This is a genomic window from Delftia sp. CH05 (assembly GCF_009827015.1).
Taxonomy (GTDB): domain Bacteria; phylum Pseudomonadota; class Gammaproteobacteria; order Burkholderiales; family Burkholderiaceae_C; genus Comamonas; species Comamonas tsuruhatensis.
Genome location: NZ_WUMG01000032.1, coordinates 1 through 56,215 on the forward strand (window position 1 = coordinate 1; position 56,215 = coordinate 56,215).

General features: G+C 66.0%; 49 protein-coding genes and 4 tRNA genes (1 of these 53 cut by a window edge). 21 read left to right on the forward strand and 32 right to left on the reverse strand.

Going from position 1 to position 56,215, the window contains the following annotated elements; genetic code table 11:
• The 5 genes from GRX31_RS21015 to GRX31_RS21035 all read left to right on the forward strand — a co-directional run.
• The coding region (locus GRX31_RS21015; RefSeq protein ID WP_237426740.1) for a TolC family outer membrane protein at positions 1 to 1,409 on the forward strand (1,409 nt) is incomplete at its 5' end.
• A 370-nt stretch (positions 1,410 to 1,779) separates the two neighbouring features.
• Positions 1,780 to 2,457, forward strand: coding sequence for a response regulator (locus GRX31_RS21020; protein ID WP_016447091.1), 678 nt, complete (start codon positions 1,780 to 1,782; stop codon positions 2,455 to 2,457).
• Between the two features lie 2 nt (positions 2,458 to 2,459).
• Positions 2,460 to 3,890, forward strand: coding sequence for a sensor histidine kinase (locus GRX31_RS21025; protein WP_047474044.1), 1,431 nt, complete (start codon positions 2,460 to 2,462; stop codon positions 3,888 to 3,890).
• A gap of 82 nt (positions 3,891 to 3,972) precedes the next feature.
• Positions 3,973 to 4,233, forward strand: a complete 261-nt coding sequence (locus tag GRX31_RS21030) for a type II toxin-antitoxin system Phd/YefM family antitoxin (RefSeq protein WP_016451713.1) — start codon at positions 3,973 to 3,975, stop codon at positions 4,231 to 4,233.
• Positions 4,234 to 4,244: 11 nt separating this feature from the next.
• Entirely contained in the window at positions 4,245 to 4,658 is a 414-nt protein-coding gene (locus tag GRX31_RS21035) for a type II toxin-antitoxin system VapC family toxin (protein ID WP_043790155.1), read from the forward strand.
• Positions 4,659 to 4,717: 59 nt separating this feature from the next.
• Here the strand turns inward: GRX31_RS21035 and GRX31_RS21040 are convergent, their stop codons facing one another.
• The 4 genes from GRX31_RS21040 to GRX31_RS21055 all read right to left on the reverse strand — a co-directional run bounded on the left by GRX31_RS21040 (position 4,718) and on the right by GRX31_RS21055 (position 10,302).
• Positions 4,718 to 6,037, reverse strand: a complete 1,320-nt coding sequence (locus GRX31_RS21040) for a 3-deoxy-D-manno-octulosonic acid transferase (protein ID WP_074921287.1) — start codon at positions 6,035 to 6,037, stop codon at positions 4,718 to 4,720.
• Between the two features lie 15 nt (positions 6,038 to 6,052).
• Entirely contained in the window at positions 6,053 to 7,441 is a 1,389-nt protein-coding gene (locus GRX31_RS21045; protein ID WP_016447094.1) for a phosphomannomutase/phosphoglucomutase, read from the reverse strand.
• A 167-nt stretch (positions 7,442 to 7,608) separates the two neighbouring features.
• Positions 7,609 to 9,495 (reverse strand): propionate--CoA ligase, encoded by a 1,887-nt coding sequence (locus GRX31_RS21050; protein WP_160854642.1) that lies wholly within the window; start codon positions 9,493 to 9,495, stop codon positions 7,609 to 7,611.
• A gap of 204 nt (positions 9,496 to 9,699) precedes the next feature.
• Positions 9,700 to 10,302 carry an isochorismatase family protein gene (locus tag GRX31_RS21055; protein WP_016447096.1) on the reverse strand — a complete coding sequence of 201 codons (603 nt, stop codon included), beginning with the start codon at positions 10,300 to 10,302 and terminating at the stop codon, positions 9,700 to 9,702.
• A gap of 191 nt (positions 10,303 to 10,493) precedes the next feature.
• Between GRX31_RS21055 and GRX31_RS21060 the strand changes: the two genes are divergently transcribed.
• The 3 genes from GRX31_RS21060 (at position 10,494) to GRX31_RS21070 (ending at position 12,301) form a co-directional block, all read left to right on the forward strand.
• Entirely contained in the window at positions 10,494 to 11,129 is a 636-nt protein-coding gene (locus GRX31_RS21060) for a C40 family peptidase (protein WP_016447097.1), read from the forward strand.
• A 167-nt stretch (positions 11,130 to 11,296) separates the two neighbouring features.
• Positions 11,297 to 11,554, forward strand: a complete 258-nt coding sequence (locus GRX31_RS21065) for a GlsB/YeaQ/YmgE family stress response membrane protein (RefSeq protein WP_012205794.1) — start codon at positions 11,297 to 11,299, stop codon at positions 11,552 to 11,554.
• Positions 11,555 to 11,629: 75 nt separating this feature from the next.
• A complete protein-coding gene (locus GRX31_RS21070) occupies positions 11,630 to 12,301 on the forward strand; it encodes a hypothetical protein (RefSeq protein ID WP_034365900.1) in 672 nt (223 codons plus the stop codon).
• A 7-nt stretch (positions 12,302 to 12,308) separates the two neighbouring features.
• On the opposite strand, the gene yghU is transcribed toward GRX31_RS21070, so the two are convergent.
• On the reverse strand, positions 12,309 to 13,148 hold the full coding sequence (yghU, locus tag GRX31_RS21075) for a glutathione-dependent disulfide-bond oxidoreductase (RefSeq protein WP_016447099.1): 840 nt from the start codon (positions 13,146 to 13,148) through the stop codon (positions 12,309 to 12,311).
• Between the two features lie 129 nt (positions 13,149 to 13,277).
• On the opposite strand from yghU, the gene GRX31_RS21080 reads away from it, so the two are divergent.
• Positions 13,278 to 13,769 (forward strand): EVE domain-containing protein, encoded by a 492-nt coding sequence (locus tag GRX31_RS21080; protein WP_016447100.1) that lies wholly within the window; start codon positions 13,278 to 13,280, stop codon positions 13,767 to 13,769.
• Positions 13,770 to 13,949: 180 nt separating this feature from the next.
• The gene (locus tag GRX31_RS21085; RefSeq protein ID WP_016447101.1) at positions 13,950 to 14,975 is read left to right on the forward strand and encodes an FUSC family protein; all 1,026 of its coding nucleotides are present in this window, start codon (positions 13,950 to 13,952) and stop codon (positions 14,973 to 14,975) included.
• On the opposite strand, the gene GRX31_RS21090 is transcribed toward GRX31_RS21085, so the two are convergent.
• Both GRX31_RS21090 and GRX31_RS21095 read right to left on the reverse strand, forming a co-directional pair.
• Entirely contained in the window at positions 14,976 to 16,214 is a 1,239-nt protein-coding gene (locus tag GRX31_RS21090) for an MFS transporter (RefSeq protein ID WP_160854644.1), read from the reverse strand.
• Between the two features lie 343 nt (positions 16,215 to 16,557).
• Positions 16,558 to 17,175, reverse strand: coding sequence for a LysE family translocator (locus GRX31_RS21095; RefSeq protein WP_016451705.1), 618 nt, complete (start codon positions 17,173 to 17,175; stop codon positions 16,558 to 16,560).
• Between the two features lie 63 nt (positions 17,176 to 17,238).
• Here GRX31_RS21095 and GRX31_RS21100 point away from each other — a divergent pair, with 63 nt between their 5' ends.
• Positions 17,239 to 18,168: a LysR family transcriptional regulator gene (locus tag GRX31_RS21100; RefSeq protein WP_016447104.1), complete on the forward strand. Its 930-nt coding sequence runs from the start codon at positions 17,239 to 17,241 to the stop codon at positions 18,166 to 18,168.
• A 91-nt stretch (positions 18,169 to 18,259) separates the two neighbouring features.
• On the opposite strand, the gene lpdA is transcribed toward GRX31_RS21100, so the two are convergent.
• Genes lpdA through aceE form a run of 3 tightly spaced genes read right to left on the reverse strand, consistent with a single transcriptional unit; the run spans position 18,260 to position 24,557 of the window.
• Positions 18,260 to 20,107 (reverse strand): dihydrolipoyl dehydrogenase, encoded by a 1,848-nt coding sequence (gene lpdA / locus GRX31_RS21105; RefSeq protein ID WP_016451703.1) that lies wholly within the window; start codon positions 20,105 to 20,107, stop codon positions 18,260 to 18,262.
• A gap of 15 nt (positions 20,108 to 20,122) precedes the next feature.
• Positions 20,123 to 21,820 carry a dihydrolipoyllysine-residue acetyltransferase gene (gene aceF / locus GRX31_RS21110; protein WP_016447106.1) on the reverse strand — a complete coding sequence of 566 codons (1,698 nt, stop codon included), beginning with the start codon at positions 21,818 to 21,820 and terminating at the stop codon, positions 20,123 to 20,125.
• Between the two features lie 19 nt (positions 21,821 to 21,839).
• Positions 21,840 to 24,557 carry a pyruvate dehydrogenase (acetyl-transferring), homodimeric type gene (gene aceE, locus GRX31_RS21115; RefSeq protein WP_016447107.1) on the reverse strand — a complete coding sequence of 906 codons (2,718 nt, stop codon included), beginning with the start codon at positions 24,555 to 24,557 and terminating at the stop codon, positions 21,840 to 21,842.
• A 320-nt stretch (positions 24,558 to 24,877) separates the two neighbouring features.
• Between aceE and GRX31_RS21120 the strand changes: the two genes are divergently transcribed.
• From GRX31_RS21120 to GRX31_RS21145, 6 genes are all read left to right on the forward strand, one after another.
• Entirely contained in the window at positions 24,878 to 27,451 is a 2,574-nt protein-coding gene (locus GRX31_RS21120; protein WP_016447108.1) for a PAS domain-containing sensor histidine kinase, read from the forward strand.
• The gene (locus GRX31_RS21125; RefSeq protein WP_012205807.1) at positions 27,448 to 28,098 is read left to right on the forward strand and encodes a response regulator transcription factor; all 651 of its coding nucleotides are present in this window, start codon (positions 27,448 to 27,450) and stop codon (positions 28,096 to 28,098) included. Before GRX31_RS21120 ends, GRX31_RS21125 begins: the two co-directional genes overlap by 4 nt.
• 89 nt (positions 28,099 to 28,187) lie before the next feature.
• Positions 28,188 to 29,042 (forward strand): bifunctional methylenetetrahydrofolate dehydrogenase/methenyltetrahydrofolate cyclohydrolase FolD, encoded by an 855-nt coding sequence (gene folD, locus GRX31_RS21130; RefSeq protein ID WP_046239222.1) that lies wholly within the window; start codon positions 28,188 to 28,190, stop codon positions 29,040 to 29,042.
• A gap of 75 nt (positions 29,043 to 29,117) precedes the next feature.
• Positions 29,118 to 31,166 carry a M3 family metallopeptidase gene (locus GRX31_RS21135; protein WP_017405846.1) on the forward strand — a complete coding sequence of 683 codons (2,049 nt, stop codon included), beginning with the start codon at positions 29,118 to 29,120 and terminating at the stop codon, positions 31,164 to 31,166.
• Between the two features lie 206 nt (positions 31,167 to 31,372).
• Complete coding sequence (locus GRX31_RS21140) at positions 31,373 to 32,062, forward strand: glutaredoxin family protein (protein ID WP_046239221.1); 690 nt, start codon at positions 31,373 to 31,375, stop codon at positions 32,060 to 32,062.
• A 39-nt stretch (positions 32,063 to 32,101) separates the two neighbouring features.
• The gene (locus tag GRX31_RS21145) at positions 32,102 to 32,476 is read left to right on the forward strand and encodes a hypothetical protein (protein ID WP_202396667.1); all 375 of its coding nucleotides are present in this window, start codon (positions 32,102 to 32,104) and stop codon (positions 32,474 to 32,476) included.
• Positions 32,477 to 32,506: 30 nt separating this feature from the next.
• Here the strand turns inward: GRX31_RS21145 and rpiA are convergent, their stop codons facing one another.
• Complete coding sequence (rpiA, locus tag GRX31_RS21150) at positions 32,507 to 33,199, reverse strand: ribose-5-phosphate isomerase RpiA (protein ID WP_046239219.1); 693 nt, start codon at positions 33,197 to 33,199, stop codon at positions 32,507 to 32,509.
• A gap of 34 nt (positions 33,200 to 33,233) precedes the next feature.
• Between rpiA and GRX31_RS21155 the strand changes: the two genes are divergently transcribed.
• Positions 33,234 to 34,280: a quinone-dependent dihydroorotate dehydrogenase gene (locus GRX31_RS21155; protein ID WP_046239218.1), complete on the forward strand. Its 1,047-nt coding sequence runs from the start codon at positions 33,234 to 33,236 to the stop codon at positions 34,278 to 34,280.
• Positions 34,281 to 34,364: 84 nt separating this feature from the next.
• On the opposite strand, the gene GRX31_RS21160 is transcribed toward GRX31_RS21155, so the two are convergent.
• The 17 genes from GRX31_RS21160 to uvrB all read right to left on the reverse strand — a co-directional run bounded on the left by GRX31_RS21160 (position 34,365) and on the right by uvrB (position 46,050).
• Positions 34,365 to 34,736, reverse strand: a complete 372-nt coding sequence (locus tag GRX31_RS21160) for a hypothetical protein (RefSeq protein WP_160854646.1) — start codon at positions 34,734 to 34,736, stop codon at positions 34,365 to 34,367.
• Between the two features lie 2 nt (positions 34,737 to 34,738).
• Positions 34,739 to 35,158, reverse strand: coding sequence for a phage holin family protein (locus tag GRX31_RS21165; RefSeq protein WP_016447116.1), 420 nt, complete (start codon positions 35,156 to 35,158; stop codon positions 34,739 to 34,741).
• 8 nt (positions 35,159 to 35,166) lie between these two features.
• Positions 35,167 to 35,478 (reverse strand): DUF883 domain-containing protein, encoded by a 312-nt coding sequence (locus GRX31_RS21170; protein ID WP_016447117.1) that lies wholly within the window; start codon positions 35,476 to 35,478, stop codon positions 35,167 to 35,169.
• Between the two features lie 201 nt (positions 35,479 to 35,679).
• Entirely contained in the window at positions 35,680 to 36,780 is a 1,101-nt protein-coding gene (locus GRX31_RS21175) for an NAD(P)/FAD-dependent oxidoreductase (protein WP_154834211.1), read from the reverse strand.
• A gap of 159 nt (positions 36,781 to 36,939) precedes the next feature.
• Positions 36,940 to 37,014: transfer RNA gene (locus tag GRX31_RS21180), tRNA-Val, on the reverse strand.
• A 40-nt stretch (positions 37,015 to 37,054) separates the two neighbouring features.
• Positions 37,055 to 37,129: transfer RNA gene (locus GRX31_RS21185), tRNA-Val, on the reverse strand.
• A gap of 40 nt (positions 37,130 to 37,169) precedes the next feature.
• Positions 37,170 to 37,244, reverse strand: a tRNA-Val gene (locus tag GRX31_RS21190).
• Between the two features lie 37 nt (positions 37,245 to 37,281).
• Positions 37,282 to 37,356, reverse strand: a tRNA-Val gene (locus GRX31_RS21195).
• A 42-nt stretch (positions 37,357 to 37,398) separates the two neighbouring features.
• Entirely contained in the window at positions 37,399 to 38,115 is a 717-nt protein-coding gene (dnaQ, locus tag GRX31_RS21200; RefSeq protein WP_016447119.1) for a DNA polymerase III subunit epsilon, read from the reverse strand.
• An 11-nt stretch (positions 38,116 to 38,126) separates the two neighbouring features.
• Positions 38,127 to 38,465 carry an ISC system 2Fe-2S type ferredoxin gene (gene fdx / locus GRX31_RS21205; RefSeq protein WP_013802212.1) on the reverse strand — a complete coding sequence of 113 codons (339 nt, stop codon included), beginning with the start codon at positions 38,463 to 38,465 and terminating at the stop codon, positions 38,127 to 38,129.
• A 25-nt stretch (positions 38,466 to 38,490) separates the two neighbouring features.
• Positions 38,491 to 40,359 (reverse strand): Fe-S protein assembly chaperone HscA, encoded by a 1,869-nt coding sequence (gene hscA / locus GRX31_RS21210; protein ID WP_016451691.1) that lies wholly within the window; start codon positions 40,357 to 40,359, stop codon positions 38,491 to 38,493.
• Between the two features lie 84 nt (positions 40,360 to 40,443).
• Positions 40,444 to 40,962, reverse strand: a complete 519-nt coding sequence (hscB, locus tag GRX31_RS21215; RefSeq protein ID WP_160854648.1) for a Fe-S protein assembly co-chaperone HscB — start codon at positions 40,960 to 40,962, stop codon at positions 40,444 to 40,446.
• A 116-nt stretch (positions 40,963 to 41,078) separates the two neighbouring features.
• Complete coding sequence (iscA, locus tag GRX31_RS21220; protein WP_160854650.1) at positions 41,079 to 41,402, reverse strand: iron-sulfur cluster assembly protein IscA; 324 nt, start codon at positions 41,400 to 41,402, stop codon at positions 41,079 to 41,081.
• A 1-nt stretch (position 41,403) separates the two neighbouring features.
• Positions 41,404 to 41,802 (reverse strand): Fe-S cluster assembly scaffold IscU, encoded by a 399-nt coding sequence (iscU, locus tag GRX31_RS21225; protein WP_016447123.1) that lies wholly within the window; start codon positions 41,800 to 41,802, stop codon positions 41,404 to 41,406.
• Between the two features lie 43 nt (positions 41,803 to 41,845).
• Entirely contained in the window at positions 41,846 to 43,066 is a 1,221-nt protein-coding gene (locus tag GRX31_RS21230; protein WP_017403940.1) for an IscS subfamily cysteine desulfurase, read from the reverse strand.
• 134 nt (positions 43,067 to 43,200) lie between these two features.
• Positions 43,201 to 43,737, reverse strand: a complete 537-nt coding sequence (iscR, locus tag GRX31_RS21235; protein ID WP_012205825.1) for a Fe-S cluster assembly transcriptional regulator IscR — start codon at positions 43,735 to 43,737, stop codon at positions 43,201 to 43,203.
• Between the two features lie 225 nt (positions 43,738 to 43,962).
• Positions 43,963 to 46,050 carry an excinuclease ABC subunit UvrB gene (uvrB, locus tag GRX31_RS21240; protein WP_160854652.1) on the reverse strand — a complete coding sequence of 696 codons (2,088 nt, stop codon included), beginning with the start codon at positions 46,048 to 46,050 and terminating at the stop codon, positions 43,963 to 43,965.
• 128 nt (positions 46,051 to 46,178) lie between these two features.
• Here uvrB and GRX31_RS21245 point away from each other — a divergent pair, with 128 nt between their 5' ends.
• The 3 genes from GRX31_RS21245 (at position 46,179) to GRX31_RS21255 (ending at position 51,313) form a co-directional block, all read left to right on the forward strand.
• Positions 46,179 to 47,375 carry an amino acid aminotransferase gene (locus GRX31_RS21245; protein ID WP_016447126.1) on the forward strand — a complete coding sequence of 399 codons (1,197 nt, stop codon included), beginning with the start codon at positions 46,179 to 46,181 and terminating at the stop codon, positions 47,373 to 47,375.
• Positions 47,376 to 47,567: 192 nt separating this feature from the next.
• The gene (locus GRX31_RS21250; RefSeq protein WP_160854654.1) at positions 47,568 to 48,521 is read left to right on the forward strand and encodes a CoA transferase; all 954 of its coding nucleotides are present in this window, start codon (positions 47,568 to 47,570) and stop codon (positions 48,519 to 48,521) included.
• A gap of 329 nt (positions 48,522 to 48,850) precedes the next feature.
• Positions 48,851 to 51,313, forward strand: coding sequence for an EAL domain-containing protein (locus tag GRX31_RS21255; protein WP_017403936.1), 2,463 nt, complete (start codon positions 48,851 to 48,853; stop codon positions 51,311 to 51,313).
• A gap of 6 nt (positions 51,314 to 51,319) precedes the next feature.
• Here the strand turns inward: GRX31_RS21255 and GRX31_RS21260 are convergent, their stop codons facing one another.
• From GRX31_RS21260 to GRX31_RS21275, 4 genes are all read right to left on the reverse strand, one after another.
• Positions 51,320 to 53,806: a YgiQ family radical SAM protein gene (locus GRX31_RS21260; RefSeq protein WP_160854656.1), complete on the reverse strand. Its 2,487-nt coding sequence runs from the start codon at positions 53,804 to 53,806 to the stop codon at positions 51,320 to 51,322.
• 75 nt (positions 53,807 to 53,881) lie between these two features.
• The gene (locus GRX31_RS21265) at positions 53,882 to 54,874 is read right to left on the reverse strand and encodes an AraC family transcriptional regulator (RefSeq protein WP_046239848.1); all 993 of its coding nucleotides are present in this window, start codon (positions 54,872 to 54,874) and stop codon (positions 53,882 to 53,884) included.
• 108 nt (positions 54,875 to 54,982) lie between these two features.
• Positions 54,983 to 55,186: a hypothetical protein gene (locus GRX31_RS21270; RefSeq protein ID WP_016447131.1), complete on the reverse strand. Its 204-nt coding sequence runs from the start codon at positions 55,184 to 55,186 to the stop codon at positions 54,983 to 54,985.
• Positions 55,183 to 56,215: the 3' portion of an FAD-dependent monooxygenase gene (locus GRX31_RS21275; RefSeq protein ID WP_160854658.1), read on the reverse strand. Its footprint extends 704 nt past the window's final position; only the last 1,033 of its 1,737 coding nucleotides appear in the window; the start codon falls outside the window, past its right edge; its stop codon occupies positions 55,183 to 55,185. Before GRX31_RS21275 ends, GRX31_RS21270 begins: the two co-directional genes overlap by 4 nt.

Consider the following 56,215-nt stretch of genomic DNA (forward strand, 5'->3'; position numbering starts at 1 on the left):
GCCCACACGCCTGGCCCCTTCGCCAGATTGCCTTGCTGCTGTGTGCCTGCGGCATGGGGACCGCTCTGGCCCAGTCCACCGTCCCTGCCGCCCCGGCCTCGGGCTTGCCCGCCGTGACAGCCTCATCGGCCACGGGCCAGAGCCTGTCGGAGTTGGTCGCCAAGGCACGCGGCTACGACGCCCAGTGGCAGGCCCAGCAGGCCGACGCCCAGGCCGCCGCCAGCCGTGCCGAGCAGGCGCGCTCGGGCCTTCTGCCCAGCGTGGGCCTGCAGGCGGGCGCCAACACATCGCATGTGGAAGTCAGCGTGCTGCCGGGAAGCTTTCGCTCGCCCCAGCAGAACCTGCAGCTCAGCGCCCAGCAGCCGCTGTACCGCCCGGCCAACAAGATCGCCTACGACCAGGGCCAGCGCGGCGTGGACGTGGCGCGCGCCCAGTTGGACAGCGGCGAGCAGAACCTGCTGGTGCGCGTGGCCCAGGCCTACTTCGATGTCCTCGGTGCCCAGGACAGCCTGGCCGTGGTCAAGGCACAGAAGGCAGCCATTGCACAGCAGCTGGAATTCGCCAAGCGCAACTTCGAGGTCGGCACGGCCACCATCACCGACTCGCGCGAAGCCCAGGCCCGGTTCGACCTGGCCGGCGCGCAGGAAATCGCCGCCGAGAACGACCTGCGCGTCAAGCGCCTGGTGCTGGATCAGATCGTCGGCGCCGTGGGCACCGTGCCCCGCCCGCTGGCCCAGCCGCTGCAGTTGCCGGCCCTGATGCCCGCCGATGCCCAGGCCTGGGTGGACACCGCCCTGCAAGGCCAGCCCCAGCTGCGCCAGGCCCGCCTGGCGCTGGACATCGCCCAGCTGGAAACGAAGAAAGCCGAGGCCGGCCACAAGCCCACCGTGGACCTGCAGGCCGGCTATGTGGTCAACCGCTATCCCAACGGTTCAGTCACCCCGCAGATCGGCACCAGCTACCGCACCAATGCCGCCAGCGTGGGCGTGGTCATGAACCTGCCCCTGTTCGCCGGATTTGCCGTGCAAAACCGCATCAAGGAAACCCTGGCGCTGGAAGACAAGGCGCGCGCACAGCTGGACGACGCCCAGCGCAACGTGGAGCAGAGCACGCGCACGGCCTTCTTCGGCGTGCAGTCGGGCCAGGCACAGGTCAAGGCGCTGGAGGCCGCGCTGGCGTCCAGCCAGAGTGCGCTGGACGCCAACAAGCTCGGCTACGAGGTCGGCGTGCGCATCAACATCGACGTGCTCAACGCGCAAAGCCAGCTCTACCAGACCCAGCGCGACCTGGCCCTGGCGCGCTACCAGGTGCTGCTGGGCCAGCTCAAGCTGCGCCAAGCCGCCGGCACGCTCAGCGACGACGACCTGCGCGCCATCGATGCGCTGACGCTCCGCGCGCCAGCCCCTTGAATCCCTGAAGCGCCCGCACGGCCGGCAGTGCCCCGGGCTGATGCCCGGCCGCAGTGGGCCGCGCGCCTGGCGCCGCAGCCCTGTGCTCTGGCAAAGCAGAGGCACGCAAACCCGCCACGACCAGCATCCAGGCAGCCAGCGCACACAGCGCCGCCAGGCGGCTCAACGAGGAACAGCGGGAGAGTCTTGGCATGCGCGCCTTGCCTTCTTCGGAGTTGTCGAGCGGGCCACTGTGGCAAACCCGCCTGAAGACCTGCCCCGGCTTTCCTGAAGGGATGCTGAAGCGCATCGTCCCCGCCTTGACCGATACTCGCGGCAGCCCTCCCGCAGGCGCCGGTCCGCGGCATGGGAGCGGCACAGGAAACACACGATGAGACTGCTGCTGGTGGAGGACGATCTGGATCTGGGCAATGGCGTGCGCATCGCATTGGGCGATCACGCCATGGACGTGGTCTGGGTGCGCCGCCTGTCCGATGCGCTGCGCACGCTGGAGCAGCAAAGCTTCGAGATGGTGCTGCTGGACCTGGGCCTGCCCGATGGCGACGGCATCAGCCTGCTGGCGCGCCTGCGCCGCGAATGGCGCCGCCTGCCCGTGCTGATCCTGAGCGCACGCGACAGCCTGCATGACCGGCTGCACGGCCTGGACAGCGGCGCCGATGACTATCTGGTCAAACCCTTTGCCCTGGCCGAACTGGTGTCACGCGTGCGCGCCCTGGCGCGCCGCAGCTATGGGCAGGGCGACGGAACGCTGCATCTGCGCGGCCTGTCGCTGCACGAGCCCACGCGCCGTGTCAGCGTTGCAGGCCAGAACGTCGAGCTGTCCCGCTGCGAATTCGACCTGCTGGCCCTGCTGCTGCGGCGCATGGACCGCGTGGTCACGCGCAGCGGCATCGAGGAGGAAGTCATCCCGGGCGGCAGCGCCAACGGCAGCAATGCGCTGGAGGTCCATGTCTCCAACCTGCGCCGCAAGATCGGGCCGGGCTTCATACGCACGGTGCGCGGCATTGGCTATGTCATCGACTCGCAGCCGATGGCTCCCCTGTCCTGACCATGACATCGCAGACCGTGCAGGGGCAGCAGGCCAGCCCGAGATGGCGCCGCTGGCTGCGGCCCACACTGGGCCGGCGGATGCTGCTGGCCCAGATGGGCGTGCTCACCGCGATCTGGACCGCGTTGCTGGTGGCGGCCATCTACATGGCCCACTTCCACAATGAATTGCTGGTCAGCAAGCCTGTCTACGAACTTGTCATGGCAGTGGCCGAGGACCTGGCCGACCTTCCGGACCGCCAGCAGCACAGCCTGGCCGCGCTGGACACGGCCCTGCGCCATGAATACAGCGATGGAGACGACGACATCCGCTTCACGCCCACGCTGCTGGTCTGGCAGCGCGGCCAGCTCCTGTACCGCTCGCCCACGCCGGCACCCACCCTGCGCAACCGCGTGCTGGACACGGTCGAGGACATAGATTTCGAAGGGCAGACCTGGCGCATGAGCACGCTGCGCTCGGCCTCGGGCCAGACCGAAGTCACGCTGATGCTGCCGTCCTTCAAGGAACTGCTGATCACCCTCAACACCCGCAGCTACTACCTGCTGCCGCTGCTGATCAGCCTGCCCTTCCTGGCCTTTCCGGCCTGGTGGTCGGTACGCGCGGCACTGCGCCCGCTGCGCCGCGTGGGTGACGAGCTGGCCACACGCGGCCCCGACGACCTCAGCGCGCTCACCTATGCGCCGCCACACGCCGAGCTGCGGCCGCTGGTGCAGGACATCAACGCCCTGCTGGCCCGCGTGCGCTCCAGCAGCGAGCGCGAGCGCAACCTCATCGCCGATGCAGCCCACGAACTGCGCACGCCGCTGGCCGCCATGCACGTCAATGTCGAGGCCCTGCTGCGCCTTGGCAGCGAACCGCGCCAGCAGGAACTCATGGACAGCCTGCTGCGCAGCAACCAGCGCGCCAGCCGCATGGTGGCCCAGCTGCTGCAGCTCATGCGCAGCGAGACAGAAGCGCCCGGCATGGCCATGCAGCCGCTGCGCCTGGACCTGCTGCTGGAAGACCGGCTCGCCGCACTCGACGCCCTGGCCTGCCGCCGCCCGGTGGAACTGGCCCTGGAAGCCAGCGAGCCACTGAGCGTGATGGGTGAACGCGAAGGCCTGGTCTCGCTGATCGACAACCTCGTGGACAACGCCATCAAATACAGCCCAGCGCACGCCACCATCAGCGTGCGCCTGCAGCGCCAGGGCGACCAGGCCGTGCTCCAGGTGCGCGACCGTGGCCCGGGTATCGCCGAGGCCTGGCGCCAGCGTGTCTTCGACCGCTTCTTCCGCGTACCCGACCAGAGCCAGAGCGGCAGCGGCCTGGGCCTGGCCATCGCCAGGACCGTGACCGAGCGGCACGGCGGCAGCATCGAGCTGCTCAGTGCGGAGGATGGAGGGCTGCTGGCGAGTGTCAGCCTGCCCGTGCTGCAGGAAGGATCGGGCCCTTGATGCATGCATGGGCCCAGGATTGCAGAGCCAACAGTCCAGGAACTAGACTGGGCCTGTAACCCGTGAGCGAAGGAGTGCAATCATGAAATCCTGGCCTGTACAAGATGCCCAAGACCACTTCAACGAGCTTCTCGAAGCCTGCCTGACCGATGGTCCGCAAGTGTTGACCCGGCGTGGCGCGGACACTGCCGTGCTCGTTCCTATGCAAGAGTGGCGCCGTCTGCATCCCGCTGCCGAACCTGCTTCGCTCAAGGAACTGCTGCTCTCGGAAGCGGGCCGCGCAGACCTGCTGATCCCGCCGCGCGGCCAGGCGCACCGCAGGCCCATCGAGCCCGCCAACTGAGTGCGCCAGAAATGTATTTGCTGGACACCAACATCATTTCAGAGCTGCGGCGCCCCAGGCCCCACGGAGCCGTCCTGGCCTGGCTTCAAGCCCTGCCTGAGCCGGAACTCCATCTGTCCGCGGTCAGCCTGGGCGAAATCCAGGCGGGCATCGAGCTGACCCGGCAACAGGATGCTGAGAAGGCCCGGGAAATCGAACGCTGGGCAGATCTGGTCTCCGCCTCCTACAACGTGCTGCCGATGGATGCCGAGAGCTTTCGGATCTGGGCCCGGCTGATGCACGGACGCTCCGATGCGCTGTATGAGGACGCAATGATTGCAGCCACGGCCATCCGCCACAGGCTGGTCGTGGCCACACGCAACATTCGAGACTTCGCGGATTTTGGTGTGGCGCTTGTCAACCCTTTTGAGTCGCCCTTTCGCTGAACTGGCACAAGCCCCTTTGGTGCGTAGTCTTGCCTGCCCGCTCCCCTTGCACAGGAGGATCAGGAGAGCGGCTGCACCAGCCCGGCCACCGCCTGCGCCGTGGCCCGTGCGGCCCCACGGTGCTGGTCCAGAAAGCCGCGCGCCTGGGCCACGGCATGGGCGTGGGACTGGCGGTCCCCGGCCAGGTCCACGGCCAGGCGCAGCCCGTGCTCCAGGTCGGGGGCGCGCAGGGCGGCGCCGGCCTCGCAGGCCAGGTCCGAGGCTTCGCTGAAGTTGAAGGTATGCGGCCCCAGCACCACGGGGCAGTCGCAGGCCAGGGCCTCGATGAGGTTCTGTCCACCCAGCGGCGCAAAGCTGCCGCCCATGAGCGTGGCATCGGCCAGGCCGTAGTACAGGGCCATCTCGCCCAGCGAATCACCCAGCCAGATGTCGATGTCATCCGCCGCAGCCCCGCAGGGCGGGCCACCCACCCACTGGCTGCGGCGCGAGACATGCAGGCCGCCGCCAGCCAGCAGCGCCGCCACTTCGTCAAAGCGCTGCGGATGGCGCGGCACGACCAGCCATTGCACGGCCCGGCCCACAGGCCCCAGCGTGCGCAGGGCGGACAGCAGCATGGCCTCCTCGCCCTCCCGGCTGCTGGCCAGCAGCACCACAGGGCGGGACAGGCCGGACTTCCATTGCCGGGCGCGCTCCAGCAGCGCAGCGTCCGGACGCGCATCGAATTTCAGGTTGCCGAGCACGCCGCGCACGGGCGCACCCAGCAGGCGCAGGCGCTGCGCATCGTCCTCGGTCTGCGCCCAGGCGGCGGCCAGGGCGGCATAGGTGGGCCGCGCCAGCGGCGCCACGCGCAGTGCCTGGCCCAGCGATTTGTCGCTGAGCCGCGCATTGGCCAGCGCCAGCGGCACGCCCTCTTCGCGGCAGATGGCGACCAGGTTGGGCCAGACCTCGGTTTCCATGAGCACGCCGACTGCGGGCCTGAACTGCTGCACGAAGCGGCGCACGGCCGCCGGCGTATCCCAGGGCTGCCAGACCTGCAGGTCGCCGGACTGCAGCAGCCGGCGGCCTTCTGTGCGGCCTGTGGCCGTGCCATGGGTCAGCAGCAGGCGCATGCCGGGCAGGCGCTCGCGCAGCGCGGTCAGCAAGATGGCGGCAGCGCGCGTCTCACCCAGCGATACGGCATGAATCCAGATCCACAGGCCGCGTCCGTCCTGCCCCAGCGTGGCCGGCTGGTAGCGGCCAAAGCGCTCGGGAATGTGCTCGGCATAGACGGGCTCGGCCTCGGCGCGGCGCAGCAGCTTGCGTCGCAGCAGCGGCTGCGCCGCCCAGGTCACAGCGCTGTACAGCGCGCGCGCCCAGGACGTGGGAGAGCGGGAAGTCATCGCCTGGCGCGCAAATCAGTGCGCGGCACCGCCAACCTGCGCGCCGGGCTTGACGCGCTCCAGCAGCGCCAGCATCTGCGTCTCGATGCGCGACAGCGCCTCCTGGGTCTGGCCCTCGAAGCGCAGCACCAGCACGGGCGTGGTGTTGCTGGCGCGGATCAGGCCGAAGCCGTCGGCCCAGTCCACGCGCAGGCCGTCGATGGTGCTGACCTGGGCCGGTGCGGCAAAGGTCTCGGCGGCCAGGGCCTGCAGTTCGGCGGCCAGGCGATGGGGCTCGCCCTCGGCGCAGGCCACATTCAGTTCCGGGGTGGAAAAGCTGGTGGGCAGCGCGTTGAGCAAGGCGCTGGGGTCGGCCTCGCGGCTGACGATCTCCAGCAGGCGGCAGCCCGCGTAGGTGCCGTCATCGAAGCCATACCAGCGCTCCTTGAAGAAGATGTGGCCGCTCATCTCGCCGCCCAGCGGCGCGTCCAGTTCCTTCATGCGGGCCTTGACCAGGGAGTGCCCGGTCTTGAACATCACGGGCTCGCCCCCGGCCTCGCGGATGGCGGGCGCCAGGCGCTGCGTGCATTTCACGTCGTAGACGATGCTGCCGCCCGGCACGCGCGAGAGCACGTCCTTGGCGAACAGCATCATCTGGCGGTCGGGGAAGATGTTCTGGCCGTCCTTGGTGACGATGCCCAGGCGGTCGCCGTCACCGTCGAAGGCCAGGCCCAGTTCGGCGTCCGAGGTGCGCAGCGCCTCGATCACGTCGCGCAGGTTCTCGGGCTTGCTGGGGTCGGGATGGTGGTTGGGGAATTCACCGTCCACTTCGGAGAACAGCTCGATCACCTCGCAACCCAGGGCGCGGAAGATGCCGGGCGCCGAGGCACCCGCCACGCCGTTGCCGCAGTCCACCACTATCTTGATGGGGCGCGCCAGCTTCACATCACCCACGATGCGCGCCTGGTAGTCGGCCTGCACATCGGCGCGGCGCACGCTGCCGGTGCCCGTGATTGTCCAGTCATCGCTTTCGACGCGGCGGCGCAGCGCCTGGATTTCCTCGCCGTAGATGGCGCGGCCGGCCAGCACCATCTTGAAACCGTTGTAGTCCTTGGGATTGTGGCTTCCCGTGACCTGGATGCCCGAGCGCGCCAGCGTGCTGGCTGCGTAGTACAGCATGGGCGTGGTGGCCAGGCCGATGTCGATCACCTCGATGCCGACCTCGGTCAGCCCGGCGATCAGCGCCGCGGACAGCGAGGGTCCCGACAGGCGGCCATCGCGTCCCACGGCCACCACGGTCTCGCCGGCCGCCAGGGCCGCCATGCCGAAGGCGCGGCCCACGCCGAGCGCCACCTCCTCGTTGAGCGTGGACGGCACGATGCCGCGGATGTCATAGGCTTTGAAGATGGAAGATGCGACCTGCACGTCGAAAACGCTTTCTCGTCGGTTGAAAACAGGGCGCCGCAGCCTAGGGACCTGGCCCGGCTGCGGCCCAAGGCGCGATTGTAGGCGCGGCAGGCTTGTAGGCGCGGCAGGCAGGGGCGCCGCCGCACATCACCCCGGCCGCAAGCGGTTGCGGCGCGTGCCCTGCCTCACAGCTGCTGCTGCACCTGGGCGAGCGCGGCCGGATCTTCCATGGTGCTGAGGTCGCCCGGGTCGCGCCCCTCGGCCACGGCCTGCATGGCACGGCGCAGCAGCTTGCCGCTGCGCGTCTTGGGCAACGCACTGACGAAGACCACGCGAGAGGGCCGGGCCACGGCGCCCAGGCGCGCATCGACCAGCTTCATCACGTCGGCCTCCAGCGCCGCGCGCTCGGCCTCGCCTTCCAGCGCCGTGCGTGGCACGGCAAAGGCCAGCGCCGCCTGGCCCTTGAGCGCATCGGCCACGCCGACCACGGCGACTTCGGCCACCTGGGGGTGGGCGGAGATGCATTCCTCGATCTCGCGCGTGCCAAGGCGGTGGCCGGCCACGTTGATCACGTCGTCCGTGCGGCCCAGGATGAAGAAGTAGCCGTCCTCGTCGCGAATGCCCCAATCGAAGGTGCTGTAGACCATGCGGCCCGGAATGCTCTTCCAGTAGGTGTTGACGAAGCGCTGATCGTCACGCCAGACGGTCTGCATGCAGCCCGGCGGCAGCGGTCCCTCGATGGCCAGCACGCCCTTTTGCCCGGCGCCGAGCAGTTCCTCGCCCGTGGCCTCGTCGATCAGTTTCACGTCATAGCCATAGACGGCCTTGCCGGGACTGCCGAAGCGCGTGGTCTGCTGCTCCACGCCGTTGCACAGCGTGAGGATGGGCCAGCCGGTCTCGGTCTGCCAGTAGTTGTCGATGATGGGCTTGCCCAGGGCCTGGCTGATCCACTGCGCCGTGGGCTCGTCCAGCGGCTCGCCGGCCAGCCACAGCGCCTTGAGGCTGGAGATATCGTGGCGGTGCAGGTACTCGGCATCGTGCTTCTTGAGCACGCGGATGGCCGTAGGCGCCGAGAACATGTGGGTGACCCGGTACTTCTCCACGATGCTCCACCAGATGCCCGCGTCGGGGCGTATGGGCAGGCCCTCGTAGAGCACGGTGGCCATGCCCGCGATCAGGGGCCCATAGATGATGTAGCTGTGCCCCACGACCCAGCCGATGTCGCTGGTGCAGAAAAAGGTCTGGCCCGCCTCGGCCCCGAAGATCAGCGGCATGCTGGCGGCCAGCGCCACCGTGTAGCCGCCCGTGTCGCGCTGCACGCCCTTGGGGCGCCCCGTGGTGCCGCTGGTGTAGAGCGTGTAGCTGGGGTCGGTGGATTCCACCCAGGTGCAGGCGACCTGGGCGTCGGCGTGCAGCGCACGCAGGCTGGTCCAGTCGTGGTCGCGGCCGGCGCGCATGGGCGCAGGCGCCAGGCCACGGTCCACGATGAGCACGGCCGCTGGCTTGTGGCTGGCCAGTTGCAGGGCCTCGTCCAGCAAAGGCTTGTAGGCCACGACGCGCCCGCCGCGCGAGCCCGCGTCGGCACTGATGATGACCTTGGGCTCGGCATCGTCGATGCGCGAGGCCAGCGCCGCCGACGCAAAGCCGCCGAACACCACCGAATGGATGGCACCCAGCCGCGCACAGGCCAGCATGGCAAAGGCCGCCTCGGCAATCATGGGCATGTAGATCTGGACGCGGTCGCCCTTTTGCACGCCCAGCGACTGCAGCACGGCGGCCATGCGCTGTACCTCGGCATGCAGTTCGCGGTAGGTATAGACCTTCTCGGTGCCGGTCTCGGTGGAGATGGCGATCAGCGCATTCTGGTCGGCGCGCTCGGCCAGGTGCCGGTCCACGGCGTTGTGGCAAAGATTGGTCTGGCCGCCCACGAACCACCTGGCGAACGGCGGGTTGTCATAGTCGCAGATGCGCTGGGGCGGCACATGCCAGTCGATGCGGCCGGCCTGCTCGGCCCAGAAGGCATCGCGCTCCTGGATGGAGCGGCGGTGGAAATCGTCGAAACGCGGGGCCATTGTCTGTCTCCTGTCGTTGTCATGGATTGGCGGCTTCTGAATTCATAATTATTCATAATGCGCTTGCCCAAAGCTGACAAATCCTGCACAGCGACCCGGGCCGGCCCCCCTCCGTCCCATTCGCCTTTCATGGCCCCGCCTTGCGACGGGCGTAAAAAAAGGCGCCGTGCAGGCGCCTCGACGGAAAACCATCGCTTCAGTGGCTTACTTGACCAGGGCCAGCAGATCCTTGAAGGCCGGGTGCTCGCAGCTGCGAAGCCACTCGAAGGCCACCATCTCCGTGGTCACCAGTTCGGCACCCGCGCCGGCCAGGCGATCGAAGGCAGCATCGCGGTTGCGCTCGGTGCGCGAGCTGCAGGCATCGGTGACGACCCAGACGTCGAACTCGTCTTCCAGCAGTTCCAGCGCCGTCTGCAGCAGGCAGACATGGGCTTCGCAGCCGGCAATCACCACCATGCTGCGCTCGGGCGCCTGCTGCTGGGGCTTTTGCAGGTGCTTGGGCAGGCTGCGCGCATTGCCGCCCTGGGGACGTGCAGGCGGACGCAGCCACTCGCCCAGTCCTTCGGACACGGCGCTGAAATGCATCTTGGACAGTGTCCTGTCGCACAGCGCGCGCAGTTGGGCATCGTTGGCACCCAGGCGCGAGGGGTTCTGTTCGGTGCCGAACACCGGCACTTCCACCAGATGCGCCAGACGAGCCAGTTTCACGGCATTGGCCAGGACTGCCGGGCCCTCGAAGATGGCCGGCATCAGGCGCTCCTGGTAATCGACGAGTACAAGCTGGGAGTCGGAGGCTTCAAGCAGCATGGCGGATCTTTCTTGGAATACGAGGCGGCGCGGGCCGCCCTTCTTATCGGAAAACAGGACAGCCCGCTATTGTCGCAGCTTGGGGGCCATCACCGCCGGGCGCCGGCGATTCCTGAGGTGGCTCAAAAACCCGGGCCTTCGGGGGTCTTATCGAATTTGTCCTACGTTTTTGCGTGGTAATCTCGCGCCCCATGTCCCGATGGCTTATCGCACTCCTGTTCGTCAGCGCCACTGCACACGCGGCTCCGCCCGAGCTGCGTGACGACGATATGAACCAGCTGCTGGTCAACCGCAGCCTCATCTCGCAGCTGCGCGAAGCCCGCCACCACATGGCGGAGCGCACTTCCGACTTCGTCAAGGAAGCCCGACAAAGCGTCGCCGAAAAGACCTCCGACCTGGTCGTGACCGCCATGGGCTTCATCGGCGTTCCCTACCGTCGCGGCGGCAACAGTGCCGAGACCGGCTTCGACTGCAGCGGCTTTGTCCGTGCCATCTACTCCGAGACCCTGGGCAAGGTCCTGCCGCGTCGCGCTGACCAGCAGGCACAGGCCACGGAAAAAATCGACAAGAACGAACTCAAGCCCGGCGATCTGGTGTTCTTCAACACCATGCGCCGCGCCTTCAGCCACGTCGGCATCTATGTCGGCGACGGCAACTTCATTCATGCCCCCCGCACCGGTGCACAGGTGCGCGTGGAAAGCATGCAAAGCGCCTACTGGGCCCGCCGCTTCGATGGCGCCCGTCGCGTGCAGGACTCCGACGGCCTGGGCCTGGATGCCAGCAAGGCTGCCTTGGCCATGCAGATGCAGGCAAGCCAGCTGCAGTAACCACGGCGGGCTGTCTGCCCTCCCCCAGTCCAGGCGCCTGCAGATGCAGGCGTTTTGTTTTTCAGGGCACTGCACTGCCTTCGTCCCAGGTTGAGACGCTGTCCGACAGGGCCGGCATGCGCCGGGCCCTAGAGTCGCGGCATGGAAGCTTCAGTTCGGAGAAAAGCATGATGTCCTTGATTGGCACCCTCATCGTTGGCCTGGTCGTTGGCCTGCTGGCGCGCGCACTCAAACCCGGCGACGACAGCCTTGGCTGGATCATGACCATCCTGCTTGGTGTGGCAGGATCGTTTCTTGCCAGCTATGTCGGTGTCGCCATGGGCTGGTATGAAGCCGGGCAGCCCGCTGGCTGGATCGCCTCCATCGTTGGCGCCATCGTCATCCTCTTCATCTACAGCCTGGTGCGCAGCAAGAGCGCACGCTGACCGCACCGGCGCCAGCCGCCTCCTCCGGCTGGCGCATTCTCCTGATCGACATCTGCCCCGGACCCACTGGCACGCATGATCTTTCGCACATCGGACAAGACCCCTCCCCCTCCACCACCGCGCCACGATGTGGCGCAGGCCGCAGAGAGCGCGCGCAAGCTGCTGCACCGGCGTGCGCTGGTGGGAGCCGCAGCCAGCAGCCTGCCGATCCCGGGGCTGGACTGGCTGGTTGACGCAGCCCTGCTGGCGCGCCTGCTGCCGCGCATCAACCGTGAGTTCGGCCTCACGCCCGAACAGCTGGACAGGCTGGACCCCGGCAAGCGCGAGCAGGTGCAAAAGGCCGTGGCCATGGTCGGCTCGGTACTGATCGGCAAGCTGATCACGCGCGACATGGTGGTGCGCCTGGCACGCGCTGCCGGCATGCGCATGACGGCAACCCAAGCGGCAAAGTACGTGCCGCTGGCCGGCCAGGCTGCAGCGGCCGCCCTGGGCTACGCCACGCTGCGCTACCTGGGAGAGCGCCACATCCAGGACTGCATTCGCGTGGTCGAGCAGGCGGAGCTCGACATTCCCTCGCATCTGCCCACGCAGCTGGAACGCACGGCCCGCAAGGTCGAGCAGACCGACAAGCAATTGCATGAGCACGGCAAAAGCAAGGGCGAGGGCGAGCCCGGGGCCGAGCCATCCGGCAAGCGCCCGCGCTTTTGGCGCCAGCCGGACCGCGGCCCCTGGGGCCGCTCCCAGTAAATGGCGATCAGCCCAGGTCCGAGGCGCGGTGGCGCTCCGGCACCTGGGTGGCCTCGTCTCCCCAGGTGCGATTGACGCGGCGGCCGCGCACCACCGCCGGCCGTTGGGCAATCTCGCGGGCCCAGCGCATCACATGCGTGTACTCATGGGCTGCCAGGAACTCGGCCGCGCCGTACACCTCGTTGAGCACCAGTGCGCCATACCAGGGCCAGATGGCGATGTCGGCAATGCTGTAGTGCTCTCCCGCAATGAAGGCGTGCTCGGCCAGCTGGCGATTGAGCACGTCCAGCTGGCGCTTGGTTTCCATGGTGAACCGGTTGATCGGGTACTCGAACTTTTCGGGAGCATAGGCATAGAAATGACCGAAGCCGCCGCCCAGGTAAGGCGCCGATCCCATCTGCCAGAACAGCCAGTTCAGCGTCTCGGTGCGTGCAGCGGGCTCGGCAGGCAGCAGCGCGCCAAACTTCTCGGCCAGGTACAGCAGGATGGAGCCCGACTCGAACACGCGCACCGGCGGCTCCACGCTGCGGTCCACCAGCGCGGGAATCTTGGAATTGGGGTTGACCTCGACAAAGCCGCTGGAGAACTGGTCGCCATCGCTGATGCGGATCAGCCAGGCGTCGTACTCGGCGCCGCCATGGCCCAGCGCCAGCAGCTCCTCCAGCATGATGGTGACCTTCACGCCGTTGGGCGTGGCCAGCGAATACAGCTGCAGAGGCTGCTGCCCCACCGGCAGTGTCTTGTCGTGGGTCGGCCCGGCGACCGGGCGGTTGATGTTGGCGAAGGTGCCGCCCGAGGGCGCAGGCTGCCATACGGCGGGCGGGACATAGGTGGAGCGGTCGGACATGCAGGATTCCTGTGGTTCGCGGGCATGGGAAAGGCGCCCGGCTGAAGGCCATTGTCCAGCCCCTGACACACTCCTGCCGCCGCGCGCAGAACGCCGCCACGGCGTCCGGGGATTTGCCACAATCGTTGCATGACTGCAGCCCCCACACCCTCCGCCCGCCAGTTCTGGCTCATGAAGAACGAGCCCGACGAATACTCCATAGACCATGCGCTGGCCGCGCCGCAGGCCACCATTGCCTGGGACGGGGTGCGCAACTACCAGGCGCGCAACTTCATGCGTGATGCCATGCAGGTCGGCGACGGGGTGCTGTACTGGCATTCCAGCTGCGCCGAGCCCGGCATCTACGGCATCGCCCGCATTGCCGGCAATCTGCGCACCGACGCCTCGCAGTTCGACCCGGCCAGCCCGTACTACGACCCCAAGTCTTCTCCCGACAAGCCGCGCTGGCTCACGCTGGACGTGCAGGCGCTGCGCAAGACACGCACGCTGCAGATTGCCGAGCTGCGCGCGCATCCTGAACTGGCGCAGATGCGTGTGCTGCAAAAGGGCAATCGGTTGTCGATCACGCCGGTCACGCCCGAGGAATGGAGCTTCATCGAAGGCCTGCTCAGGCACGGCTGAACACGCCTCGCACGGGCTGCTTTCTTACAAGCAAGAAGCCTCTTTCCTGCACTCCTGCCCTGCATCGGCCGCTATGCTTTTGGGCATTTGCGAACCTGGATTTCGCAAGCTGGAGGGACCATCTTCGTGCGCTGGCGAAAATCAAAAGCAAAAACAACCACTGGACCACTCAAGAGCGGCATGGCCGCGGCGCCAGGCCGCCTGCGGCTGGCGCTGCGCGATGCCATCGCCGCCTCGCTGGGCGCCATGCTGGCCTGGGAACTGTCCCACTACCTGCTGGGCCACCCCAGACCCGTCTTTGCCGCCGTCACCGCCCTGGTCTGCCTGGCGCCCGGCCTGCCCAGCCATCTCAAGCAAACCTGGGGCCTGGTGCTGGGCTGCGCCATCGGCATCATCGTCGGCGAACTGGCCTGGCTGCTGCCCGACACCATTCCCCTGCTGCGACTGAGCCTGGCCTCGCTGGTCGCGCTGTCGCTGGCCGCCATGCTGGGGCAGCCGCCTGTGGTTCCGATACAGGCCGGCGTTTCCGTGGTGCTGGTCCTCAGCATGGGGCCCAGCGCGGCGGGCGAGACCCGGCTGGTCGACGTGCTGGTCGGCGCAGGCGTGGGCCTGATGTTCAGCCAGGTCATCTTCACGGCCAATCCGCTGCGTGCCGTATCACGTTCGGCAAGCGCGTTGCTGGGTCAGCTGGCCGACGGGCTGGACGCCACGCTGCGCGCCACCGCCACCCACGACACACCCGACGCCACCGTGGCACTGGGCCAGCTCACGCGCAGCAGCGATGCGCTGAGCGCGCTGCGCACCGCCATGGCGGAGGCGCAAAGCGCCAGCCGCTGGTCCGTGCGCGGACGCCTGGGTGGCGCGGCACTGCAGACCGTCACGGCGCGCTACGACCGCCATGCCGTGCGCCTGTACGCCAGCGCGCTGCTGCTGGGCGAAAGCCTGGTGCGCGGAATGTCGCATGACAGCGGCCTCATGCCGCGCGCCATCGTCCTGCACTGTGAATGGCTGATCGAAGCCTGCCGGCAACTGGCCGCCAATGGCAACGTGGTGGCCCTGCAGCCCGACGACGCCCTGGCCAGGTTGGCCGCCTCGGCCCCCCAGGCGCCCACCCAACCGCTGCCTGAGGCCTGGCTGCCCGCGCTGGACCACGCACGACAGATGGAAGAGGCCCTGAAGGCGCTCACAGGTTCGCGCGACGCGTGATCAGGCGGCAGCGCGTTCGCGCTGCCTTGCAGGCGCCGCGCTGATGCGGGCAATGGCGCCGGCCAGCCACCAGCCGATGGCGCACATGGCCGCCGTCACCACCCAGGTCCACTGCCATCCGCCCGCCTGCACTGCCACGGCCGCCACCAGAGGCGGCCCTGCAAACTGGCCCACGCTGGACCATTGCTGCATGAAGCCCACCGTGGTCGAAACAGTGGACTCATCGGGGGCAAGCCGCACGGCCATGGAAAACAGCGTGCCCGGAATCAGTCCCCCCGCTGCCGAGAACACAACTACCGCAGCAAAGCGCAGCCACAAAGGTGCCAACGGCTGGCCTTGCCATTGCACATAGGCCAGCAGCGCGCACAACGCCATGCAGCCGAAGCCCAGGCGCAGCGCCCGCGAGGCGCTCCAGCCGCCTTGCAGCAGACGGCCCGATGCCACATTGCCCACCATGTTGGCCAGCGCCACCACGGCCGTCAGCGTGCCCGACAACGCCGCTCCCAGGCCCGCCTCGGCATAGACCGTGGGAAGAAAGCCGATGACGGCCATCCACTGTCCCGAATACACGGCAAAGCCCAGCGCCACGCACCAGGGGCCAGGGCTGCGCAAAGTCAGCGCCAGGCGCGGACGCCACCCCCCGCCAGCCGCCGACGTGCTAACGGGTGCCTTCGGGCCGTCTGCCGGCACGCCGTACCACACGGCGGCGCAAGCCAGGGCAGAGACCAGCCCCAGAAGCAGCCACCACAGCGGCCAGGAAGCCCAGGCCATCACCCAGGGACCCAGCAGCAAGCCGATGGCACTGCCCAGCGGCATGTAGGTGCCCCACCAGCCCATGCGCGCGCTCAGATCGTGCGGCGCCACGCAGCGGCGAATCAGCCCTGGCCCCGGCATGGCGACCAGCAGAAAGCCCAGTCCTTCCACGGCGCGCAGGGCCAGCAACGGTGCAAAACCCGTGGCGATGGCGCCCAGGGCGCTGGCACCCGCCATCAACAGCAGGCCCGCCAGCATGCTGCGCCGCAGTCCCCAGCGATCAGCCCCCAGGCCCACCACCAAGCCCAGCAGCATGCCGGCCACCTGCACGGTGGAAAGCAGAAAGCCGGCCTGCAGCAGGGACACGCCCAGCTGCTGCTGCAGCACCGGCACGGCCGGCGGCAGCTTGCCTACATGCAGGGCCGCGCTGACGCCGGCCATCACGACGATCCATGAGGGATGCACCCCCTGCCTTGTTGTTTCCATTGGATGCGGTTTCCTGGGGGCACATGCCGTGCGCCCTGTGGGTGATGTGTGAAGTATCGAAAGCATAGGCCAAGCGGCGCCCGCAAGCAGCGCCCCTGGCATCTGCCCACCAACCGGCTTGCGGCAGCGGGCATCGGCAGCGCATTCGACATAGCCCGTGGCACTGGAACGCCCAGGTGAGGCGCTCCAGCTGCGCGGCCAGGCATTTCCGCTGCCCCAAAAACAGCTCGGCCTGCGAGGCACCCCATGGCACCTCGCAGGCCTTGCATGCCGGGCAGCGGCCGCATGCGCTGCGGCCTTTTGCCCGTCCTCCCCCACCGATTCCTGTCAGGCCTTCATGGCATCACAGCCTCAGCTTGGCACTGGCCAGCAACACACCGAAGCCCACCAACATGCCGCCAAAGGCCCGGTCTATCCAGTGCCGTACGGCCAGCAGCCGGGCACGAACCCGCTGCGCGGAAAAGCACAGCGCCACGATGCAAAACCAACCCACATGGGCCAGCGAGATGAACCCGCCGTACGCCAGTTGCGTGGCCAGAGATGTGTCCTGCCCCACGATCTGCAGGAACAGGCTCACCACAAACACCGTGGTCTTGGGATTGAGCGCATTCGTCAGAAAGCCCGTGCGCAGCGCCGCCATGTCGGACAGTACGGCAGCCGGCTGGCTGGCCATTTCTCCGTCCGGCCGGCTGCGCAGCATGGTCACGCCCAGATAGATCAGATAGGCTGCGCCCAGCAGCTTGACCACATCGAACAGCCAGGTGGCCTGCTGCATCAGCAACCCCACACCAAGCAAGGTATAGCTGACATGGACCAGCACGCCCAGGCCTATGCCCAGCGCCGTGAGCATGCCCGCGCGGCGCGAGCGCAGCAGGCTGTTGCGCGTGACCATGGCGAAATCCGCCCCGGGGCTGATCACGGCCAGCAAGGTAATGGTGACTACAGCTATCCATTCGGTCATGCATTCTCCGTTCGACTCAGTGCAACGCGGGATAGTATTGGCCTTCCATGAAAATACATAACGATGTTTTCTGACACAGTTAGTGAACTCAATTCACAGACTCCCAGCAAGCGGCTGCCGTCGTTGCAGGCCCTGCGCTGCTTCGAAGCAGCCGCCCGACGGGAGAACTTCAGCAAGGCGGCTGAAGAGTTGCATCTGACCCACGGCGCCATCAGCCGGGCCGTGCGCCTGCTGGAAGACGATCTGGGCGTGACCCTGTTTGACCGCCGCAGCCGCCGCGTCTTCCTGACCGACGCTGGGCGCCATCTCGCACAGGCCGTGCATGAAGGCCTGGAGCGCATGCGCCAGGCGACGCAGGAGTTGCGCGCACGCGCGCGGCATGCGCGCCGCTGGGTGCTGTCCTGCGAACCCACCTTGCTGATGCGCTGGCTGATTCCACGCTGGCCACAGTTCCAGCAAATGCATCCCGAGCTGCAACTGCACCTGGTGGCCGGCGGCGGCCCGTTCTCGTTTGCGGACGGGATCGACCTGGCCATACGGCGCGACGATTTCGCCCTGCCCGCAGGCTGCCATGCCGAAACGCTGTTCGCAGAGCGCATAGGCCCGGTCTGCCGGCCAGATCGCCTGGCGCAATGGTGCGACCGCCCCGCGCAAGAGCACACGCCCAGGCTGCGCGCCGATGCGCCCTTGCTGCAAAGCCGCACGCGCCCTGGCGCCTGGGCCACCTGGGCCGAGTGCAGCGGCCAGCCCCAGCCCTCGGGACCGCAGCTGCAGTTCGAACATTTCTATTTCACGCTCCAGGCTGCCGTGGCCGGAATGGGCGTGGCCATAGGCCCCTGGCAACTGGTGCGCGACGACATTGCCAGCGGCGTGCTGGCGGCGCCCATGGGCTTTGTGGAGGATGGATCGCGCTATTGCCTGCTGTCCCCTGCCCCGCCTGCACCGAATGGCGTGCACGCGCAGTTACTGCAGTGGCTGCGCTCCCAGGCCTGAGCCGGCCTGCGACCCGTACTACCCCCCAAAGCACAAAGGCAGCCGAAGCTGCCTTTGTGTCCTTGCCCGTTCCGAAGGCCGGGCGTTGCGCTTACTTGCGCTGCGGCGGCAGGTCCGTGCAGGAGCCGTGCGCCACCTCGGCCGCCATGCCCAGGCTCTCGCCCAGCGTGGGGTGAGGATGGATGGTCTTGCCGATGTCCACGGCGTCGGCACCCATTTCAATGGCCAGCGCGATCTCGCCGATCATGTCGCCCGCATGCGTGCCGACGATGCCGCCGCCCAGGATGCGGCCATGGCCATGCGCCTCGGGGCTGTCGTCGAACAGCAGCTTGGTGACGCCTTCGTCGCGGCCATTGGCAATGGCGCGGCCCGATGCCGTCCAGGGGAAGACCCCCTTCTTGACCTTGATGCCCTGGGCCTTGGCCTGGTCCTCGGTCAGGCCCACCCACGCCACTTCCGGGTCGGTGTAGGCCACGCTGGGGATCACGCGGGCATTGAAGGCGCTGGCGGCCAGCTCCTTGTTGCCCTGCAGTTCACCGGCGATGACTTCGGCGGCCACATGGGCCTCGTGCACGGCCTTGTGCGCCAGCATGGGCTGGCCCACCACGTCGCCGATGGCGAAGATGTGGGGCACGTTGGTGCGCATCTGGATGTCGACTTCGATGAAACCGCGGTCCGTGACGGCCACGCCGGCCTTCTCGGCGGCGATCTTCTTGCCGTTGGGCGTGCGGCCCACGGCCTGCAGCACCAGGTCGTAGACCTGGGGCTCGGGCACGGTGATGCCGTCCTTGGCGGGCGCGAAGCTGACCTTGATGCCTTCGGGCGTGGCTTCGGCACCCACGGTCTTGGTGTTGACCATGATGTTGTCGAAGCGCGGCGCGTTCATCTTCTGCCAGACCTTGACCAGGTCGCGGTCGGCGCCCTGCATGAGGCCGTCCATCATCTCCACCACGTCCAGGCGTGCGCCCAGCGTGGAGTAGACGGTGCCCATTTCCAGGCCGATGATGCCGCCACCCAGGATCAGCATGCGTTTGGGCACGCTGGCCAGGTCCAGCGCGCCGGTGGAGTCCACCACGCGCGGGTCCTTGGGCATGAAGGGCAGGTGCACGGCCTGGCTGCCGGCGGCAATGATGGCGCGCTTGAACTGCACGATCTTCTTGCTGCCGGTCTTTTCCTGGCCATCGCCCGTGGTCTCTTCCACTTCCAGGTGATTGGCACCGACGAAGTTGCCGTAGCCGCGCACCACGGTGACCTTGCGCATCTTGGCCATCTGGCCCAGGCCACCGGTCAGCTTGCCGATGACCTTGTCCTTGTGGCCGCGCAGCTGGTCGATGTTGACCTCGGGCGCGCCGAACTTGACGCCTGCCACTTCCAGATGCTTGACCTCGTCCACGACGGCCGCCACGTGCAGCAGCGCCTTCGAGGGAATGCAGCCCACGTTCAGGCAGACGCCGCCGAGGGTCTTGTAGCGCTCGACGATGACCACGTTCAGGCCCAGGTCGGCTGCGCGGAAGGCGGCAGAGTAGCCGCCAGGGCCACCGCCGAGCACGACCACGTCGCAGTCATAGTCGGCCACGCCACCAGCGTAGCTGGCTGCCGCAGGAGCAGGGGCCGGGGCCGCTGGAGCCGGCACGGCAGGTGCCGCGGCGCTGGCGGCTGCAGGAGCCGCAGCGGCAGCCTGGGGCGCAGTGGCCGCCTCGCCGGCAGCCTCCAGCGTCAGGACCACGGAGCCCTCGGCGACCTTGTCGCCGATCTTGACCTTGAGTTCCTTGACCACGCCGGCATGGCTGGAGGGGATCTCCATGGAGGCCTTGTCGGACTCCACGGTGATCAGGGACTGGTCCTTGGCCACGGTGTCACCGGGCTGGACCAGCAGTTCGATCACGCCCACTTCGGCGAAGTCGCCGATGTCGGGCACCTTGATGTCGATGATTGCCATGTGTCGGGCCTCCGTTTACAGCAGGATGCGGCGGTAGTCCGCCAGCACCTGACCCAGGTAGGCGTTGAAGCGCGCGGCCGAGGCACCGTCGATGACGCGGTGGTCATAGGACAGCGACAGCGGCAGCGTCAGGCGCGGCACGAACTGCTTGCCGTCCCACACGGGCTTCATCTGGCCCTTGGACAGGCCGAGGATGGCCACTTCCGGGGCGTTGATGATGGGGGTGAAGTTCGTGCCGCCGATGCCGCCCAGCGACGAGATCGAGAAGCAGCCGCCCTGCATGTCGGCAGCGCCGAGCTTGCCGTCGCGGGCCTTCTTGGCCAGCTCGCCCATTTCCTGGCTGATCTGCAGGATGCCCTTCTTGTCGGCATCGCGCAGCACGGGCACCACCAGGCCATTGGGCGTGTCTGCCGCGAAGCCGATGTGGAAGTACTGCTTGTAGACCAGGGTGTCGCCGTCCAGCGAGGCGTTGAACTCCGGGAACTTCTTGAGCGCCGCGACCACCGCCTTGATCACGAAGGCCAGCATGGTCACCTTGACGCCGCTCTTCTCGTTCTCCTTGTTGGTGGAGACGCGGAAGGCTTCCAGGTCGGTGATGTCGGCCTCGTCGTTGTTGGTGACGTGGGGGATCATGACCCAGTTGCGCGACAGGTTGGCGCCGCTGATCTTCTTGATGCGCGACAGGTCCTTGCGCTCGACCGGGCCGAACTTGGCGAAGTCGACCTTGGGCCAGGGCAGCAGGTCCAGGCCGGCGCCGCCGCCGGAGCCGCCCTTGGGAGCCGCCGCAGCCTGGGCCTTGGTCTGCACGGCACCGGCCATGACGGACTTGGTGAAAGCCTGGATGTCGTCGGCCGTGATGCGGCCCTTGTTGCCCGAGCCCTTGACCTCGTCCAGCGGCACACCCAGTTCGCGGGCGAACTTGCGCACGGAGGGCGATGCATGGGGCAGCTTGCCGGTGGGCGCCACGGTGGGGTTGTGTGCAGGTGCAGCGGCAGGAGCCGATGCTGCAGCGGCAGCCACCGGAGCTGCAGCGGCCGGGGCAGCAGTTGCCGGTGCAGGGGCTGCAGCAGCAGGTGCCGGGGCCGCAGCCTGGGCTGCAGGCGCGGCAGCGCCCTGCACGCTCATCTGGCCGACCACGTCGCCCACATTGACCGTGTCGCCGATCTTGAGCGTCAGCGCCGTGATGGTGCCCGCTGCGGGCGAGGGGATCTCCATCGAGGCCTTGTCGGATTCGACAGTGAACAGCGATTGCTCTGCCGTCACGGTGTCACCGACCTTGACCAGCATCTCGATCACGGCCACGTCCTTGAAGTCGCCGATGTCGGGAATCTTGATGTCGATCTGCGTGGCGGCGCCCGAGGCCGCAGGCGCGGCAGCGGGAGCAGCGGCCGGCGCAGGCGCAGATGCAGGCGCAGCAGATGCAGGCGCTGCCACGGGAGCCGGGGCAGCAGCTGCCGGTGCCGGTGCCGCAGCGTCTGCGGTCTCGATCACGGCAATGATGCTGCCTTGCTTGACCTTGTCGCCCAGGTTCACGCGCAGCTCCTTGAGCACGCCGGCGTGGCTGGACGGAATCTCCATCGATGCCTTGTCGGACTCGACGGTGATCAGCGATTGCTCGGCCTTGATCTGGTCGCCGGCCTTGACCAGCACTTCGATCACACCGACTTCATCGAAATCGCCGATGTCCGGAACTTGAATGTCTACCAATGCCATAGGTGTCTCCCGTTCTTACTCAGGCGTGCAGCGGGTTGATCTTGTCGGCCTTGATGCCGTATTTGGCGATCGCCTCGGCCACGGTGGTGGCGTTGATCTTGCCTTCTTCGGCCAGCGCGCGCAGTGCGGCGACCACGATGTAGTGGCGGTCCACCTCGAAGTGCTCGCGCAACTTGCGGCGGAAGTCCGAACGGCCGAAGCCGTCGGTGCCCAGCACCTTGTAGGTGCGGCCCTTGGGCATGTAGGGACGGATCTGCTCGGCGTAGGCCTTCATGTAGTCGGTGGATGCGATCACCGGACCATTGTGCGACTGCAGCTGCTGCGTGACGAAGGGCACTTTCTGCGTTTCCAGCGGATGCAGCAGGTTCCAGCGGTCGGCTTCCTGGCCGTCGCGGGTGAGTTCGTTGAAGCTGGGGCAGCTCCACACGTCGGCGGCAATACCCCAGTCGGCCAGCAGCAGTTCCTGGGCGAAGAAGGATTCGCGCAGGATGGTGCCCGATCCCAGCAGCTGCACGCGCAGGCCGCTTTCCGGCACCTTCTGGCCGGGCTTGCACAGGTACATGCCCTTGATGATCTGCTGCTCAGTGCCGGGCGTGAGGCCGGGCATGGCGTAGTTCTCGTTGAGCAGCGTGATGTAGTAGAAGACGTTTTCCTGCTCCTGCACCATGCGGCGCAGGCCGTCCTGCATGATCACGGCGACTTCGTGGGCGAAGGTCGGGTCGTAGCTCACGCAGTTGGGAATGGTGTTGGCCAGGATGTGGCTGTGGCCGTCTTCGTGCTGCAGGCCTTCGCCGTTCAGCGTGGTGCGGCCCGAGGTGCCGCCCAGCAGGAAGCCGCGCGCCTGCATGTCGCCGGCCGCCCAGGCCAGGTCACCGATGCGCTGGAAGCCGAACATCGAGTAGTACACGTAGAACGGGATCATGATCCGGTTGCTCGTGCTGTAGCTCGTGGCTGCCGCGATCCAGCTGCTCATGCCGCCGGCTTCGTTGATGCCTTCCTGCAGGATCTGGCCGGCCTTGTCCTCGCGGTAGTACATCACCTGGTCCTTGTCGACCGGGGTGTACTGCTGTCCAGCGGGGTTGTAGATGCCGATCTGGCGGAACAGGCCTTCCATGCCGAAGGTACGTGCCTCGTCCACCAGGATGGGCACGACGCGCGGGCCGATTTCCTTGTCGCGCAGCAGCTGCGTCAGGAATCGCACATAGGCCTGCGTGGTCGAGATCTCACGGCCTTCGGGCGTGGCTTCGAGGATGGCCTTGAAGGTGTCCAGCGCAGGCGCCGTGAACTGCTCGCTGGCCTTGACACGGCGGTGCGGCAGGTAGCCGCCCAGGGCCTTGCGGCGCTCGTGCAGGTAGCGCATTTCCGGCGTGTCGTCAGCCGGCTTGTAGAAAGGCAGGTCGGCGATCTGGCTGTCGGGAATCGGGATGTTGAAGCGGTCGCGGAAGGCCTTGATGTCCTCGTCGCCCAGCTTCTTGGTCTGGTGAACGGTGTTCTTGCCTTCACCGATCTTGCCCATGCCGAAGCCCTTGACGGTCTTGACCAGCAGCACGGTGGGCTGGCCCTTGTGCGAATTGGCCGCATGGAAGGCCGCATAGACCTTCTGCGAATCGTGGCCGCCGCGGCGCAGGTTCCAGATCTCGTCGTCGCTCATGTGCTCGACCATCTTCAGCGCGCGCGGATCGCGGCCGAAGAAGTTCTTGCGCACGTAGGCGCCGTCATTGGCCTTGAACGACTGGTAGTCGCCGTCGTTGCACTCGGCCATGATCTTCTTGAGCACGCCGTCCTTGTCCTTGGCCAGCAGCTCGTCCCAGCCCTTGCCCCACAGCAGCTTGATGACGTTCCAGCCGGAGCCGCGGAACTCACCCTCGAGTTCCTGGATGATCTTGCCGTTGCCGCGCACCGGACCGTCCAGGCGCTGCAGGTTGCAGTTGATCACGAAGATCAGGTTGTCCAGCTTTTCGCGGGCGGCCAGGGAGATCGCGCCCAGCGACTCGACCTCGTCCATTTCCCCGTCGCCGCAGAAGACCCAGACCTTGCGGTTTTCGGTGTCGGCAATGCCGCGGGCGTGCAGGTACTTGAGGAAGCGCGCCTGGTAGATGGCCATCAGCGGGCCCAGGCCCATGGACACCGTGGGGAACTGCCAGAACTCGGGCATCAGCTTGGGGTGCGGGTAGCTGGACAGGCCCTTGCCGTCCACTTCCTGGCGGAAGTTCAGCAGCTGCTCTTCGGAGATGCGGCCTTCCAGATAGGCGCGGGCATAGATGCCGGGCGAGACGTGGCCCTGGATGTACAGGCAATCGCCACCGTGGTTTTCGTTTTCGGCGTGCCAGAAGTGGTTGAAGCCGGCCGCAAACATGTTGGCCAGCGAAGCGAAGGAGCCGATGTGGCCACCCAGGTCACCGCCTTCGGGTGGGTGCAGGCGGTTGGCCTTGACCACCATGGCCATGGCGTTCCAGCGCATGTAGGCGCGCAGGCGGCCTTCGATTTCCAGGTTGCCGGGACAGCGCGCTTCCTGCGAGGCCTCGATGGTGTTCACGTAGCCGGTGTTGGCCGAGAAGGGCATGTCCACGCTGTTCTGGCGTGCATGTTCGAGCAGGTCCTCGATCAGCTTGTGCGCATATTCGGCGCCTTCACGATCGATGACGGCCGACAGTGCGTCCATCCATTCGCGCGATTCTTGTTGGTCCAGGCCGGCGGGAACGCCTGCATTGCCTTGCGGGTCAGTCTGAGCTGTCATGGGAATGTCTCCTTGCAGAAGGTAGCGTCTTGGGGTCGAACCAGTGAGCGGCGCAGCGCGCCATCGCAGGCGGGTAGTTCACCACGCCTTGCGCGGCACAGACCCTGTCTGGCGAACTTGAAGATACCGATTCACTGCCTCAATGCTCGGCGAGTGTCGCATACTTTTTTCGAATTTCAAATGGTGCTTTTTGATTTCATAATTTGAAATTTTGCTGCAAACGCACATACAGTGAAGACCCCAAAGAACGTCGCCGAAGCGCCTGCGTGGCGACTCCAATACTCCTTAAAAACAGTCAGACTCTCCCCTACACTGGGCGCATGCAATCCTCCCCTTCCGAGCACGGCACGCACAGCCCTGCCCCCATGGCAGGCGTGGCCGCGCCAGTGCGCTGGTGGCGCAGCTGGTGGCGCAGTCTTTCCCCCACGCGCCAGGACCGCTTTGCGGCACTCGCCCCGCTGGCCGCCGTACTGATGTTCATGGCCGCCATCGTCGCGTCGTTCTGGTATCTGCGCATGGAGGAGATCGACCGCGAGAAGGAAGCGTTGCACCGCGACGTGGAATATGCCCAGCAGCGCGTGCGCCTGCGCCTGCTGGAGCGCCAGGAGCAACTGATGCGCATGGCGCGCGACATCAGCAACCACGATCTGGCCGAGTCCGATTTCGCCAGCCGCGCCGAAGCGCTCATCAGCCAGTATCCCGAACTGCAGTCCATCACCTGGATCGACTCCCAACGCCGCATTCTGGCCAGCCAGTCCGCCCCCACCGTGAGCAGCGACCAGTTGCGCATCCCCCGCGAGGTACTGCGCGCCGGTGACGCCCTGGAGGCCTACCAGCTCGCGCGCGAGATGCAGCAGCCCATCTATGTGCAAGGCCTGGCCCACAAGGGCGAGGCCGCGCCGCTGCTGCAGCTGCATGTGCCGCTGGCGCAGGACGGCCGCTACATCGGCGAGCTGCTGGGCGAGTATTCCGTGGACAGCCTGCTGCGCTACGGCACGCCCACCGAAATCATGGCCCGCTATGCCATGACCATGCTCGACAGCCGGGGCCAGGTTCTGGCCGGCACACCGCTGACGCCGCGCAAACAAAATGCCACCGACCTGCTGCGCTGGCGCACGGTGGCCAATGAGGACGAGGCTCCGGTCGCCCCCGTGGGCAACAGTCTGGTGCTGCGCGCACAGGCCTACCGCACCTCGCTGGGCGTGGTGGGCAGCGGCCTGTTCTGGCTGGTGGGCACGCTCAGCGCGATGACGGCATGGCTGCTGCTGGCCACCTGGCGCCACACGCGACGCCGCCAGCGCGCGCAGGAAGCCCTGGTTGCCGAAACCAATTTCCGCCGCGCCATGGAGAACTCGGTGCTCACCGGCATGCGCGCGCTGGACCTGCAAGGCCGCATCACCTACGTGAACGCCGCCTTCTGCCAGATGACGGGATGGAGCGAATCCGAACTCGTCGGCCAGATGCCGCCCTATTCCTACTGGCCCGACAACGACTACGACAACCTGCACTCCAAGCTGCGCGAGGAGCTGTCGGGCAAGACCATCGTCGGGGGCTTTCAGGTGCGCGTGCAGCGCAAGAACGGCACGCAGTTCGACGCGCGCCTGTATGTCTCGCCGCTGATCGACGCCCACGGCCAGCACACGGGCTGGATGTCGTCCATGACCGACATCACCGAGCCCAACCGCATCCGCGAGCAGTTGTCGGCCTCCTACGAGCGCTTCACCATCGTGCTGGAGGCGCTGGACGCCTCGGTGTCCGTCGCCCCGCTTGGCAGCGCCGAGCTGCTGTTCGCCAACAAGCTGTACCGGCAATGGTTCGGCTCGCAGACCGATGGCCATCTGCAGCTCGTCGCCCAGGCCGGCGTGCTGCCCGTGCGCTCTCAGCCGCAGGGCATGGACGATGAGGATGGCCTGATGGGCCTGCCCACCGACTCGCTGACCAGCGCACGCAGCGAGAACGCCGAGATCTATCTGCCCGAACTGGGCAAGTGGCTGGAAGTGCGCTCGCGCTACCTGAGCTGGGTGGACGGACGCCTGGCGCAAATGGTGATCGCCACCGACATCACGCCGCGCCGCCTGGCCGAGGAGCAGGCCGATCGCCAGGCCGAGCACGCCCAGTCCGTCAGCCGCCTGATCACCATGGGCGAGATGGCCTCCAGCGTGGCCCACGAACTCAACCAGCCGCTGACCGCCATCAGCAACTACTGCAGCGGCATGCTCACGCGCCTCGAAAAAGGCACGCTGACCGAGGAGCAGATGAAGTTCGCGCTGGAGAAGACCGCCCACCAGGCACAGCGCGCGGGCCAGATCATTTTGCGCATACGCTCCTTCGTCAAGCGCAGCGAACCCAACCGCACGCTGGCCCAGGTCACCGACATGGTCAGCGAGGCAGTGGAGCTGGCCGGCATCGAGCTGCGCCGCCGCAATGTACAGCTGACCTACCACGTGGCCGAGCGCATGCCGGCCATCATGGCCGACACCATCCTCATCGAGCAGGTGCTGGTCAACCTCATGAAGAACGGCGCCGAATCCATCGAGCAATCGGGCCGACCCAGCCACCAGCGCAACGTGGAACTGCGCGTGGTGCCGCGCACCATCGAGGACCAGCGCGTCATCGAATTCAACGTGCAGGACACCGGCAAGGGCTTGCCGCCCGAGGTGCTGGAGCGCCTCTTCGAGGCCTTCTTCACCACCAAGAGCGAAGGCATGGGCATGGGCTTGAATCTGTGCCGCAGCATTGTCGAGTCCCACCAGGGCCGTATGCGTGCCGAGAACCTCTACAATGGTTCCGAGGTTGTCGGCTGCCGATTTTCATTCTGGCTGCCGCTGGCCCCGCCGGGCGACGCGACAACGCCGGCAGCGACCATTGAACCCACAACAAGGACGATTGCATGAGCTTGATCCCCAAAAAAGGCACTGTGTACGTAGTTGATGACGACGAAGCGGTTCGTGATTCGCTGCAATGGTTGTTGGAGGGCAAGGACTATCGTGTGCGCTGCTTCGACTCGGCCGAGACCTTCCTCTCGCGCTACGACCCACGCGAAATCGCTTGCCTCATCGTCGACATCCGCATGGGCGGCATGACCGGCCTGGAACTGCAGGACCGACTGATCGAACGCAAGTCTCCCCTGCCCATCGTCTTCATCACCGGCCACGGCGACGTGCCCATGGCGGTGAACACCATGAAGAAGGGCGCACTGGACTTCATCCAGAAGCCGTTCAACGAGGAAGAACTGCTGAACCTGGTCGAGCGCATGCTGGACCATGCCCGCGAAGCCTTTGCCGGCCACCAGCAGGCCGCCAGCCGCGACGCCCTGCTGGCCAAGCTGACCAGCCGCGAAGCCCAGGTGCTCGAGCGCATCGTCGCCGGCCGCCTGAACAAGCAGATCGCCGACGATCTGGGCATCAGCATCAAGACCGTGGAGGCGCACCGCGCCAACATCATGGAAAAGCTCAACGCCAACACCGTGGCCGACCTGCTCAAGATCGCCCTGGGCCAGGGCCAGACCGCTGCGGCGGCCAAGGCGGCCGTCGCAGGATAAGCACCGACGCCATCCCCTGCTTTTTTCAAAGGGCTGCTAGCGCTTGACCAACAAGCCCTAGCAGCATTTTTATTTTGGTATCCACTGCAATGACAGCCCAACTCATCGACGGCAACGCCCTCTCCCGCCAACTGCGTGCCGAAGTCGCACAGCGCGCCACTGCCCTGAAGGCCCGAGGGACCACGCCCGGCCTGGCCGTGGTCCTGGTCGGCGACAACCCGGCCTCCCAGGTCTATGTGCGCAACAAGGTCAAGGCCTGCGAGGACGCAGGCTTTCATTCCGTGCTGGAGAAGTACGACGCCTCGATGACAGAAGCCGAACTGCTGGCCCGCGTCGAGGCGCTGAACAACGACCCCCGCATCCACGGCATCCTGGTCCAGCTGCCGCTGCCCGCCCACATCGACGACCACAAGGTCATCGAGACCATCTCGCCGCTCAAGGATGTGGATGGCTTTCACGTGGCCAGCGCCGGCGCGCTGATGGTGGGCGAAGTCGGCTTCAAGGCCTGCACGCCCTATGGCTGCATGAAGATGCTCGAATCCATCGGCATGAAGGACCTGCGCGGCAAGCACGCCGTGGTCATCGGCCGCTCCAACATCGTCGGCAAGCCCATGGCCATGATGCTGCTGGCCGCCAATGCCACCGTCACCATCTGCCACAGCGGCACGGCGGACCTGGCCGCCATGACGCGCCAGGCCGACATCGTGGTCGCCGCCGTGGGCAAGCGCAATGTGCTGACCGCAGACATGTGCAAGCCTGGCGCCGTGGTCATCGACGTGGGCATGAACCGCAACGACGAAGGCAAGCTCTGCGGCGACGTGGACTTTGACGGCGTCAAGGAAGTGGCCGGCTTCATCACCCCCGTGCCGGGCGGCGTCGGCCCCATGACGATTACCATGCTGCTGGTCAACACCATGGAGGCGGCCGAGCGCGCCGCCGGCTGACCAGGAGCTGACAAGCATCGGGCGGCTCCCCGGGGAGCCGCTTGATTTCAATGCACCCGACGGCATCTGACACGCATGAGCAATCCCCTCCTCGAATCCTCCGACCTGCCCCTGTTCGATCGCATCCGCCCCGCCGACGTCGGCCCGGCCATCGACCATCTTCTGACCGGGGCCTGCGAGGCCCTGGAGACCGTCACGGCACCTGACTTCCCCGCGCGCTGGGATTCGATCTCCGCCGTGCTCGATGTCGCCACCGAGAAGCTGGGAACCGCCTGGGGCGCCGTCAGCCACCTCAACAGCGTGGCCGACACACCCGAGCTGCGCGCTGCCTACAACGAATCCCTGCCCAAGGTCACCGAGTTCTGGACGCGCCTGGGCGCCGACGAGCGGCTGTACGCCAAGTACAAGGCCATCGACCCTGCCACGCTCAACGTGGAGCAGCGCGCCGCATGGGACCATGCCATGCGCAATTTCGTGCTGTCTGGCGCGGAGCTGCAGGGTGAAGCCAAGCTGCGCTTTGCCAAGATTCAGGAACGCTCGGCCGAACTCACGCAGAAGTTCAGCGAGAACGCGCTGGATGCCACCGATGCCTTTGCCTACTACGCCACGGCCGATGAGTTGGACGGTGTGCCCCAGGACGTGTGCCAGGCCGCCCGTGCCGCCGCCGAAGCCGAAGGCAAGCAAGGTTTCAAGCTCACGCTGAAGATGCCCTGCTACCTGCCCGTGATGCAGTTCGCCACCAGCAGCGCGCTGCGCGAGAAGCTCTACCGCGCCTATGTGACACGCGCCTCCGACCAGGCAGAGGGCGATGCCCGCCGCTTCGACAACACGGCCAACATTTCCGAAATACTTGCCCTGCGCAAGGAAGAGGCGCAGCTGCTGGGCTACCGCAACTTCGGCGAGATCTCGCTGGTTCCCAAGATGGCGCATTCTCCGCAGCAGGTGATCGACTTCCTGCGTGACCTCGCGCACCGCGCCCGCCCCTATGCCGAAAAGGATGTCGCCGACCTGCGCAGCTTCGCACGCAAGGAACTGGGCCTGGCCGATCCCCAGCCCTGGGACTGGGCCTATATCTCCGAAAAGCTCAAGGAAGCGCGCTATGCCTTCAGCGAGCAAGAGGTCAAGCAATACTTCCCCGCCCCCAAGGTACTGGCCGGACTGTTCAAGATCGTGGAGACGCTGTTCGACGTGGCCATCCGCCGCGACGTGGCGCCGGTGTGGCATCCCGCTGTCGAGTTCTATCGCATCGAGCGCAGCACGCCGCAAGGCCCCCAACTGGTCGGCCAGTTCTACCTGGACCAGCCCGCACGTTCGGGCAAGCGCGGCGGCGCCTGGATGGACGATGTACGCACCCGCTGGCTGCGCCCCGATAGCCACAAGCTGCAGACGCCGGTCGCGCACCTGGTCTGCAACTTTGCCACCGGCGTTGACGGCAAGCCGGCCCTGCTCACGCACGATGACGTGATCACGCTGTTCCATGAGACAGGCCATGGCCTGCACCACATGCTGACCCAGGTCAACGAGCGCGATGTCTCGGGCATCGCGGGCGTGGAATGGGACGCGGTGGAACTGCCGAGCCAGTTCATGGAAAACTTCTGCTGGGAGTGGGAAGTGCTCAAGCACATGACCGCCCACGTGGACACGGGCGAGCCACTGCCGCGCGCACTGTACGACAAGATGATCGCGGCCAAGAACTTCCAGTCTGGCATGCAGACGCTGCGCCAGATCGAGTTCTCGCTGTTCGACATGCTGCTGCACACCGAGCACGATCCGAAGGCCGACATCATGCCGCTGCTGGCCCAGGTTCGCGCCGAAGTGGCCGTGCTGCCCTCGCCCGCCTACAGCCGCTCGGCCCATACCTTCAGCCACATCTTTGCAGGCGGCTACGCAGCGGGCTACTACAGCTACAAGTGGGCCGAAGTCCTCTCGGCGGATGCCTATGCGGCCTTCGAGGAAACCATGCTGGCCGATGGAACCCCCAACCCCGAGACAGGCCGCCGCTACCGCGAGGCCATTCTTGAAGCCGGCGGATCCCGCCCGGCGATGGAGTCGTTCAAGGCCTTCCGTGGCCGCGAACCCCAGCTGGACGCGCTATTGCGCCACCAGGGCATGGCCGAGGCCTGAGCCTGGCAACCAAGTCTGCAGCGCCCCGATGGGGCGCTTTTTCCTGGCCCGGCAACTCCACCGGACGCGCAGCCACATCCTGCGACTCCAGAAGATGGCCCAGGATGAATGGCACGCTATGCTTGCAGGCACTCCTGTGCGGGCATCCATCCGGCGAGTGGTCGCCGCCCCGGCACGAAACCCTTCTTCCGAAACCGAGATCGTCCATGCAGTCTTCTCCCAGCCTTGGCCACGGCGCCCTGCGCCACCTGATGCCATGCCTCGCCCTCGCCTGCCTTGCCGCCGCGCTGCCAGCCGCCGCACAGCAGGTCTACCGTATCGTCGGGCCGGATGGAAAAGTCACCTTCTCGGACCGCCCCGCCCAAAGCGCACAGCCGCAGGCAGCGCCCGCCGCCCAGGCAGTGGCGGGCGCCTCGGACAGCAACGCAGGCCTGCCCTATGCGCTGCGCCAGATTGCGAGCCGCTTTCCAGTGACGCTGTACTCCTCGTCCGATTGCACGCCTTGCGATAGCGCTCGTCAGTTGCTGCAGTCCCGGGGCATCCCCTATGCCGAGCGCCTGGTGCAGACCGAGGCGGACGCGGCAGCCCTGAACAAGCTCAGCGGGCAGACCGGACTGCCGTTTGCCACCATCGGCAAGCAGTTTCTGACCGGCTTCTCCTCCAGCGAATGGACGCAGTACCTGGATGCCGCAGGCTACCCCGCAAGCTCCCAGTTGCCTGCCCAGTACAAGCGGCCACCCGCGCAGCCCCTGACCACACCCAAGCCTGCCGCACCGGCCGCATCAGCGCCCGCCGCAGCACCCACCGCCGAGGAGCAGGCAAACAGGCGCGCCCCCATACCCGCCCCCGCGCCTGGTGCACGCACCAGCGACAACCCCGCAGGCCTGAGCTTCTAGGCAGATACTGCCGCAGTCAGGAGCCCGGCCGTGGATTCCATGCTGTCCGACGTGGCCTGGACCTTGGCCAGGCTGGGCATTCTTGTGGGCATGCCTGCGCTCATCGGGTGGGTACTGGTGGCAAGGCCTTCGTGGCGAGAGCCGTTGCGGCTAACCTGCCTGGTGCTGGTGCCCTGCCTGATCACGCTGTGGTTCATGCATGACGGAGGCCTGGGCAACGGACTCAACCGCCTGGCCTACTACATGACGACGGCTGGCTTCTTTGCCATCTACGCCGGGCTGGCGGCCGTCACCTGGCTCATTCAGCGCATCAAAAAACAGCGCACGCAAGCTTCATTGCGCGCGCTGTGTCTCGGTGGCATGGCCCTGCTCGTCTGGACCGCAGGCGCTGCGGTGTTCGAGAGCATCGGCTAGCAGCCGAGAGGCCAGGACCGGCTTCCTGCCTCAGTAGTCGAGCGTCTGCACGCCTTCAGGCGTGCCCAGCAGGCAGACCGATGCCTTCTGGTGCGCAAAAACGCCCACGGTGACCACGCCGGGCCACTGGTTGACCTCGGACTCAAAGGCCAGCGGCTCAGCAATCTTCAGGTCGCGCACATCAAGAATGTGCTGGCCGTTGTCCGTCACCAAAGGAGCGCCGTCCTTCATGCGGATCTCGGCCCGGCCACCCCTGGCCTCGAAACGCCGGGCAATCTGGGCAGCAGCCATGGGAATCACCTCCACCGGCAGCGGAAAGTCTCCCAGCACCTCGACGCGCTTGGAGGCATCGGCGATGCAGACAAAGCGCTCGGCCAGCGCCGCAACGATTTTCTCGCGCGTCAGTGCCGCGCCCCCGCCCTTGACCATGTAGCCCCGGCCGTCGATCTCGTCGGCGCCATCGATGTATACCGACAGGCGGTCCACCTCGTTGGCATCCAGCACCTTGATGCCCAGCGCCTTCAGGCGCTCGGTGCTGGCCACGGAGCTGGACACGGCCCCAGGGATCTGGTCCTTGATGGTGGCCAGCGCATCGATGAACTTGTTGACCGTCGAGCCCGTGCCGACGCCGACGATTTCGCCGGGCACTACGTAGGCCAGAGCGGCTTGCCCGACCAGGGCTTTGAGTTCATCTTGGGAAAAAGAGGCAGCAGATGTCGTCATGAGGGAAAATCCAGGTAATCCTTCGATTATCCCCATGTCTTTGATCCCCTACGCCCTGACCCGTCCCTTTCTCTTCGGCATGGACCCCGAATCCGCCCACGATCTCACGATGAACCTGATGGCAAAGGGGCAGAACACGCTCCTGCAGCAGGCCTGGGCCCAACCCATGGTGAGTGATCCCGTCGAGCTTGCCGGACTCAGGTTCCCCAATCGCGTCGGCATGGCTGCAGGCCTGGACAAGAACGCACGCTGTATCGATGCGCTGGCCGCCATGGGCTTCGGCTTCGTCGAGGTGGGCACCGTGACTCCGCGCGCGCAGCCCGGCAACCCCAAGCCGCGCATGTTCCGCATCCCCGAACGCAATGCGCTGATCAACCGACTGGGCTTCAACAACGAAGGCCTCGATGCCTTCCTGAGCAACGTCAAGCGCTCACAGGCCCGCGCCATGGGCAAGCCCATGCTGCTGGGGCTGAACATCGGCAAGAACGCCAGCACGCCCATCGAAGAAGCCACCAGCGACTACCTCAAGGCGCTCGATGGCGTCTACCCGCATGCCGACTACGTGACGGTGAACATCAGCTCGCCCAACACCAAGAATCTGCGTGCCCTGCAAAGCGACGAAGCGCTGGATGCCTTGCTGGGAGCGATTGCCGAGCGGCGCGAGCAACTGGCCACGCAGCACGGCAAGCGGGCGCCGGTGTTCGTGAAGATCGCACCCGACCTGGATGAGGAGCAGGTCGGCGTCATCGCCACCACGCTGCAGCGCCACGGCATGGACGGCGTGATCGCCACCAACACCACGATCAGCCGGGATGCCGTCAAGGGCCTGCCCCACGCCGAAGAAACGGGCGGCCTTTCCGGCGCGCCGGTGCTGGAGGCCAGCAACCAGGTCATCCGCCAACTGCGCTCTGCGCTGGGAAGCCGCTACCCCATCATCGGCGTGGGAGGCATTCTCAGCGGCGAAGATGCGGTCAGCAAGATCCGGGCGGGCGCCGATGTGGTCCAGATCTACAGCGGCCTGATCTATCGGGGCCCCTGCCTGGTACCAGAGGCCGCACGGGCCATCGCGCAACTGCGTTGACTGCCGCGTTATCCGCGTGCTGACCAAAGAAAACGCCCGGCATGCCGGGCGTTTTTTGTGCAAGAAGCCTCGCAAGGCCTTATCTCAGCCCCTGCGCTGCTGAAGGCGTGCCAGCAAAGGCATGAGTGTGGTGCCGATGCGGATCAGTTTGCGCGGCCCCATGACCAAGGCAGCGGCAGCCGCCACGCCCACGGCCACGGGGTGCAGACGCGCAAACGTTGCGACGCGCTCGATCAGCGGTGCATCCGGGCGCACGTGTGTGGCGGCACGGCTCAGCGCCCGGGCCTGGGCCACGGCCGCCGAGCGCGCCCTGAGGCGCTCGCGCTGCTGGGCAATGCGCTGCATCACCTGCTGCTGCTCCACGGTGGAAGTGGGCCACAGCGCCGCATTGGGGCCCGTGAGCCTGGGCGGCGCAACCTCGTCGCGGGACTGGGAAGCATTGGAAGCATTGACCATGGTTACAGCCTCTTCTTCAGCGCCTGCCAGTCCTGGCTCAGCTCGTTGCGGGTGAGGATGAAAGGGCGTGCCAGGCGTCGTACGGCCGCAAGCAACTGCCACAAGGCAATTGCAAGGATAGCCAGCCAGCCGCCAAACAGCAGCCAGGCCACCATCACGCGGTGCTCGGTGTCCCAGAACTGCACCAGCACCGCCACGGACAGCATGAGCATGACCACGACGCTGAGTCCGGCCAGCGCGATCAGCAGCACGACCACGGTCTGCATGCTGCGCTTGTGCTGGACCCATTCAAGCCGAGCCAGGTCGGTACGGTCCTCGGCGGCAATGGCCAGCTCGATCACGGCAGCACGCCAGCGCGCCACCCAGGCATCCAAACCCAGAAGGGAAATCCAGTTCACAGGCATCCTTTTCTGGTCAGGCATGCCGTTGATCAGCGACGGCCCAGCATGAAGCCCAGCAAGGCGCCCACAGCCAGGGCTGCGCCAGCCACACGCCACGGCTCGTCGTGGGCATAGCGATCCGCCGCATAGGCGGCATCCTTGGCTTGGCGGGCCGCTTCCTGCGCGGCGCGCACAGCCGAGTCACGCACATTGGACATGCCGTCATCGATGCGCTGGCGCAGCATGTGGATTTCCGGCACGGCATCCAGCTCCTTGGCAGACAGCAGGCCACGCAGGTCGCTGACCAGTTTTTCAAGATCGGCTTGCGCGGTGGAGACGGTTTCAGTGATCGACTTCGTCATGATGAGCCTTTCTATTGAGGTGAAAACAAATACAGCGGGGAGCAGGCAATCATGTCGCCCGATACCTGTCACGCAACATGGGCAGGCCCTTGTTACATGCAAGCATCTTATCCAATTGTTCCCTGGCTTCCGGGAAGCGAGGGGGCCTGAGCCTTGTCAGACAAGGCCTGCCGTGGCCGTGTGTCGTGGACCGGCAGACCATCAGGCCAGCAGCTTCGCCACATGTGCGCCGATGGCCAGGCAGCTGGTCAGACCCGGCGATTCGATGCCCAGCAACTGCACCACGCCCGCAACGCCATGGACCTGCGGTCCCTGGATCGTGAAGTCTGCCGCCGCCTCGCCAGGACCGCTGATCTTTGGACGGATGCCAGCGTAGCCGGGCACCAGCGCGCCATCGGCCAGGGCCGGCCAGTACCGGCGGATCTCTGCATAGAAGGCGTCGGCGCGCGCTGGATCGACCTGCAGATCGCTTGCGCTTTCCACCCACTGCACATCGGGGCCGAACTTGGCCTGTCCACCCATGTCCAGCGTGAGATGCACGCCCAGACCTGCAGCCTCGGGCACGGGATAGATGAGGCGCGAGAACGGCGCGCGCCCGGACAGTGTGAAATAGTTGCCCTTGGCATAGAAGGCGCGTGGAACCAACTGCTGCGGAAAGCCTTGCAGGCGCGCCGCCAGCAACGGGGCATTCAGGCCTGCCGCATTGACCAGGCTACGCGCCTGCAGCTGCGTGCCGTCGGCGGTGCGCAGCCACACGCCGCCAGACGTGGCGGCGGCCTCCTGCACCTCGGCATGACAGACCACCATGCCGCCTGCGTTTTCGAGATCGCCCTGCAGAGCCAGCATCAGGCCGTGGCTGTCGATGATGCCGGTGCTGGGCGAATGCAGTGCCGCCACACACTGCAGCGCAGGCTCCAAGGCCCGTGCCTCGGGGCCATCCAGCCAGCGCAGGTCATTGACGCCATTGGCCTCGGCCTTGCGCGCAATGGCCTGGAGCTGGCCGCGCTGCGCCTCATCCGTTGCCACGATGAACTTGCCGCAGCGCTGGTGGGCAACGCCGCGTTCCTCGCAATAGGCATAGAGACGCTGGCGGCCTTCGACGCAAAACCGGGCCTTCAGCGAACCCTGGGGATAGTAGATGCCGGCATGGATGACCTCGCTGTTGCGCGAACTGGTGCCCGTACCAATGGCTTCAGCTGCCTCCAGCACCATGACTTCCCTGCCCTGCAACGCCAGGGCCCTGGCCACGGCCAGCCCCACGACGCCCGCCCCCACCACCACGCAATCGACCTGCTCGCTCATCCTGCCTGCCCTTTCGTCGTTCAGCCACTGATTATCAGACCGCGCCAGATACGAATACGCCGCAGATCACCGGGCTGCACTGGAATATCCAGGACCTGGAACAAATGGGAGCAACCAAAACGGAAAAGCCCTCCTGAACAAGTTTCAGAAGGGCTTGAATGGTGGGTGATACATGGATCGAACATGTGACCCCTGCCGTGTGAAGGCAGTGCTCTACCGCTGAGCTAATCACCCGTGAAGCACGGCTGCGAGGCCGTGCTTCCTTGGAAAAAATTGGTGGGTGATACATGGATCGAACATGTGACCCCTGCCGTGTGAAGGCAGTGCTCTACCGCTGAGCTAATCACCCGTGAAGCATGGCTGCGAGGCCATGCTTCCTTGGAAAAAACTGGTGGGTGATACATGGATCGAACATGTGACCCCTGCCGTGTGAAGGCAGTGCTCTACCGCTGAGCTAATCACCCGTGAAGCCGGCTGTGAGGCCCGCTTCCCTGGAAAAAATGGTGGGTGATACATGGATCGAACATGTGACCCCTGCCGTGTGAAGGCAGTGCTCTACCGCTGAGCTAATCACCCATATGTCGTTACTGCGACAAGACTTAGATTATGTCATAACTTCTAGGACTGATTTTCGAAGCTGCGCCAAATTGTCTTGCCGCCGCTCGATTTATCCATCTGCACCATCACGTCCTCGTGCGCGGCCAGCTCCTGATCATTGGCGCTCACCACGCGCAGCCTGAAGCTGCGCAGATCGACCTGCGCGACCACCAGGCCGCCCTCGGACTGGGCCGGCTCCTCCACCATCAGCAGGGCCTCCTGGCCTCGCGTGAGGTTGATGTAGACATCGGCCAGCAGTTCCGCATCCAGCAAGGCGCCGTGCAGCGTGCGCCCGGAGTTGTCCACTTCCAGACGGTCGCACAGCGAGTCCAGCGAGTTGCGCTTGCCTGGGAACATTTCCTTGGCCATGACCAGGGTGTCGATGACGCCGCTCACGCACTGCCTGATCGGCGGGCGGTTGGCAAGCTCCAGCTCCTTGTTCAGGAATCCCAGATCGAAAGGCGCGTTGTGAATGATGAGTTCAGCGCCTTGCAGATACTCCCAGATCTCATCGACCTTTTGCTCGAAGCGAGGCTTGTCCTTGAGGAACTCGGTGGTGATGCCGTGCACGCGCAGCGCGTCCGGATGGCTGTCGCGCCCCGCATTGAAGTACAGATGCAGGTTGTTGCCGGTCAGCTTGCGGTTGACCATCTCCACGCACCCCAGCTCGATGAGCCGGTCGCCGTTGTCGGCGGACAGGCCCGTGGTTTCCGTGTCGAGAATGATTTGACGCGACATGTGCTGGGTCCTCAGTGGTTTTCCTTGGCGTGGTTGAGCGAGTACTTGGGAATCTCGATGGTCACGTCCTCGCGCGCCAGGATGGCCTGGCAGGACAGGCGGGACTGCGGCTGCAGGCCCCATGCGCGGTCCAGCAGGTCTTCTTCCTCTTCCTCGGCCTCGTTCAACGAGTTGTAGCCTGCCTTGACCACCACGTGGCAGGTGGTGCATGCACAGCTCATGTCGCAGGCGTGCTCGATCTTGATGTTGTTGTCCAGCAGTGCCTCGCAGATGGAGGTGCCGGCAGGCGCCTCGATTTCGGCACCCTGAGGACAGTATTCGGCGTGGGGAAGTATTTTGATAACGGGCATGGCGGATCTGCGTTCGGATCAGAAATCAGGAAAGGGATTGCACGCTCTTGCCGGCCAGGGCCTGCTGGATGCTGCGGTTCATGCGCTCGGCGGCAAAGGACTCCGTGCCCTTGGCCAGCGCCTGTGTTGCGGCCTCGATGACGGCGGCATCCTCGGAGCCCACGCTGGCGCGCAGGGCGTCGACCAGAGCGTCGATGGCTGCGCGCTGGTCTGCAGCCAGCACATCGCCATCGGCCTGCAGCGCGCTCTCCGTGGCCATGAGCATGCGGTCGGCATCGACACGCGCCTCCACCAGCGCGCGCGCCTGAATGTCCTGCTGGGCCGTGGCAAAGCCGTCCTGCAGCATGCGGGCAACCTCGTCGTCCGAGAGGCCGTACGAGGGCTTGACATGGATATGCGCCTCGACGCCGCTGATCTGCTCCTTGGCACCCACCGACAGCAGGCCGTCGGCATCCACGGTGAAGGTCACGCGGATGCGCGCCGCGCCGGCTGCCATGGGCGGGATGCCGCGCAGTTCGAAACGCGCCAGGCTGCGGCAGTCCGCCACAAGATCGCGCTCACCCTGCACCACATGAATGGCCAGGGCCGTCTGCCCATCCTTGTAGGTGGTGAAGTCCTGGGCGCGGGCCGTGGGAATGGTCTCGTTGCGCGTGATGATGCGCTCCACCAGACCGCCCATGGTCTCCACACCCAGCGACAGGGGAATCACATCCAGCAGCAGCATGTCGCCGCTGGAACTGTTGCCCGCGAGTTGATTGGCCTGAATGGCAGCGCCCAACGCCACGACTTCATCGGGATTGAGGTTGACGAGAGGATCGCGGCCAAAGAACTGGGCCACTGCCTCGCGCACCTGGGGCATGCGGGTGGAACCACCGACCAGGACCACGCCCTGCACCTCGTCGCGCGTCAGGCCAGCGTCCTTGAGTGCGCGGCGCACCGCCGCCAGCGAGCGCGCCGTCAGATGGGCCGTGCTCGCATCGAAGTCGCCACGCTTGACATCGAAATGCACAGTGCCGGTGGACAGCTCTGCCGTGAACGTGGCGGCCTGAGCATCCGTCAATGCCTGCTTGCAAAGGCGTGCCGCCATACGCCAGCGGGCCTTGTCCTCGGCGGTCTGCGGAACCACGCCGGTCTGCTGGGCCACCCACTCAGCCAGTGCCGCATCGTAGTCATCGCCACCCAAGGCCGAGTCCCCCCCCGTGGAGACGACCTCGAACACACCCTGGGACAGGCGCAGGACCGAAATATCGAAAGTGCCGCCACCCAGATCGTAGACGGCGTAAACGCCTTCGGAGCCGTTGTCCAGGCCATAGGCAATGGCGGCAGCCGTGGGCTCGTTGATCAGGCGCAGCAGGTTGATGCCGGCGAGCTTGGCCGCATCCTTGGTGGCCTGGCGCTGCGCGTCGTCAAAGTAGGCTGGCACGGTGATGACCGCGCCATGGATGTCGTCGTTGAAGGTGTCCTCGGCGCGAAAGCGCAGCGTGGCCAGGATCTCGGCGCTGACTTCCACGGGGGTCTTCGTGCCATCGATGGTCTCGATCCCGATCACGCCACGACCGGCTTCTTGCTCAGCAAAGCGGTAAGGCAGCTTCTCCGGCGCGTCGATGTCCGCCAGCGTACGGCCCATGAAGCGCTTGGCCGAGGCGATGGTGTTGCCCGCATCGGTGGACAGCGCCGCCTGCGCGGCGTAGCCGATCTCGCGGCGCCCCTGGGGCAGATAGCGCACGACGGAAGGCAGCAGTACCTGGCCCTGATCATCCGGCAGGCATTCGGCCACGCCATTGCGGACTGCGGCGACCAGCGAATGGGTGGTGCCCAGGTCGATACCCACGGCAATGCGTCGCTGGTGGGGATCGGGGGACTGACCGGGTTCGGAAATCTGCAAAAGCGCCATGGAAATACTCGGGGAAATTGCAGGTCCGGGCCGGCCGGCCTGCCTTGTGAATGAGGGACTCTCGTGGGAGGTTCGGGTCGCGGACTATTGTCCCAGTTGATCGCGGCGACGCTCTATGTCCTGCGCAAATCGCGCAACAAACATGAGGGCTCTGACCTGCTGCACGGCCGCCTGGGGATCGCGCAGTTCATCGAGCTGGCGGCCGCATTCGGCCAGCATGCTCTTTCTGGCCTGCGACACTTCGCCGTCCAGCGCATCCAAGGCGGCCTCGTCCTGCGCATCGTCCAGCGCCTCGCGCCATTCCATCTGCTGCATCAAAAAGGCGGTGGGCATGGAGGTGTTGTCCTCGGCACGCACGGGTGCACCCAGCAATTCGCAAAGATAGGCTGCTCGCCTGAGCGGCTCTTTCAGCCGTTGATAGGCCTCGTTGATGCGTACCGACCATTGCATGGCCACACGCTGCGCAGCTGCGCCCTGCGAGGCAAAGCGGTCAGGATGGGCCTCGCGCTGCAACTCCTTCCAGCGCGCGTCAATGGTGCTGCGCTCCTGCGCAAATTGGCGCGGCAGCGCAAACAGCTCGAAATCGTCCGATTGCAGGTTCATGTCGATAAAAAGCCGCCAGCACCGAAGCGATGGCGGCCTCTTGAGGGAGTAGAAAAGTCAGGGCCTGCCGGGCATGCCGCCAGGCCACCAGAGCCTGGCCCCCCGGCAAATGCCGGTCAGATGCGAAAGCTCTCGCCGCAGCCGCAGCGATCGCGCTCGTTGGGGTTGTGGAACTTGAAGCCTTCGTTCAAGCCTTCACGCACGAAGTCCAGTTCCGTGCCATCGATATAGGCCAGGCTCTTGGGGTCGACCAGCACCTTGATGCCGTGGTCCTCGAAGATCACATCCTCGGGCGACTGTTCGTCCACATACTCCAGCTTGTAGGCCAGGCCAGAGCAGCCCGTGGTCTTGACCCCAAGGCGCACGCCGATGCCCTTGCCGCGGCGCGACAGGTAGCGGCTCACATGGCGGGCCGCGGACTCGGTCAGCGAGATCGCCATATCAGGCGGCCACCACCGCAGTGCGCTTGGCACGGTAGTCGTCCACTGCGGCCTTGATGGCGTCTTCGGCCAGGATGGAGCAGTGCACCTTGACGGGAGGCAGGGCCAGTTCTTCGGCGATCTGGCTGTTCTTCAGCGCAGCCGCTTCATCCAGCGTCTTTCCCTTGACCCACTCGGTCACCAGCGAAGACGAGGCGATTGCCGAACCACAGCCATAGGTCTTGAAACGGGCATCTTCAATGACGCCGGTTTCGGGGTTGACCTTGATCTGCAGCTTCATCACGTCGCCACAGGCAGGCGCGCCGACCATGCCGGTGCCCACCGATTCGTCGCTCTTGTCGAACGAACCCACGTTGCGGGGGTTTTCATAGTGGTCTACCACTTTGTCGGAATAAGCCATGATGTCTACCTCTTCAATACTTGATTCGCGTGCCGGCCGACGCTCAGTGCGCCGCCCACTGGATGGTGCTGAGGTCGATGCCGTCCTTGTACATCTCCCACAGCGGGCTGAGTTCGCGCAGCTTGACCACATTGGTGCGGATGGTGCTGATCGCGTAGTCGATTTCTTCCTCGGTCGTGAAACGGCCGATGGTCATGCGCAGGCTGCTGTGCGCCAGCTCGTCACTGCGGCCGAGGGCACGCAGCACATAGCTGGGCTCCAGGCTGGCCGAAGTGCAAGCGGAGCCCGACGACACTGCCAGCCCCTTGATGCCCATGATGAGCGACTCGCCTTCGACGAAGTTGAAGCTCATGTTCAGGTTCTGAGGCACACGGTGCTCCATGCTGCCGTTGATGAAGACCTGTTCCAGATCCTTCAAACCGTTGAGCAGGCGCTGTTGCAGCGCATAGGCCTTGGCATTGCTCTCGACCATCTCTTCCTTGGCGATGCGGAAAGCCTCGCCCATGCCGACGATCTGGTGCGTGGGCAGCGTACCCGAACGCATGCCACGCTCATGACCACCGCCGTGGATCTGCGCCTCCAGGCGCACACGCGGCTTGCGGCGCACGTACAGGGCACCCACGCCCTTGGGACCGTAGGTCTTGTGCGCGGTCATGCTCATCAGGTCGATCGGCAACTTGGACATGTCGATCTCCACGCGGCCCGTAGCCTGCGCAGCATCCACATGGAACAGGATGCCCTTCTCGCGGCACAGCGCGCCAATCGTGGGAATGTCCTGGATGACGCCGATTTCGTTGTTCACGAAGAGCACGCTCACCAAGATGGTATCGGGACGCAGCGCGGCCTTGAATGCCTCGATATCGAGCAGACCATCAGGCTGCACGTCCATGTAGGTCACCTCAAAGCCCTGACGCTCGAGTTCACGCATGGTGTCGAGCACGGCCTTGTGCTCGGTCTTGAGCGTGATCAGATGCTTGCCCTTGCCTTGATAGAAGTGCGCCGCACCCTTGATGGCAAGATTGATGGACTCGGTCGCGCCACTGGTCCACACAATTTCACGGGGATCCGCGCCAATCAGATCCGCCACCTGGCCGCGGGCCTTCTCGATGGCCTCTTCGGCCTCCCAACCCCAGGCATGGCTGCGCGATGCAGCGTTGCCGAAGTGCTCACGCAACCATGGGATCATGGCGTCCACCACGCGAGGGTCCACGGGAGTGGTCGCGCCATAGTCGAGATAGATGGGGAAATGCGGGGTCATGTCCATGACTGGCTCTTATCAAAGTTCCGGCTGGCAAAAATCGGGAAGGCGATGAACTCCGGTGAATCCATCCGGGCGGGCAGCACCGCGCCACACAGCCATGCGCAGCGGCGCCCTGCCCTCAGGGTGTCAAAAGTCGATCAGGACTTGGCGAAGGCGTTGCCCAGCGCGAATACCGAGTTCGGTGCATTCACGCGGATGGGCTTGACCACGGGAGCCGTGGAAATTGCACGACGCACTACGGGCTTGTCCTCGATCTGGATGCCCTTGGCCAATTGTTCGTCGACGAGCTTTTGCAGCGTCACGGAATCGAGGAACTCGACCATGCGCTGATTCAATGCCGCCCACAGTTCATGCGTCATGCAGCGGCCTGCTTCGCCCAGACAATTTTCCTTGCCGCCGCATTGGGTGGCGTCAATGGGCTCGTCCACGGAGACGATGATGTCGGCCACGGTGATGTCGCCAGCCTTGCGGGCCAGCGTGTAGCCGCCGCCGGGTCCACGGGTGGACTCGACGAGTTCATGGCGGCGCAGCTTGCCGAACAGCTGTTCGAGATACGACAGGGAAATCTGCTGTCGCTGGCTGATGGCAGCCAGCGTAACAGGGCCATTGTTCTGGCGCAGGGCCAGATCGATCATGGCAGTGACCGCAAAACGGCCTTTGGTGGTGAGACGCATTACGAGCTCCTTCAGTCAGGCTTGTACGTTACAGAAACACCCGCTCCAGCGATTTGACTGGAGTTGGGCACAGTCTCCGCCCTTACTCCGTCCTGTTCAAAAGGTTCAGAGCCCTTCTTTTCATCGAAGTTTTTGTTGTTGTTGAGTGTTGACCCTGAGTGTACCACATTCCCCATCAATTTTGTCGGGTAACAAGAGCCAACAGGCTTCAGACAAGGCACCGCCTCAGGAAACCTGCGCGGAAGAGCCTCCGAACAGTTGCTCCTTGAGCAGTGCCAGCTGATCGCGCACCCGCGCCGCCTGTTCGAACTCCAGGCTGCGCGCATGTTCAAGCATCTGCTTCTCCAGACGCTTGATTTCCTTGGCCACATCTTTTTCGGACATGTCCTCGACACGCGCTCTTTCGAGCTGATTGGCCTCCAGACGTTCCGCTTCCTTGCCGCTTTTTTCGCTGTAGACACCATCAATCAGGTCTTTCACCCGCTTGACAATCTGCTTGGGTTCAATGCCGTTTTCCTCGTTGAACGCCATTTGCTTGGCGCGGCGGCGCTCGGTCTCGCCGATGGCCTTCTTCATCGACTCCGTGATCCTGTCCGCGTAGAGGATGGCCTTGCCGTGCAGGTTGCGTGCTGCGCGGCCGATGGTCTGGATGAGACTTCGCTCGGCGCGAAGAAAGCCTTCCTTGTCGGCATCGAGGATGGCGACCAGCGAGACTTCAGGGATGTCCAAGCCCTCTCGCAGCAGGTTGATGCCCACGAGAACGTCGAAGACGCCCAGACGCAGGTCACGAATGATCTCCACGCGCTCCACCGTCTCCACGTCGGAGTGCAGATAGCGCACCTTGACCCCGTTTTCGCTCAGGTAGTCGGTGAGCTGCTCGGCCATGCGCTTGGTGAGCGTGGTGATGAGAACACGCTCCCCGCGCTCGACGCGCAGGCGGATTTCCTGCAGCACGTCATCCACCTGGTTGGTGGCTGGGCGCACTTCGATTTCGGGGTCGATCAGCCCCGTCGGGCGCACAACCTGGTCCACGATCTGACCTGAGTGGGTTTTTTCGTAGTCTGCTGGCGTGGCCGAGACAAAGATGACCTGGCGCATGCGCCGCTCGAATTCCTCGAATTTCAGCGGCCGGTTGTCCAGCGCCGACGGCAGCCGAAAGCCGTACTCCACGAGCGTGGTCTTGCGCGAGCGATCGCCGCTGTACATGGCGTTGAGCTGACCGATCATCTGGTGGCTCTCGTCCAGGAACATGAGCGCGTCGTTGGGCAGGTAGTCGGTCAATGTGCTGGGGGGCTCGCCCGGGGCTGCGCCGGAGAGGTGGCGCGTGTAGTTCTCGATGCCCTTGCAGTGGCCGACCTCGGTGAGCATTTCAAGGTCGAAGCGCGTGCGCTGCTCCAGGCGCTGGGCCTCGACCAGCTTGCCGTCACCCACCAGTTGCTTGAGCCGCTCGGCCAGTTCCAGCTTGATGGTTTCCACGGCGGCCAGCACCTTGTCGCGCGGCGTGACGTAGTGGCTGCTGGGGTAGACAGTGAAGCGCGGAATGCTCTGGCGCACGCGGCCCGTGAGCGGGTCGAACAGCTGCAGGCTTTCAACCTCGTCGTCGAAGAGTTCGATGCGGATGGCCAGCTCGGAATGCTCGGCGGGGAAGACATCGATGGTGTCGCCGCGCACGCGGAACTTGCCGCGGCTGAAGTCCTGGTCGTTGCGCTGGTACTGCATGCGGATCAACTGCGCGATGACGTCGCGCTGGTTGATGCGGTCGCCGGTACGCAGCGTCATGATCATGCGGTGGTAGCTTTCGGGCTCGCCGATGCCGTAGATGGCCGAGACCGTGGCCACGATGACCACGTCGCGCCGCTCCATGAGACTTTTGGTGCACGAAAGCCGCATCTGCTCGATGTGCTCGTTGATGGCGCTGTCCTTTTCGATGAAAAGGTCGCGCTGGGGCACGTAGGCCTCGGGCTGGTAGTAGTCGTAGTAGCTGACGAAGTACTCGACGGAGTTCTTGGGAAAGAACTCGCGGAACTCGCTGTACAGCTGTGCGGCCAGTGTCTTGTTGGGTGCGAAGACGATGGCCGGACGACCCAGGCGGGCGATCACGTTGGCCATGGTGAAGGTCTTGCCCGAGCCCGTCACGCCCAGCAGGGTCTGAAAGGATTCACCGTCCTGGATGCCCTCGACCAGCTTCTCAATGGCGGCGGGCTGGTCGCCAGCCGGTGGATAGGGCTGGAACAGCTCGAAGGGGGAGTCCGCGAAATGCACGAACTGGCCCGAGGCCGCAGGTGCTGGAGAGGAATCAGAGACTTCGTGCATGACGTGGGTTCGCAAAAGTGGGTATCGGCCGGCGAGATCGCTAGAATTCATGGGTTAACCCGAAAGCCTACCGCAGCTTGGGGCTAGCCGCGTTTTTTCCACCTCCCAAGACATCCCAAGGACGCTTCATGTCTCTGTTTACCGCCGTCGAAATGGCCCCCCGCGACCCCATCCTGGGTCTGAACGAGCAGTTCGCTGCCGACACCAACCCCAGCAAGGTGAATCTGGGCGTGGGCGTGTACTTCGACGACAACGGCAAGTTGCCCCTGCTCGAGTGCGTGCAGGCCGCCGAGAAGGCGATGATGGACAAGCCCACGGCCCGCGGCTACCTGCCCATCGACGGCATCGCTGCCTATGATGCCGCAGTCAAGGGCCTGGTGTTCGGCGCCGAGTCCGACGTCGTCAAGTCCGGCCGCGTGTCCACGGTGCAGGCCATCGGCGGCACCGGCGGCCTGAAGATCGGCGCCGACTTCCTCAAGAAGATCAGCCCCGCTGCCAAGGTGCTGATCTCCGACCCGAGCTGGGAAAACCACAAGGCCATCTTCACGAACGCCGGTTTCGAGGTGGGCACCTATGCCTACTACGACGCCGTCAACCGCAAGGTGAACTTCGAAGGCATGCTGGCCGACCTGAACGCAGCGGCCCCTGGCACCATCGTGGTGCTGCACGCCTGCTGCCATAACCCGACCGGCTACGACATCACGGCCGAGCAGTGGGACCAGGTGATTGCCGCCGTCAAGGCCAAGGGCCTGGTGGCCTTCCTTGACATGGCCTACCAGGGCTTTGGCCACGGCATTGCCGAAGACGGCGCCGTGATCGGCAAGTTCGTGGCCGCCGGCCTGAACATCTTCGTCTCGACCTCGTTCTCCAAGAGCTTCAGCCTGTACGGCGAGCGCGTGGGCGCACTGTCGGTGGTGGCCAACGACAAGGAAGAGGCGGCCCGCGTGCTGAGCCAGCTCAAGATCGTGATCCGCACCAACTATTCCAACCCGCCCACCCATGGTGGCGCCGTGGTGGCCGCCGTGCTGAACAACCCCGAGCTGCGCGCCCTGTGGGAAAAGGAACTGGGCGAGATGCGCGTGCGCATCAAGGCCATGCGCCAGAAGCTGGTCGATGGCCTGAAGGCTGCCGGCGTCCAGCAGGACATGAGCTTCATCACCACGCAGATCGGCATGTTCAGCTACTCCGGCCTGAGCAAGGACCAGATGGTGCGCCTGCGCACCGAGTTCGGCGTCTACGGCACGGACACGGGCCGCATGTGCGTGGCCGCGCTCAACAGCAAGAACATCGACTACGTCTGCCAGTCGATCGCCAAGGTGGTCTGACCGCCACTCCAGCCACCTGGCCCTGCGCCGGGTGACAAGGCATGCCGCCAGCGCTCCCTGCCCTGGCGGCATTTTCTTTGTGCGGGCGGTTTTTGCATCCTGGCAGTCCGGTATGCGCCAGGTCTGCGCGGGTACCGGTGCGATCATCCGGGCAGCCGAAACATCGAATGAAGAACGAGACGCTCCATTCCCATGCCAGATCACGCCTGCCTCACTCCCTTCACCTCCTCGTCTGCAGACGGGCTGCCCCTGTCCGGCGTACGCATTCTGAGCCTGGCACTGAACCTGCCGGGTCCCGCCGCCCTGATGCGCTGCGCGGCCATGGGCGCGCAGTGCAGCAAGCTGGAGCCGCCCTCTGCGCAGCCAGGGCCTGCCGGCGCGGACCCGATGGCGCTCTACAGCCCGCAGGCCTATTCCGACATGCACCAGGGCATCGCGGTCTGGCAGGCACAGCTCAAGACCGAGGACGGACAGGCCGCGCTGCACAAGGCGCTGGACAGCGCCGACATCCTGCTGACCTCGTTCCGCCCCGCCGCACTGGCCAAGCTGGGGCTGGACTGGGCGTCGCTGCAGCAGCGCCATCCGCAGCTGTCGCTGGTGCGCATCGTCGGCAGCGCGGGAGCCCTGGCCGATGTGCCGGGCCATGACCTGACCTATCAGGCCGAGGCGGGGCTGGTACAGGGCGGCGCCATGCCACCCAGCCTGTTTGCCGACATGGCTGGCGCGCTGATGGCCAGCGAGGCCGTGCTCAAGGCCTGGCTGCTGCGCCAGCGCAGCGGCCACGGCAACCTCCAGGAAACAGGACTGGCACAGGCCGCGCAATGGCTGGCCCTGCCCTGGCACTGGGGCCTGACCCGGCCCGACGGAGATGTGGGCGGAGCACACGCAGGCTATCGCGTCTATGCCTGCGCCGACGGTTCGGTGGCCGTGGCGGCACTGGAGCCGCATTTCGCGGCACGCCTGTGCGCAGCAGCATCGGTGCCGGGCGATGGCAGCATCGCCTGCATGCGCAACCCGGCCACGCATGCGGCCCTGGAAGCCTTCCTGGCTGCCCTGTCCTGCGCCGAACTGGCAGACCTGGCCGAGCGCCACGACCTGCCCCTGCATCCGCTCGCCGCTCAGCCAGCGGCCTCGCGCCGCTTGTAGGCGAATGCCGAAAGGCAGCATCTGCGCACGGCCTACAAGCCGCCTGGGTCGCGGCTGCCCGCCGAGTATGAACATGCTGCTGCCGACGACCCTCTTTACCGCGATAGCCTGCTCCTCTTAAATCAGAGCTGCGCATACAACCAGACAACCCGAACACATCTGGAAACACCCATAATCGGCTCATCTGGAGGCAGCCCCATGGTTCGAGAACATCCATCGACCGCCCCGCTATCCGGGATGCGTCAGCCACCTAGCCACTCAGCGCCTGGCCTGCAGCGCATCGGCGCCAGCGCCTAAGGCCGCCGCTGGGCCCCTTCCGTCCACCGCCTATGCAAAGCCAGCCCCCAGCCCATGTGCCGGTACTGCAGCTGGTGCAGCGCATCTGGCCCCTGGTGCTGGTGGTCGTGGTGCTGGTGGTCATGGCCAGCGGCAGCCTCTACCTTGTGTCTGCGGTGCGCGCCTTCGTGGCCGGAGAAAGCCTGTGGTCCAAGGCACAGAAGGATGCCATCTACGCCCTGAGCCGCTATGTGGACAGCGGCTCGGCGCGCGACCTGGCGCGCTTCGAGCAGGCCATGATCGTTCCTGCAGGCGACTGGCAGGCCCGCATGGCGCTGGACGATGTGCCAGCCAGGGTCAAGGACGCGCGCGCCGGCATTCTGCTGGGAGGCAACCACCCGGACGATGCCGACGCGCTGATCTGGCTGATGCAGACTTTTCGCCATGTCGAACTGCTGGAGGAGCCCTATCGTTACTGGAAGCAGGGCGACCAGTACCTGCAGCAGCTCGACCGGCTGGCGCAGGAGATAGAGCAGCGCCACACCGTGGGAAGCGTGAGCGCCGAGGACGTCATCACCTGGAAGCGCGAGATCGAGCAGATCAACGCCGGCGTCACACCCGCCACCCAGCAGTTCAGCGCCTCGCTGGGCCGCAGCTCCCGGCAGATGGTGATGTGGCTGCAGTGCATTCACCTGATGCTGGGCGTGGCGCTGATCCTGGTGGCGCTCTGGCATACGCGGCGCATGCTGCAGCAGCGCCAGCAGGTGCAAAACGACCTGCTGACCGAAAAGGAAAGGGCCCAGACCACGCTGGCATCGCTGGGCGATGCCGTGATCACCACGGACGCCCAGGGCGTGGTGGACTATGCCAACCCTGCCGCGCTAGGCCTGCTGGGCAGCAGCGAGCAGCAACTCAAGGGACGGCACCTGGCCAAGGGCCTGCATTTCAACAGCATCGACACCACCCAGACGGCGGAAAGCCTGCTGACCCATCTGCTGTCGGGTCGGCAATTGCGCGAAGAGCACACGCGGTGGCTGCGGCGCCATGACCGCAGCATCGTGCCGGTCAAGCTCATGGGCTCGGCCATCAGCGGCGGCGGGGAGCGCCCGGCAGGTGCGGTGATCGTGCTCAGGGATGTCTCGCGTGAGCAGCAGTATCTGGACCAGCTTTCCTGGCATGCCAGCCATGACGGCCTGACCGGGCTGGAGAACCGCGTGGAATTCGAGCGCCGCCTGCAGCGCCTGCTCAACCAGGGCCAGCACAGGCTGCGGCCCGCAGCCCTGCTGTACATGGATCTGGACCAGTTCAAGCTCATCAACGAGACCTGCGGCCATCCGGCGGGCGATGAAATGCTGTGCGAGGTCAGCCGTCTGCTGCTGCACAACCTGCGCGAGACAGACACCCTGGCCCGCCTGGGCGGCGACGAATTCGGCGTTCTTCTGGAGAACTGTCCGCCCGAGCCCGCGCTGCGCATTGCCGAAAAGCTGCGCCAGGCTGCCGAAGCCCTGCACGTGCACTGGGGCAAGCAGGTGCTGCGCACAGGACTGAGCATTGGACTGGTCCACATCGGCGGCGAGGTCCAGTCGGCCCAGGACCTGCTGCGCATGGCCGACATGGCCTGCTACCGCGCCAAGGAGCGCGGCCGCAACCGCATCTATGTCTACCGCAGCGACGACGGCGAATACACCCGCCACGTCAGCGAGATGGAATGGGTCACGCGCATACGCACGGCGCTGGAGCAGGAGCGCTTTTGCCTGTATGCACAAAGCATTGCACCGCTGCAGCCCGATGGCCAGCGCGGCCTGCATTTCGAGGTGCTGCTGCGGTTGCGCGACGAGCAGGGCCAGATCATCTCGCCAGCCGCGTTCATACCCGCGGCAGAGCGCTACGGCATCATGCCCACCGTCGACCGCTGGGTGATCGCCAGAACGCTGGCCACGCTGGCCGAGCATCCGGCCGCGCTGCGTCATATCGACACCTGCGCCATCAATCTGTCAGGCCCCAGCCTCGACGACGACGGGCTGCTGGACTTTGTGCAGGCGCAGCTGAGCACGCACGGCATCGCGCCGCAGCTGCTGTGCTTCGAGATCACCGAGACCAGCGCCATCGCCAGTCTGTCCAGCGCCACCCGGCTGATCCAGGCCCTGCGCACGCTGGGCTGCCGTTTTGCGCTGGACGACTTCGGCGTGGGCATGTCCTCGCTGACCTATCTGAAGCAGTTGCCCGTGGACTATCTGAAGATCGACGGCGGCTTCGTGCGCGACATGCTGCAGGACCCCAGCAACCACGCCATGGTGGAGATGATCAACCGCATAGGCCATATCCTGGGCAAGCGCACGGTGGCCGAGTATGTGGAAAGCCGGGAGATCGCCCAGGCCCTGCAGGCCGTGGGCGTGGACTACGCACAGGGCTTTGCCCTGGCGCGGCCCGTGCCGCTGGACACGCAGTACTTCGAAAGCGGTGCCCAGGCCGCCCGCCGCGAATGGCAGGGCACGCTGGCGCCGGCAGTCGGCTGAGGCGCGTCAGCGCGGCTTGCGCCCGCCCGGCGCGGCCTTGCGGCCGGCCCCGGCAGCGCCCGCGGAGCCGCCCACGCCAGGGCGCGGTGGCAGGCCCGTGTGCTGGGTCAGCATGCGGCCGGGCTTGGGCTGGCTGGAGCGCAAGCGCACGTCGCCTCCGGGGTCGCGGGCCTGTGCCTGCGCCTTGCCCGGCACCGCACTCTTGCCACCGGCCTTGTTGAGGGCATAGGCCTTGCCCTGCTGGGAGACAACGGCACGCGCGGCCACGCCCGTTCCCTGGGTGCTGTTCTTGCGGCGCGCGCTCTGGTAGCCGCCATCGACCAGGGGCTGGAAGGTGGGGATCAGGTGCTGCTTGCCGTTGCCGATGAGGTCGGCACGGCCCATGGCCTTCAAGGCCTCGCGCAGCAGCGGCCAGTTGTTGGGGTCGTGGTAGCGCAGGAAGGCCTTGTGCAGGCGACGGCGCTTTTCACCGCGCACGATGTCCACCGACTCCTCGTTCACGTCGCGCATCTGGCGACGCACCTTGGTGAGGGTGTTGCGACCCGAGTGGTACATGGCCGTGGCCGTGGCCATGGGGCTGGGGTAGAAGGTCTGCACCTGGTCGGCGCGAAATCCGTTCTTCTTCAGCCAGATGGCGAGGTTCATCATGTCCTCGTCGCTGGTGCCCGGGTGGGCGGCGATGAAGTAGGGAATCAGGTACTGCTTCTTGCCCGCTTCCTCGCTGAACTGCTCGAACATCTGCTTGAAGCGGTCATAGCTGCCTATGCCCGGCTTCATCATCTTGGTCAGCGGCCCGGATTCGGTGTGCTCGGGCGCGATCTTCAGGTAGCCACCCACATGGTGCTGCACCAGTTCCTTGACGTACTCGGGCGACTTCACGGCCAGGTCGTAGCGCAGGCCCGAGCCGATCAGGATCTTCTTGATGCCCGGCAGATTGCGCGCGCGGCGGTAGATCTTGACCAGCGGGGCATGGTCGGTGTGCAGGTTCTGGCAGATGCCGGGGAACACGCAGCTGGGCTTGCGGCAGGCGGCCTCGATCTCGGGGCTCTTGCAGCCCAGGCGGTACATGTTGGCCGTGGGGCCGCCCAGGTCGGAGATGGTGCCGGTGAAGCCCTTGACCTTGTCGCGGATGTCCTCGACCTCCTGGATGATGGACTCCTCGGAGCGGCTCTGGATGATGCGGCCTTCATGCTCGGTGATGGAGCAGAAGGTGCAGCCGCCGAAGCAGCCACGCATGATGTTGACCGAGGTGCGGATCATCTCCCAGGCCGGGATCTTGGTCTCGCCCTCATGGCTGCCGTTGGCGTCGGCATAGCTGGGATGGGGGCTTCGCGCATACGGCAGGCCAAAGACCCAGTCCATCTCGGCCGTGGTCAGCGGGATGGGGGGCGGGTTCAGCCACACATCGCGCGCGGTCACGCCTTCGCCGTGGGCCTGGACCAGGGCGCGGGCGTTGCCGGGATTGGTCTCCAGGTGCAGCACGCGGTTGGCGTGGGCGTAGAGGATGGGATCGGCCTTGACCTGCTCGTAGCTGGGCAGGCGCAGCACGGTCTTGTCGCGCGGCGGCTGCTTGCCCTTGCCGCGCAGCGACGGGTTGGGCACGAACTGGATGGTCTGAACGGCGGCGACCGAGGCGCCGTCCGGCTTAGCGTCGGCATCACCCTCTTCCTTGGAGCAGGTCTGGCCCTGGGCCTCGGCCTGCTCGCTGGTGGTCATGTAGGGGTTGATGTGGGGCTCGACCACGCCGGGCTCGTCCACCACGGAGGAATCCAGCTCGAACCAGCCCGCTTCCGACTCGCGGCGGAAGAAGGCCGTGCCGCGCACATCGGTAATGCTTTCCACGGGCTCACGCGCAGCCAGGCGGTGGGCCACCTCGACCAGGGCGCGTTCGGCGTTGCCGTACAGCAGGATGTCGCACTTGCTGTCCACGACGATGGAGCGGCGCACCTTGTCGCTCCAGTAGTCGTAGTGGGCGATGCGGCGCAGGCTGCCCTCGATGCCGCCCAGCACGATGGGCACGTCCTTGTAGGCCTCGCGGCAGCGCTGGCTGTAGACGATGGCCGCGCGGTCAGGGCGCTTGCCGCCCACGTCGCCCGGCGTATAGGCATCGTCGGAGCGGATCTTGCGATCGGCCGTGTAGCGGTTGATCATGGAATCCATGTTGCCCGCCGTCACGCCCCAGAACAGGTTGGGCCGGCCCAGGGCCTTGAAGGCCTCGGCGCTTTGCCAGTCAGGCTGGGCAATGATGCCCACGCGAAAGCCCTGTGCCTCCAGCACCCGGCCGATCACCGACATGCCGAAGCTGGGGTGATCCACATAGGCGTCGCCCGTCACCAGGATCACGTCGCAGCTGTCCCAGCCAAGCTGTTCCATCTCAGCCCGGCTCATCGGCAGGAACGGGGCCGTGCCAAAGCGCTTGGCCCAGTAAGGACGATAGCTGGTCAGCGGCTTGGCGGCGCGATGGAAGAAGGAAACGTCAACGGGGGCGTTCATGATGGGCGGTTCGGCTTCTGGGAGCCTGTGCGGAAGGAACCGGCCAGTGTACGTTTCGGCACTCAACCCTGCTGGTCAAGGGTCTTGCTCCAGCCCCCTGATACGGCCTTCCTGCTGCTGCCAGCCCGACCTCTTTGCGGCCTCCTGCGCCAGCCAAGCCTTGGGCGTGTGCCCGGACCAGCGGCGAAATGCCCGTGCAAACACCTTCGGCGAGTCGTAGCCCGCGTTCTCGGCGATGCGGGCCGATGACAGCCCGCCGGCCTCCATCTGCTGGGCGGCCAGCGCCATGCGGTGCGCCGTCAGATAGCCGATGGGCGTGGCACCCACCAGCTCCTTGAAACGCATGCTGAAGCGGGTGCGCGACATGCCGGCCTCGATGGCCAGCGTCTCCACGCTCCAGGCCCGCTGCGGTTCGCGGTGCATGCACACCAGAGCACGCGCAACACAGGCATCGCCCAGGCCCCGCAGCCAGCCTTCACCCACGGCGGCCTCGCGCGCCAGGTGCTCGCGCAGGATGTTGACCAGCAGCAGCTCGCCCATGCGCGCGGCCGACAGGCGCCAGCCCGGGCGCCGCGCCAGCGTCTCCAGCGTGAGCGACTCCATGGTGGTGGCCAGGCAGTCGGCCAGCGGCAGGTCGCTTGCCCGGATGTGGATCAGCGGCGGCAGGATGCGGAATACCGAATGACGGCAGTAGGCGGAAAACCACAACAGGGCCGAAAACATGTCCGTGGCCTCGCCGCCGCCGCCATGGCTGAAGACCAGGGGATTCTCGTCCCGCGGTCCTTCGGCGTGGCGGGCGATCATGCGCGAGAACAGCTCGCTGGCAACGTCCATGTCGGACGCCACCACATGCGCGGCGCCCATGGGCAGCATGACCAAATCGCCGGGGTCGACACGCAGCGCCGGCATGCCCTCCACCTGGATCCAGTAAGGCGCGCCGCGCGCCATGCGGATCATGGCGCCGGTGACGCCCGTGGACTTCAGGCTCCACGGCGCCGTCAGCGCAAAGCGCGCCGTGACGGCGCGCTCCGAGCGGCAAATATCGAGAACTTCACTGAGTACATCCATGGCTCGCGGGACCCTTGTTTTCGGGCCGATGTTAGCCAGTGCCGGCCATGCCACGGCCCGTCGGCACCCCGACAGCGATAGCGGTTTTCCCTGGAGCGCGACTACGCACTAGAGATCCTGCTGCGCCGCCTGCACCAGCTCCGAGAACACGGACGCGCTGCCCAGCCGTTCGGCCGCCAGCAGCGCCAGCTTGACCAGGAACAGCTCAGACCGCTGCGGGCCCGCCGTGTCGATGGCTGTGGCCAGCTGGTCGTAGACAGTTTCCAGGCCGGCGATATCGAGGGTGTGGGGTGATGTCTGTTCTTGGCTCATGCCGGAACTCCTTGCGTGCAGGTGGCGTTGTCGATGGCCGATTGCAGGCGCCGGGCATCCAGCGCCAGCCAGCGCGCGCAGACATGCTGATCGGGCCGCAGCAGATAGGCGGCGCCGGGCGGGTGCCCTGCCGGCACGCCATGGCGTGCACGGCAGCGGCCATCTGCATCGGCCAGGGTCAGATCGGCACCCTGGACCGGCTGCGCGGCCGCCTGGCTGGAGATGGCCACGATGCGCAGGCCCACGCCACGGCCGCGCACCATCCTGGCAACTTCGCACCACTGGGCGGGCACGGGCGTGCCATCGGTGAAATACAGCAGGTCGAATCCACCGCCCAGGTGGTCCAGCAAATAGTCATCGGGCCCCAGGCGCAGGTTCAGCGGCGGTGCGCCATGGCCAGGGCCGGCTTCAAACAGGTGGTTGTCGTCATCCGCGCTGTTGAGCGGCGAGTGCGCGTATTCGTGCGGCCGGGAGGTGCGCCAGTGGTACAGCGGCCGCACGAATTCCTGGGTGAGCGACAGCGACAGCACGGCATCGCGCAGCAGCCGGAAGCCGCGCGAGGGCGGCGCCATGAAGCGCGTGCTCTTGCCGGCCTCTTCGACAATCTCGCGCGCCGCGCCCACGCGCTCGCCGCTGTAGCTGTCCAGCAGCCTCACCGGCGCCACGCCGCGCGCCACCAGGGCCAGCCGCCAGGCCAGGGCCTGGGCATCCTGAAAACCCGTGTTGGCACCGCGCACGCCGAAGATGGGCAGCATGTGGGCCGCATCGCCCGCGAAGATCACGCGGCCGTGCACATAGTCCGGCAAGGTCAGCGCGCGGGCGGAGTAGACCGAACTCCAGTCCATTTCCCAGGGCGTGCCGCCGAAGCCGATCATCTGCAGCTGCGCGTCGATGCGCGCCTTGAGCGATTCGGGCTGCAGCGCCTGCTGCGCGTCCTCGCCCGCAGGCAGTTGGTAGTCCACGCGCCAGATGCCATGCGGCTCGCGGTGCATGAGGATGGTGTTGCCGGGGTTCCAGACCGGGTCGAAG

What these genes read in the sequence shown, in the direction of transcription:
- GRX31_RS21255 (WP_017403936.1), top strand. Translation starts at nt 48,851, where the DNA reads ATGCAAAGCCAGCCCCCAGCCCATGTGCCGGTACTGCAGCTGGTGCAG.
- GRX31_RS21135 (WP_017405846.1), top strand. Translation starts at nt 29,118, where the DNA reads ATGAGCAATCCCCTCCTCGAATCCTCCGACCTGCCCCTGTTCGATCGC.
- GRX31_RS21095 (WP_016451705.1), bottom strand. Translation starts at nt 17,175, where the DNA reads ATGACCGAATGGATAGCTGTAGTCACCATTACCTTGCTGGCCGTGATC.
- iscA (WP_160854650.1), bottom strand. Translation starts at nt 41,402, where the DNA reads ATGGCGATCTCGCTGACCGAGTCCGCGGCCCGCCATGTGAGCCGCTAC.
- GRX31_RS21120 (WP_016447108.1), top strand. Translation starts at nt 24,878, where the DNA reads ATGCAATCCTCCCCTTCCGAGCACGGCACGCACAGCCCTGCCCCCATG.
- GRX31_RS21125 (WP_012205807.1), top strand. Translation starts at nt 27,448, where the DNA reads ATGAGCTTGATCCCCAAAAAAGGCACTGTGTACGTAGTTGATGACGAC.
- hscA (WP_016451691.1), bottom strand. Translation starts at nt 40,359, where the DNA reads ATGGCGCTTTTGCAGATTTCCGAACCCGGTCAGTCCCCCGATCCCCAC.
- GRX31_RS21250 (WP_160854654.1), top strand. Translation starts at nt 47,568, where the DNA reads ATGCCAGATCACGCCTGCCTCACTCCCTTCACCTCCTCGTCTGCAGAC.
- GRX31_RS21050 (WP_160854642.1), bottom strand. Translation starts at nt 9,495, where the DNA reads ATGGCCCCGCGTTTCGACGATTTCCACCGCCGCTCCATCCAGGAGCGC.
- GRX31_RS21155 (WP_046239218.1), top strand. Translation starts at nt 33,234, where the DNA reads ATGTCTTTGATCCCCTACGCCCTGACCCGTCCCTTTCTCTTCGGCATG.
- GRX31_RS21040 (WP_074921287.1), bottom strand. Translation starts at nt 6,037, where the DNA reads ATGACTTCCCGCTCTCCCACGTCCTGGGCGCGCGCGCTGTACAGCGCT.
- fdx (WP_013802212.1), bottom strand. Translation starts at nt 38,465, where the DNA reads ATGCCCGTTATCAAAATACTTCCCCACGCCGAATACTGTCCTCAGGGT.
- GRX31_RS21140 (WP_046239221.1), top strand. Translation starts at nt 31,373, where the DNA reads ATGCAGTCTTCTCCCAGCCTTGGCCACGGCGCCCTGCGCCACCTGATG.
- GRX31_RS21085 (WP_016447101.1), top strand. Translation starts at nt 13,950, where the DNA reads ATGGCCGCGGCGCCAGGCCGCCTGCGGCTGGCGCTGCGCGATGCCATC.
- lpdA (WP_016451703.1), bottom strand. Translation starts at nt 20,107, where the DNA reads ATGGCAATCATCGACATCAAGGTGCCCGACATCGGCGACTTCGCCGAA.
- GRX31_RS21060 (WP_016447097.1), top strand. Translation starts at nt 10,494, where the DNA reads ATGTCCCGATGGCTTATCGCACTCCTGTTCGTCAGCGCCACTGCACAC.
- yghU (WP_016447099.1), bottom strand. Translation starts at nt 13,148, where the DNA reads ATGTCCGACCGCTCCACCTATGTCCCGCCCGCCGTATGGCAGCCTGCG.
- GRX31_RS21090 (WP_160854644.1), bottom strand. Translation starts at nt 16,214, where the DNA reads ATGGAAACAACAAGGCAGGGGGTGCATCCCTCATGGATCGTCGTGATG.
- aceE (WP_016447107.1), bottom strand. Translation starts at nt 24,557, where the DNA reads ATGACAGCTCAGACTGACCCGCAAGGCAATGCAGGCGTTCCCGCCGGC.
- GRX31_RS21055 (WP_016447096.1), bottom strand. Translation starts at nt 10,302, where the DNA reads ATGCTGCTTGAAGCCTCCGACTCCCAGCTTGTACTCGTCGATTACCAG.
- uvrB (WP_160854652.1), bottom strand. Translation starts at nt 46,050, where the DNA reads ATGCACGAAGTCTCTGATTCCTCTCCAGCACCTGCGGCCTCGGGCCAG.
- dnaQ (WP_016447119.1), bottom strand. Translation starts at nt 38,115, where the DNA reads ATGTCGCGTCAAATCATTCTCGACACGGAAACCACGGGCCTGTCCGCC.
- GRX31_RS21030 (WP_016451713.1), top strand. Translation starts at nt 3,973, where the DNA reads ATGAAATCCTGGCCTGTACAAGATGCCCAAGACCACTTCAACGAGCTT.
- GRX31_RS21070 (WP_034365900.1), top strand. Translation starts at nt 11,630, where the DNA reads ATGATCTTTCGCACATCGGACAAGACCCCTCCCCCTCCACCACCGCGC.
- iscR (WP_012205825.1), bottom strand. Translation starts at nt 43,737, where the DNA reads ATGCGTCTCACCACCAAAGGCCGTTTTGCGGTCACTGCCATGATCGAT.
- GRX31_RS21245 (WP_016447126.1), top strand. Translation starts at nt 46,179, where the DNA reads ATGTCTCTGTTTACCGCCGTCGAAATGGCCCCCCGCGACCCCATCCTG.
- GRX31_RS21265 (WP_046239848.1), bottom strand. Translation starts at nt 54,874, where the DNA reads ATGGATGTACTCAGTGAAGTTCTCGATATTTGCCGCTCGGAGCGCGCC.
- GRX31_RS21080 (WP_016447100.1), top strand. Translation starts at nt 13,278, where the DNA reads ATGACTGCAGCCCCCACACCCTCCGCCCGCCAGTTCTGGCTCATGAAG.
- GRX31_RS21160 (WP_160854646.1), bottom strand. Translation starts at nt 34,736, where the DNA reads ATGGTCAATGCTTCCAATGCTTCCCAGTCCCGCGACGAGGTTGCGCCG.
- GRX31_RS21035 (WP_043790155.1), top strand. Translation starts at nt 4,245, where the DNA reads ATGTATTTGCTGGACACCAACATCATTTCAGAGCTGCGGCGCCCCAGG.
- iscU (WP_016447123.1), bottom strand. Translation starts at nt 41,802, where the DNA reads ATGGCTTATTCCGACAAAGTGGTAGACCACTATGAAAACCCCCGCAAC.
- hscB (WP_160854648.1), bottom strand. Translation starts at nt 40,962, where the DNA reads ATGAACCTGCAATCGGACGATTTCGAGCTGTTTGCGCTGCCGCGCCAA.
- GRX31_RS21165 (WP_016447116.1), bottom strand. Translation starts at nt 35,158, where the DNA reads ATGCCTGACCAGAAAAGGATGCCTGTGAACTGGATTTCCCTTCTGGGT.
- GRX31_RS21175 (WP_154834211.1), bottom strand. Translation starts at nt 36,780, where the DNA reads ATGAGCGAGCAGGTCGATTGCGTGGTGGTGGGGGCGGGCGTCGTGGGG.
- GRX31_RS21065 (WP_012205794.1), top strand. Translation starts at nt 11,297, where the DNA reads ATGATGTCCTTGATTGGCACCCTCATCGTTGGCCTGGTCGTTGGCCTG.
- GRX31_RS21170 (WP_016447117.1), bottom strand. Translation starts at nt 35,478, where the DNA reads ATGACGAAGTCGATCACTGAAACCGTCTCCACCGCGCAAGCCGATCTT.
- aceF (WP_016447106.1), bottom strand. Translation starts at nt 21,820, where the DNA reads ATGGCATTGGTAGACATTCAAGTTCCGGACATCGGCGATTTCGATGAA.
- GRX31_RS21100 (WP_016447104.1), top strand. Translation starts at nt 17,239, where the DNA reads ATGTTTTCTGACACAGTTAGTGAACTCAATTCACAGACTCCCAGCAAG.
- GRX31_RS21145 (WP_202396667.1), top strand. Translation starts at nt 32,102, where the DNA reads ATGCTGTCCGACGTGGCCTGGACCTTGGCCAGGCTGGGCATTCTTGTG.
- GRX31_RS21230 (WP_017403940.1), bottom strand. Translation starts at nt 43,066, where the DNA reads ATGGACATGACCCCGCATTTCCCCATCTATCTCGACTATGGCGCGACC.
- GRX31_RS21020 (WP_016447091.1), top strand. Translation starts at nt 1,780, where the DNA reads ATGAGACTGCTGCTGGTGGAGGACGATCTGGATCTGGGCAATGGCGTG.
- folD (WP_046239222.1), top strand. Translation starts at nt 28,188, where the DNA reads ATGACAGCCCAACTCATCGACGGCAACGCCCTCTCCCGCCAACTGCGT.
- GRX31_RS21025 (WP_047474044.1), top strand. Translation starts at nt 2,460, where the DNA reads ATGACATCGCAGACCGTGCAGGGGCAGCAGGCCAGCCCGAGATGGCGC.
- rpiA (WP_046239219.1), bottom strand. Translation starts at nt 33,199, where the DNA reads ATGACGACATCTGCTGCCTCTTTTTCCCAAGATGAACTCAAAGCCCTG.
- GRX31_RS21260 (WP_160854656.1), bottom strand. Translation starts at nt 53,806, where the DNA reads ATGAACGCCCCCGTTGACGTTTCCTTCTTCCATCGCGCCGCCAAGCCG.
- GRX31_RS21270 (WP_016447131.1), bottom strand. Translation starts at nt 55,186, where the DNA reads ATGAGCCAAGAACAGACATCACCCCACACCCTCGATATCGCCGGCCTG.